The 57,671-nt window shown below is 45.1% G+C and carries 41 protein-coding genes and 1 pseudogene (1 of these 42 only partly in view); 17 read left to right on the top strand and 25 right to left on the bottom strand.

Annotated features, from left to right (window positions below; genetic code table 11):
* From MLE17_RS07920 to MLE17_RS07885, 8 genes and pseudogenes are all read left to right on the top strand, one after another.
* Positions 1-419: the final stretch of a DUF4450 domain-containing protein gene (locus tag MLE17_RS07920; protein WP_243348217.1), read on the top strand. 3,301 nt of this gene lie to the left of the window's left edge; only the last 419 of its 3,720 coding nucleotides appear in the window; the start codon falls outside the window, past its left edge; it ends in the stop codon at positions 417-419.
* A 126-nt stretch (positions 420-545) separates the two neighbouring features.
* A pseudogene (locus MLE17_RS07915) lies at positions 546-1,637 on the top strand (glycoside hydrolase family 105 protein); the annotation flags it as partial.
* Between the two features lie 187 nt (positions 1,638-1,824).
* Positions 1,825-3,741, top strand: a complete 1,917-nt coding sequence (locus MLE17_RS07910) for a T9SS type A sorting domain-containing protein (protein ID WP_243348216.1) — start codon at positions 1,825-1,827, stop codon at positions 3,739-3,741.
* Between the two features lie 138 nt (positions 3,742-3,879).
* A complete protein-coding gene (locus tag MLE17_RS07905; protein WP_243348215.1) occupies positions 3,880-5,172 on the top strand; it encodes a polysaccharide lyase family 1 protein in 1,293 nt (430 codons plus the stop codon).
* A gap of 131 nt (positions 5,173-5,303) precedes the next feature.
* Entirely contained in the window at positions 5,304-6,248 is a 945-nt protein-coding gene (locus MLE17_RS07900; protein ID WP_243348214.1) for a glycoside hydrolase family 43 protein, read from the top strand.
* A 110-nt stretch (positions 6,249-6,358) separates the two neighbouring features.
* Positions 6,359-9,124 carry a glycosyl hydrolase gene (locus MLE17_RS07895; RefSeq protein ID WP_243348213.1) on the top strand — a complete coding sequence of 922 codons (2,766 nt, stop codon included), beginning with the start codon at positions 6,359-6,361 and terminating at the stop codon, positions 9,122-9,124.
* Between the two features lie 547 nt (positions 9,125-9,671).
* Positions 9,672-11,363, top strand: coding sequence for a tetratricopeptide repeat protein (locus MLE17_RS07890; RefSeq protein WP_243348212.1), 1,692 nt, complete (start codon positions 9,672-9,674; stop codon positions 11,361-11,363).
* A 120-nt stretch (positions 11,364-11,483) separates the two neighbouring features.
* Positions 11,484-11,951, top strand: a complete 468-nt coding sequence (locus tag MLE17_RS07885) for a C-GCAxxG-C-C family protein (protein WP_243348211.1) — start codon at positions 11,484-11,486, stop codon at positions 11,949-11,951.
* An 84-nt stretch (positions 11,952-12,035) separates the two neighbouring features.
* Here MLE17_RS07885 and MLE17_RS07880 read toward each other — a convergent pair whose 3' ends face one another.
* Both MLE17_RS07880 and MLE17_RS07875 read right to left on the bottom strand, forming a co-directional pair.
* Positions 12,036-13,391, bottom strand: coding sequence for an MATE family efflux transporter (locus MLE17_RS07880; RefSeq protein ID WP_243348210.1), 1,356 nt, complete (start codon positions 13,389-13,391; stop codon positions 12,036-12,038).
* Positions 13,391-15,166, bottom strand: a complete 1,776-nt coding sequence (locus MLE17_RS07875) for a 4-hydroxy-3-methylbut-2-en-1-yl diphosphate synthase (protein ID WP_243348209.1) — start codon at positions 15,164-15,166, stop codon at positions 13,391-13,393. Before MLE17_RS07875 ends, MLE17_RS07880 begins: the two co-directional genes overlap by 1 nt.
* A gap of 358 nt (positions 15,167-15,524) precedes the next feature.
* On the opposite strand from MLE17_RS07875, the gene MLE17_RS07870 reads away from it, so the two are divergent.
* Positions 15,525-16,217, top strand: a complete 693-nt coding sequence (locus tag MLE17_RS07870; RefSeq protein ID WP_243348208.1) for a porin family protein — start codon at positions 15,525-15,527, stop codon at positions 16,215-16,217.
* A 78-nt stretch (positions 16,218-16,295) separates the two neighbouring features.
* Here the strand turns inward: MLE17_RS07870 and MLE17_RS07865 are convergent, their stop codons facing one another.
* From MLE17_RS07865 to MLE17_RS07830, 8 genes are all read right to left on the bottom strand, one after another.
* Positions 16,296-17,513 (bottom strand): 3-phosphoshikimate 1-carboxyvinyltransferase, encoded by a 1,218-nt coding sequence (locus tag MLE17_RS07865; RefSeq protein ID WP_243348207.1) that lies wholly within the window; start codon positions 17,511-17,513, stop codon positions 16,296-16,298.
* A gap of 275 nt (positions 17,514-17,788) precedes the next feature.
* Complete coding sequence (locus MLE17_RS07860; protein ID WP_243348206.1) at positions 17,789-18,799, bottom strand: LacI family DNA-binding transcriptional regulator; 1,011 nt, start codon at positions 18,797-18,799, stop codon at positions 17,789-17,791.
* 507 nt (positions 18,800-19,306) lie between these two features.
* On the bottom strand, positions 19,307-19,765 hold the full coding sequence (locus MLE17_RS07855) for a DUF3592 domain-containing protein (RefSeq protein ID WP_243348205.1): 459 nt from the start codon (positions 19,763-19,765) through the stop codon (positions 19,307-19,309).
* An 813-nt stretch (positions 19,766-20,578) separates the two neighbouring features.
* Positions 20,579-21,052, bottom strand: a complete 474-nt coding sequence (locus MLE17_RS07850; protein WP_243348204.1) for a hypothetical protein — start codon at positions 21,050-21,052, stop codon at positions 20,579-20,581.
* A gap of 625 nt (positions 21,053-21,677) precedes the next feature.
* On the bottom strand, positions 21,678-22,373 hold the full coding sequence (locus tag MLE17_RS07845; protein WP_243348203.1) for a hypothetical protein: 696 nt from the start codon (positions 22,371-22,373) through the stop codon (positions 21,678-21,680).
* A 92-nt stretch (positions 22,374-22,465) separates the two neighbouring features.
* Complete coding sequence (locus tag MLE17_RS07840; RefSeq protein ID WP_243348202.1) at positions 22,466-23,338, bottom strand: GyrI-like domain-containing protein; 873 nt, start codon at positions 23,336-23,338, stop codon at positions 22,466-22,468.
* Positions 23,339-24,052: 714 nt separating this feature from the next.
* Positions 24,053-24,286 (bottom strand): hypothetical protein, encoded by a 234-nt coding sequence (locus MLE17_RS07835; protein ID WP_243348201.1) that lies wholly within the window; start codon positions 24,284-24,286, stop codon positions 24,053-24,055.
* 730 nt (positions 24,287-25,016) lie between these two features.
* A complete protein-coding gene (locus MLE17_RS07830) occupies positions 25,017-26,189 on the bottom strand; it encodes a hypothetical protein (RefSeq protein ID WP_243348200.1) in 1,173 nt (390 codons plus the stop codon).
* A gap of 679 nt (positions 26,190-26,868) precedes the next feature.
* Between MLE17_RS07830 and MLE17_RS07825 the strand changes: the two genes are divergently transcribed.
* The 5 genes from MLE17_RS07825 (at position 26,869) to MLE17_RS07805 (ending at position 34,331) form a co-directional block, all read left to right on the top strand.
* Positions 26,869-29,100, top strand: a complete 2,232-nt coding sequence (locus tag MLE17_RS07825; protein ID WP_243348199.1) for a cation:proton antiporter — start codon at positions 26,869-26,871, stop codon at positions 29,098-29,100.
* 188 nt (positions 29,101-29,288) lie between these two features.
* Positions 29,289-32,534, top strand: a complete 3,246-nt coding sequence (locus MLE17_RS07820; protein WP_243348198.1) for a DUF2723 domain-containing protein — start codon at positions 29,289-29,291, stop codon at positions 32,532-32,534.
* Positions 32,534-33,145 (top strand): polysaccharide deacetylase family protein, encoded by a 612-nt coding sequence (locus tag MLE17_RS07815; RefSeq protein ID WP_243348197.1) that lies wholly within the window; start codon positions 32,534-32,536, stop codon positions 33,143-33,145. The genes MLE17_RS07820 and MLE17_RS07815 overlap by 1 nt, the downstream gene beginning before the upstream one ends.
* A 61-nt stretch (positions 33,146-33,206) precedes the next feature.
* The gene (locus tag MLE17_RS07810) at positions 33,207-33,701 is read left to right on the top strand and encodes a pyridoxamine 5'-phosphate oxidase family protein (protein WP_243348196.1); all 495 of its coding nucleotides are present in this window, start codon (positions 33,207-33,209) and stop codon (positions 33,699-33,701) included.
* An 18-nt stretch (positions 33,702-33,719) separates the two neighbouring features.
* The gene (locus MLE17_RS07805) at positions 33,720-34,331 is read left to right on the top strand and encodes a phosphatase PAP2 family protein (protein ID WP_243348195.1); all 612 of its coding nucleotides are present in this window, start codon (positions 33,720-33,722) and stop codon (positions 34,329-34,331) included.
* A 311-nt stretch (positions 34,332-34,642) separates the two neighbouring features.
* On the opposite strand, the gene atpC is transcribed toward MLE17_RS07805, so the two are convergent.
* The 13 genes from atpC to MLE17_RS07740 all read right to left on the bottom strand — a co-directional run bounded on the left by atpC (position 34,643) and on the right by MLE17_RS07740 (position 50,582).
* On the bottom strand, positions 34,643-34,882 hold the full coding sequence (atpC, locus tag MLE17_RS07800) for an ATP synthase F1 subunit epsilon (protein ID WP_243348194.1): 240 nt from the start codon (positions 34,880-34,882) through the stop codon (positions 34,643-34,645).
* A gap of 9 nt (positions 34,883-34,891) precedes the next feature.
* Positions 34,892-36,400, bottom strand: a complete 1,509-nt coding sequence (gene atpD, locus MLE17_RS07795; RefSeq protein ID WP_243348193.1) for a F0F1 ATP synthase subunit beta — start codon at positions 36,398-36,400, stop codon at positions 34,892-34,894.
* A 131-nt stretch (positions 36,401-36,531) separates the two neighbouring features.
* Entirely contained in the window at positions 36,532-37,419 is an 888-nt protein-coding gene (atpG, locus tag MLE17_RS07790; RefSeq protein ID WP_243348192.1) for an ATP synthase F1 subunit gamma, read from the bottom strand.
* A gap of 19 nt (positions 37,420-37,438) precedes the next feature.
* The gene (atpA, locus tag MLE17_RS07785) at positions 37,439-39,022 is read right to left on the bottom strand and encodes a F0F1 ATP synthase subunit alpha (RefSeq protein WP_410795614.1); all 1,584 of its coding nucleotides are present in this window, start codon (positions 39,020-39,022) and stop codon (positions 37,439-37,441) included.
* Between the two features lie 23 nt (positions 39,023-39,045).
* Positions 39,046-39,588 carry an ATP synthase F1 subunit delta gene (atpH, locus tag MLE17_RS07780; RefSeq protein ID WP_243348190.1) on the bottom strand — a complete coding sequence of 181 codons (543 nt, stop codon included), beginning with the start codon at positions 39,586-39,588 and terminating at the stop codon, positions 39,046-39,048.
* A 48-nt stretch (positions 39,589-39,636) separates the two neighbouring features.
* Entirely contained in the window at positions 39,637-40,131 is a 495-nt protein-coding gene (gene atpF / locus MLE17_RS07775; RefSeq protein WP_243348189.1) for a F0F1 ATP synthase subunit B, read from the bottom strand.
* Between the two features lie 87 nt (positions 40,132-40,218).
* A complete protein-coding gene (gene atpE, locus MLE17_RS07770) occupies positions 40,219-40,476 on the bottom strand; it encodes an ATP synthase F0 subunit C (protein WP_243348188.1) in 258 nt (85 codons plus the stop codon).
* A gap of 131 nt (positions 40,477-40,607) precedes the next feature.
* On the bottom strand, positions 40,608-41,693 hold the full coding sequence (atpB, locus tag MLE17_RS07765) for a F0F1 ATP synthase subunit A (RefSeq protein ID WP_243348187.1): 1,086 nt from the start codon (positions 41,691-41,693) through the stop codon (positions 40,608-40,610).
* A 507-nt stretch (positions 41,694-42,200) separates the two neighbouring features.
* Positions 42,201-42,437, bottom strand: a complete 237-nt coding sequence (locus MLE17_RS07760; RefSeq protein WP_243348186.1) for an AtpZ/AtpI family protein — start codon at positions 42,435-42,437, stop codon at positions 42,201-42,203.
* A 2-nt stretch (positions 42,438-42,439) separates the two neighbouring features.
* Complete coding sequence (locus tag MLE17_RS07755; RefSeq protein WP_243348185.1) at positions 42,440-43,138, bottom strand: AAA family ATPase; 699 nt, start codon at positions 43,136-43,138, stop codon at positions 42,440-42,442.
* Between the two features lie 357 nt (positions 43,139-43,495).
* On the bottom strand, positions 43,496-45,946 hold the full coding sequence (gene galB / locus MLE17_RS07750; RefSeq protein WP_410795608.1) for a beta-galactosidase GalB: 2,451 nt from the start codon (positions 45,944-45,946) through the stop codon (positions 43,496-43,498).
* 351 nt (positions 45,947-46,297) lie between these two features.
* Entirely contained in the window at positions 46,298-47,326 is a 1,029-nt protein-coding gene (locus MLE17_RS07745; RefSeq protein WP_243348184.1) for a YcxB family protein, read from the bottom strand.
* Between the two features lie 151 nt (positions 47,327-47,477).
* Entirely contained in the window at positions 47,478-50,582 is a 3,105-nt protein-coding gene (locus MLE17_RS07740) for a glycoside hydrolase family 2 TIM barrel-domain containing protein (RefSeq protein ID WP_243348183.1), read from the bottom strand.
* 315 nt (positions 50,583-50,897) lie between these two features.
* On the opposite strand from MLE17_RS07740, the gene MLE17_RS07735 reads away from it, so the two are divergent.
* The 3 genes from MLE17_RS07735 (at position 50,898) to MLE17_RS07725 (ending at position 54,837) form a co-directional block, all read left to right on the top strand.
* Positions 50,898-52,829, top strand: coding sequence for a rhamnogalacturonan lyase (locus MLE17_RS07735; RefSeq protein WP_410795607.1), 1,932 nt, complete (start codon positions 50,898-50,900; stop codon positions 52,827-52,829).
* Positions 52,830-52,957: 128 nt separating this feature from the next.
* Positions 52,958-53,215 (top strand): hypothetical protein, encoded by a 258-nt coding sequence (locus tag MLE17_RS07730; protein ID WP_243348182.1) that lies wholly within the window; start codon positions 52,958-52,960, stop codon positions 53,213-53,215.
* An 86-nt stretch (positions 53,216-53,301) separates the two neighbouring features.
* Positions 53,302-54,837, top strand: coding sequence for an alpha-N-arabinofuranosidase (locus MLE17_RS07725; RefSeq protein ID WP_317236626.1), 1,536 nt, complete (start codon positions 53,302-53,304; stop codon positions 54,835-54,837).
* 105 nt (positions 54,838-54,942) lie between these two features.
* Here the strand turns inward: MLE17_RS07725 and MLE17_RS07720 are convergent, their stop codons facing one another.
* Both MLE17_RS07720 and MLE17_RS07715 read right to left on the bottom strand, forming a co-directional pair.
* Positions 54,943-56,196, bottom strand: a complete 1,254-nt coding sequence (locus MLE17_RS07720; RefSeq protein ID WP_243348181.1) for a C1 family peptidase — start codon at positions 56,194-56,196, stop codon at positions 54,943-54,945.
* A 74-nt stretch (positions 56,197-56,270) separates the two neighbouring features.
* Positions 56,271-57,656 carry an aminopeptidase P family protein gene (locus MLE17_RS07715; protein WP_243348180.1) on the bottom strand — a complete coding sequence of 462 codons (1,386 nt, stop codon included), beginning with the start codon at positions 57,654-57,656 and terminating at the stop codon, positions 56,271-56,273.
* Between the last annotated feature and the right edge of the window lie 15 nt (positions 57,657-57,671).

Genomic DNA, 57,671 nt, shown 5'->3' with positions numbered 1-57,671 from the left:
TCCCATTGACCGGAAAAGCGTCTCACATCTACCTGCTGATGGCCGGCAGCACCAACTACATGCAAAGCCGGTTGACCAACGGAGAGGTAAAGGTCTATTATACCGACGGGACGTTTGACAAGCTCGACCTGGTGAATCCCGAAAGCTGGTGTCCAATTGAGCAAGATTACTTTACTGACGGAAAAGCCTTTTACCAGAATGCCCCTCATCCCTACCGAGTACTACTCAAAAGCGGCAAAGTGAGTCGTAATCCCGGTGTAGAGCTGGGCTTGAAAAACATCACCCGCGAGATTGACGGTGGAGCGGCTATCATCCTTGACCTACCGCTTGACAATTCGAAAACACTGCAAAAGCTGGAGTGGAAAACGGATGCTTACGAGGTCATCATCGGGATGATGGGAGCGACTTTGATTCGATGATTTTTTAGCGCACAGATGACACAGATTAAACGGATTTACACAGATAATGCAATCAAGACTATGAAAAAAATATTCTTAATCGCCCTGTTAACAGGGATTTTTACACAACTGACATTTTCGCAAAAATATGCACGCAGATTTGCCGATTCGGAGATAAAACGCTTTCCGCAGGCTTATCAACTGGATCATGGCAAACGATTGTTCTTTGGCTATTCACAAGGATTGGGTTGTCTGGCTATGCTGAAAATGTGGCAAGCGACCGGTGATCGTAAATATTATGAATATGTACGCCAATGGGCCGATACCATCATCAATGACAAAGGTCAGATTTATCTCTACGAACCGGAGAGCCACAACATCGACTTTATCAATCCGGGAAAAATCCTCTTTGCCATTTACAAAGAAACCAAACAGGAGAAATACAAAATGGCAATGGACAGCCTCCGCGAACAAATGAAAACACATCCCCGTACCAGCGAAGGCGTATTCTGGCACAAAAAAGTCTATCCGCATCAAATCTGGCTCGATGGTCTTTACATGGGTGACCCGTTCCTGGCCGAATATGCTGTGACGTTTAACGAACCGGCATTACTTGACGATGCCATTCATCAACTATTAGTCGGCGCTAAACGGACTTACGATGCCAAAACCGGACTCTATTACCATGCTTACGACGAAAGCCATTCGCAGCAATGGGCAGACAAGGTAACCGGCCACTCGCCCAACTTCTGGGGACGCAGCATCGGCTGGTTCTTTATGGCGTTGGTTGATGTGCTTGACTACGTTCCACAGAACCATCCTCAACGCGGCGAATTAATAGAACTGGTAAAAGGATTGACCGAGACCCTTCCCAAATACCAGAATAAAGACGGACTCTGGTATCAGGTCGTAGACCAACCGAAACGCGAAGGAAATTATGCCGAAGCCTCTGCCTCATCTATGTATATGTACGCCATTGCCAAAGCGGTAAATAAAGGTTACGTGGATAAAATGTACCGGAAAGTTGCATTAAAAGCCTTCGAAGGCATTACCACCAAACTGATTAAAAAGAATCCTGACGGCACACACTCTCTTACTCAATGCTGCGCTGTTGCCGGATTGGGTGGAAATCCCTATCGGGACGGCAGCTACGACTACTACATTCATGAGAAAATCAGAGATAATGATGCAAAAGCGACCGGTCCATTTATTATGGGATGTATTGAATTGGGGAAATAACACTGAAACAGCATGAACTATCCTGTTACACAGCACATTTCAGACCATTTTATTCACTGTTTTTCAACCACTTACACAAGTAAAATCAAAACCATAAGCCTTTAAATCAAAATAAGAATCCTCATCTGCATTACATTCAATAAATTCGCAGTTATTGACTTAATGTAATCTAATCAACACTATTATCATGAAAAAAATCATTACCACCCTTGCTTTGGGCGTGGCAGTCTCTGCTGTTGCCTCTGAATTCATCTGGAACGGTATGCAGGATTCCAAATTCTGGGATACCACTACCGCCAATTTCTTTGACAAAGACTTTTTCCTACCTATTCCAGTTGCTTATACTGCCGGCGGTAAGGCTGTCTTTGATGATACCCGCGACCTTACGTCAGGCAAAACATTGTATGTAATCGGTGATATTAACTGCGACACCATCAAAGTCAATAATGACACCTGTCAATACATCATGCGGGGTAAAAAATCAGGGACTCAGGCGGCTCAATTCAGTGGCACAGGCGTTCTATATAAAACCGGCGCTGCTGAACTGGTATTAGACTCCATTACCAACCTTAAAGGCACCGTTATCAATAAAGGAACAATCAGCCAGCTCACTGCAGGAACCATTAACATCATCGGGCCAAGCCTTAAATTTACAGGGGATGCTTCTGTAAAATATGGACAGGCACAGACCGATAAAAAATCTGTTTGCACATCTAGCTTCAATATTCCGGCCGGTGTGACTGCCAATATTTATTTTACAAGATATCAAACGATTACAAATACACTCACTGGGGGAGGGACTTTAAACTTCTTCAGTTCAGGAGAACGCTCAATTCTAGCAATCGACGGTGGTGCAAACTGGAGAGACTTTACAGGTCCAATCAATATCTGTAAATATAACATGGGCTACAACCCAGGATTTAATGGATTAATTCTCCAAACAAATAAAAACTGGGCACAAACTAAAAAAGTAGTAAACGCTCCGGGAGACACAGTGACAGTTGCAGATCCTCAGGCTGATAGCACATTTTACAACAAATCAGTAACAATAAAATCGGGAGCAACTATTTCAGCCAGTTCTTCCGGCACCCGCTGCTATATAGTTGGAGAATTGAAAGCAGACGATGAAACCTCAAATGTTTACGGATATTATAGATCTTCCACATCCCCGATTATCTACTGGATGTTAGGTAGCTCAAATACCAACAGCACATTGCCGGCAACATTCCGTCCCCAGACATTCCGCCCTGACAACAAAGTCGGTTTGATTAAAGTCGGAACAGGTATCCTGAAACTGACCAGTGGTAAAAACTATATCACCGCAGGTATTGACGTGCGCGAAGGTAAGTTATTCGTTAGCAATCCTGAAGGCACCCGTTCAGGAACAGGTCATCCAGCTGTTACAAACGGAACCATTCTGACTGTACAATCTGCTGGTACATTAGGAGGTACAGGCCGTATTTCAGGTTCGGTAGATTGCTACGGTAAACTTGAGCCAGGTGAAGATGCGATCGGGACTTTGACTTTAGCTGATACTTTAAATGCTGCATCTCCGAAAAAAGTAGAGCTCATCCTTCGCCCGACTGCCGTTACCACTATGGAGGTTCAGTCTGGAAACAATTACGACAAAATCGTGGGAGCAGACTCTCTTCGCTTCGATGGTAAATTGGTAGTAAAAATGTTATCCGGCGGAACTATCACCTCTGGAGATACGCTTAAACTATTTAATGCAAAAGCGATATCATCAAAATCTATTGGTTTTGCATCCGTTGAGCTTCCATCTGTTTCCGGTATCGAATGGGACCAGACTAACCTGAATACAAACGGTTATATTGTTGCTAAGAGCGCAAGTGGAGTTCGTAATACATTAACTGAGAAAATAGCTTTGTTCCCGAATCCAACCAACGGTGTATTTACCGTTTCGGTTCCGGAAGGAAAAGGAACTTCTCTGACCGTTATCAACAGCCAGGGTGCATTGGTCGTTAGCCAGGCAATCAGCAAAGTTGAAAGCAAGGTAAGCCTTAACCACCTGGCAAAAGGCATCTATCTGGTAAATATCAAAACAACTGAAGGAACCGTTACCCGCAAAGTTTCTGTACAGTAAATTCTTTTATCTTAATAGAAAATGCCTGCCTGCGAAAGCAAGCAGGCATTTTCGTATCCCTCATTTACACAATAAAATCCATACTCATAAAAGCGATCACACTGAAGTTTTTCATTGAAAACAAATACGATAAAAGCTATGAAATCATCTATCCTGTTAACCACACTCGGCTTCCTTTCTTCTTTATTTATTAATGCACAAACCTTAGCCTTTCCCGGTGCAGAGGGCTTTGGCCGCTTTGCTGAAGGCGGTCGAAATGGCGAGGTCTATTACGTGACCAACCTCAATAACACCGGTACCGGCTCATTCCGCGATGCGGTGAGCCAACCCAACCGAACAATCCTGTTCAAAGTCGGTGGAGTCATTCACATCAAAGAACGCATTGCCGTCAAGCCCAATATCACAATAGCCGGGCAGACAGCTCCCGGTGAAGGCGTCACAATTTACGGAAACAGCGTTTCGTTTACAGGAGCTGACAATACAATTTGCCGGTACATCCGTTTTCGCATGGGTAAAAACGGAACGCATGGAAAAGACGCTGCCGCTTTAGCAGAAGGCAAGAATATGATTTTCGACCATATCTCTGTATCCTGGGGACTGGATGAAAATTTTTCCATCAGTGGCAAAGACCCGCAAAACATTACTATTCAAAACTCTATCATCGGACAGGGCCTGCTCCCCCACTCCTGCGGTGGACTCATTCAGACAAAAGGCGGAGTAACTATTTTCCGAAACCTCTATATCGACAACCACACCCGCAATCCAAAGGTGAAGGGCTTAAATCAGTTTGTCAACAACGTTATTTACAATTGGGGAAAAGGTGGCGGCTATATACTCGGAGGCGAATCGGAAGGCCGTACCGATGCCATGATTTGCAACAATTACTTCATTGCAGGACCATCCACCGGAGTTCCTCCTTTCAGTCGCGGAAACGAAAACTTTCATCTATTTGCCCGAAATAACTTCTTTGACAAAAACAGGAACGATAAGTTAGACGGTATATTGGTAGCTGACTCCGCATACGGAAAAGTCTCGTGGGAAATTCAGCCGTTAAGCACAATCCCATCTGTTACAATGTATCAACCGGAAGAGAACTGCAACTGGATTGCCGATAATGCAGGAGCCTCTTTCCCTCAACGGGACAACATTGACCGGATGTTGATTGAACAGCTCATATCTTTGGGGAAAGAGGGAAAAACTATTGCTAACGAGACCGAAAATCCGGTTCAGGTGCTGGTAAATGCCAGCCCGGTATTTTCAAAAATAAAAGACAGCGATGGAGATGGAATGCCCGACGTATGGGAAAAAGCTCATAAATTAAACCCGAAAGATTCAAAAGATGGCAAAAGTCATTCATTGCAAAATGATTATTCAAATCTGGAAGTTTATTTGAATGAATTGGTGGCAACGAAAGTGAATTTGCAGAAATAAGTTGGGCTATTCGGGAAAGAGGTAGTACAATATTACAGGTATATGTCTAAAAACACTCAATCATGAAAATGATAAATTGTAATTTTGCGAACTACCTGACCAAAAGCAAATAACTAATCCCCAACATAGCAATGGCTAAAAAAACACACCTTCTGTTGCTTTTACTCGCAACGCTTTTTCTCGCTCCTCTGAAGGCTGAAAAAGAGGTTTTCCTTTTCGCTTACTTTATCAACAACGGACAAGACGGTCTTCACCTGGCATACAGTTATGACGGTCTGAAATGGGATGCCCTAAACAACGGAAATCCCTACCTCACCCCTACAGTGGGCAAGGACAAACTAATGCGTGACCCAAGCATCCTGCAAGGTCCTGACGGAACTTTCCGCATGGTTTGGACCAGCGGCTGGTGGGACAGAATCGTCGGGTATGCCTCATCTCCCGACTTGATTCACTGGTCAAAACAGGACACCCTGCCGGTGATGATGCACGAACCGACAGCTAAAAATGCCTGGGCACCGGAACTTTTCTACGATCAGAAAAGCAAAACCTACTATATCTTTTGGGCTTCAACAATCCCCGGACGTTTCAAGGAAATTGCAGAAACCAACAAAGAAAAAGGGCTGAATCACCGACTCTTTGCTGTCACTACCAAAGATTTCAAAACCTATTCAAAAACATTCCTTTTCTTCAACCCTGACTTCAGCGCAATCGACGGTGCAATCCTGAAACGTGGAAAAGAAAACTGGATGTTCGTAAAAAACGAAAATCCGAATCCTCCACAGAAAAATATTCGCCTTACCATTTGCAAAAACATCAAAAAAGGATTCCCGACAAAGGTTTCCGAACCAATCACCGGTAACAAATACTGGGCAGAGGGACCGACTCCGCTTGAAGTGGGCGAATATGTTTATGTCTATTTCGATAAATACCGCGACCACAAATACGGTGCTGTCCGCTCTAAAGACGGAAAAAGCTGGGAAGATGTTTCCGACCTCGTGACTTTCCCGAAAGGTATCCGTCACGGTACCGCGTTTAAAGTAAAAGAATCGGTATTGAAACAATTACTAAACCAATAAAACATACGACCTCCCCCTGCCCCTCTCAAGGAGGGGAGAAAGAATACACCGCTTGCGTCTCTACTCCCTCCCCCTCGGGGAGGGCCGGGGTGGGGTCTCTTCTTCTGAATATGAAAAAAACAAACCTACTTGCTACCGGACTTCTTTTCTCCTGCGGCCTCTTTGCCCAAACAACCACCTGGCCGGAGGTAAAAACAGAAGCCAAGCCCTTCACCCGTTGGTGGTGGATGGGAAATGCTGTGGACCAGCAAAACCTGACCTACAATCTCGAAAAATATGCCAAAGCCGGATTGGGGGGTGTAGAAATCACTCCTATTTACGGTGTAAAAGGCAATGAAGCGCGCAACCTGCAATATCTGTCTCCGCAATGGATGGCACAGCTCAAACATACCGAAGCCGAAAACAAACGCCTGGGCATGGAGACTGATATGAATAACGGTACCGGATGGCCATTCGGTGGCCCGACCGTTTCGGCTGAGGATGCAGCGACCAAGGTGATCGTCCAGGAATATAAACTGAAAGGCGGAGAATCGCTTGCGGAAAAGATTAAGGTAAATGACCCCAAACAGGTGAAATTTGCCCGGCTTTCCCGCCTTATGGCATTTTCCAATGATGGTAAAAAGCTTGATATCACTACCAATGTAAAAGCAGACGGTTCGCTTAACTGGACAGCTCCACAAGGCGAATGGAGACTTATCGGACTATTTGTAGGCAAAACCCTGCAAATGGTTAAACGTGCTGCACCCGGAGGACAGGGCTATGTGATGGACCACTTCTCGAAAAAAGCGGTGGACAATTACTTCAAACGCTTCGACGATGCCTTCAAATCGACAAAAACAGCATTCCCAAAAGCCTTCTTCAACGATTCCTACGAGGTATATGATGCAGACTGGACACCCGGTCTGCTTGAGGCATTTTACAAAATGCACGGTTACAAGCTGGAGATGTATTTGCCCGAATTTTTAGGTGGAGGAAATGATGAGACCCGTGCCCGCATCTTCACCGATTACCGAGTAACAATAGCAGAAATGCTGCACACTAATTTCACTCAAAACTGGACCAACTGGGCGCATTCACACGGTGCTCTGACCCGCAACCAGGCACATGGTTCACCCGGCAACCTGATTGACCTGTATGCTACGGTGGATATTCCGGAATGCGAATCTTTCGGTATCTCGGAATTCAATATCAAAGGATTGCGCAAAGATAGTCTGATCAAGAAAAACGATTCGAATCTTTCTACGCTGAAATATGCCTCATCGGCTGCTCACATTTCGGGAAAACCATTGACCTCTTCGGAGACATTGACCTGGCTGACGGAGCATTTCCGCACCTCATTGTCTCAGTGTAAACCGGACATCGACCTGATGTTTCTGGGTGGTGTGAATCACATGTTCTTCCACGGTACACCCTATTCACCACAGGATGCAGCATGGCCGGGGTGGCTGTTCTATGCCTCTGTGAATATGTCACCGACCAACACCATCTGGAAGGATGCCAACGCGATGTTCAGCTACATCACCCGTTGCCAATCGTTCCTGCAATATGGCAAGCCTGACAACGATTTTCTGCTTTACCTGCCGATTTATGACATCTGGAATGACCAGCGCAAATCGCCATACATTGCCTTCTCCATCCACAATCTGGAAAAACAGGCTCCTAAGTTTATCGACATGGTACACCAAATCACCGGGAGTGGCTATGATGTGGACTACATTTCCGACAATTTCATCAAATCGACTACCAGCGAAAACGGATTGTTGAAAACCGCCGGTGGCAGCACTTATAAAGCCATTATCGTCCCCGATGTACACCTGCTTCCGGCAGATGTGCTTGAAAAACTGATAAAGCTGGCTGAAAACGGTGCTACAGTAGTCTTCACCGGACAATATCCGGAAGATGTTCCCGGTCTGGCTAATCTGGAGAAACGTCGTGCGATCTTCAAAACATTGGCTGCTAAATTGCCGAAGCCTGCTTCATTTGGTCAGGTTTCTGTGCTCAATTACGGCAAAGGCCGCATCATTACCGGCAGTGACTATAATAAGACATTGAGCGCTTGTGGTGTAAAAGCGGAAGAATTCAAAGCCGACCTGGGCGGTAAATGCATCCGCCGCAAAAATGAGACCGGCAATCACTACTTCTTCAGCAACCTTCAGGGCAAGGACATTGACAGATGGGTAACGTTAGGTGTGGATGCTCAATCGGCCATGCTGTTTGACCCAATGACGGGCAAAAGCGGTCTGGCTAAAATCCGCAAACAAGACGGTAAAACGCAGGTCTATCTGCAACTGGCATCCGGTGAATCGACCATCCTGAAGACCTTTGATAAAACTGATGTAAAAGCCGAGCCATGGAGCTACTTCACAGCGGACCAGTTGAGCCTCAATATCGATAAAGGCTGGAGTCTTTCCTTTACAGAAAGTGAACCGGCCATCAGCGGAACGTTCAATATCGACAGACTTTGCTCATGGACAGAACTGGATAATCCGAATGCAAAAGTCAATGCAGGTTCAGGAAAATACAGTGTTACATTCGATTTACCTGCAACTGAGACAAAACGCTGGGTACTTGATTTGGGCGATGTCCGTGAAAGCGCGCGTGTAACGATCAACGGTCAGTCTGTGGGTACACTTTGGGCGGTTCCATACCGTACAGAAGTGGGACAATACCTTCGTCCGGGTAAAAACACCCTCGAAGTGGAAGTAACCAACCTACCCGCCAACCGAATTGCAGATTATGACCGTCGCGGTGTAGAATGGCGCAAATTCGAAGAAATCAACATGGTGGACATCAAATACCAGAAAACCAAATACGGACACTGGGCGCCAATGCCTTCGGGTCTGCTCGGACCAGTTCGGTTGATTCCGGGGAAATGATATATTAAACGCCCAAAGCTGCTTGAGTTTTGGGCGTTTTTCTTTATTTCCTTTTTTGAGTATCTACCGATCCGAATCCTCCTGCGACCGACCTGAAATCTCCTGCGACCGACCCGAGTAAAGCTACTACCACCCAGAATTAAGCTGCGACCGACATGAATTGAGCTACTACCGATCCGAAATCTCCTTCTACCGACCCGAGTAAAGCTGCTACCACCCCGAATTGAGCTGCGACCGACCGGAATTGAACTGCGACCGGTTCGCATTAAACTACTACCGACCGGAAATCGCCTGCGACCGATACGAAACGAATAGCGACCGGCTTGTTCTCTTTTTCTACCGGTTTTATCCGATCTATTCTCTGTAATAGCCATTAAAAATCAGCTTAACGACAGAGAGATAAAGCATTTACAACCTCCGTCATTCCTTAATTTAACTAAAAAAACAAACCGACTATGGCTTTGTCTCAAATTCTGAATCTCAAATGCGAATTAAAACACTATTTTTGCCGTCGAAAATTTGCATTAATCACATAACTATTTAAACTATGAGAAAAACATTGAAGCTGTCAATGTTCCTGATCGCTCTGGTAGCTGCATTTTCATCATGTAGCAAACAGATGGGACCATTGTCGTCAGATCTTTTCAAATGTACTCCTAACCCGCTTGAGGCTAAAGCCGGCAAAGTGGAAGCTACTATCGAAGGAACTATTCCTGCTAAGTATTTCAACAAAAAAGCAGAAGTTACCGTTACTCCGGTGATGGTATTCGAAGGCAAAGAAGTGGCATCTGCACCTGTTTACCTTCAGGGTGAGAAAGTAAAAGCAAACAACCAGGTTATCAACTACAAAGAAGGTGGTAAAGTGGTGGTTCCTGCAAGCTTTACTTACGAAGAAGGTATGAGAAGCTCTGAGCTTTACCTGACTTTCAAAGTGAAAGTGGGCAGCAAAGAGTATTCTATTCCCCGCGTAAAAGTGGCTGATGGTGTTAACTCTACTTCTGAAATTGCTACTGCTGCCGCTGCTACACCGGCTATCGCTCCGGACAAATTCCAGCGCATCATCAAAGACGCTTACAAAGCGAACATCATGTTCCTTATCCAGCAAGCTAATCTTCGTGCAAGCGAGTTGAAATCAAAATCAGTTACAGATCTTCAGAAAAACATCAAATCAACTTCTGTTGCTGCTAACCAAAAGCTGACCGGTGTGGAAGTTTCTTCTTACGCTTCTCCTGATGGTGGCATGAAACTGAATACTACTTTAGCTGAAAAACGTGAGAAAAACACGTTGGATTACCTGAAAAAAGAGTTGAAAAAATCGAAAGTAAATACGACTCTTGATTCTAAATTCACTGCTGAAGACTGGGACGGATTCAAAGAGTTGATGGAAAAATCAAACATCCAGGACAAAGAGTTGGTACTTCGCGTACTTTCTACTTACCAGGATCCGGAAGAAAGAGAAAAACAAATCAAAAATATCTCTGCAGCATTCTCTACTATTGCTGACGAAATCCTGCCTCAGTTGCGTCGTTCTCGTTTGACTGCAAGCTATGAAATCATCGGCAAATCAGACGAAGAGATCGCTAAACTGGCTAAAGAAAATCCTAAAGCGTTGAATGTTGAAGAACTGCTTTACGCAGCTACTATCCCTGGTGCTGACAAAGCGGCTATCTACAAAAGCGCAACTGAAATCTATCCTTCAGATTTCCGTGGATTCAACAACTTAGGTGTGGTTAACTACCAGCAAGGTAAAATCGCAGAAGCAACTTCTTTGTTCAACAAAGCAAAAGCAGTATCTGCTTCAGCTCCTGAAGTTTCTATGAACCTTGGTTTGGTTGCTTTGAACAACAAAGAGACTGCTAACGCTGAGCAACTGTTCGGTAAAGCTGCAGGTGCAAGCACTTTGAGCGAAGCTTTGGGTACTCTTTACCTGAGAAAAGGTGAATATGCTAAAGCAGTAAGCGCATTCGGCGATACAAAAAGCAACAATGCAGCTGTAGCTCAAATCCTCGTGAAAGACTACAACAAAGCGAAATCTACTTTGTCTGCCGTTGCTACTCCAGACGCTACTACAAGCTATCTGATGGCTATCGTAGGCGCTCGCACCAACAACGAAAGCATGGTATTGAGCAACCTGAAAGATGCAGTAAGCAAAAACAGCGCTATGGCTAAAAAAGCTGCTACTGACATCGAGTTTGCTAAGTTTACTAAAAACGCTGACTTTCTGAAACTGTTGAAATAATCTCAACCGTTCACAGCAACTCATAAATCAGAGGGTATTTCTTTTCGGAGAAATATCCTCTTTTTATTTTAGGGAAATAGTACTTTTGTCCTTATTTTTTCAAACCAAAACCAAATACGAATGTCTATATCTATTGATATTACCGAACGCCGCCAACGCGCCATCGAGAACTTCCGGGCGGGGTATAATTGTGCCCAGGCGGTCTTTCTCGCCTATTCCGACATATATCATGTAGAGGAAAAACTGGCAAAACAACTTGCAGCTCCTTTCGGAGGTGGCATGGGGCGGATGCGTGAAGTATGCGGAGCGCTTAGCGGCGCATTTATGCTGGTGGGACTGAAATACCCGGCTGATGATCCCGAAAACAAAGAAGCCAAGATGGAAAATTATGCTGCGGTGCAACGAGTAGCAACTCCTTTCCGCGAAAAGCATGGCACTATCATCTGCCGCGAACTGCTCGATGCCAAACGAGCCAAACCGGAAGCCGATCTCGCAGATCCTTTTGGGGAATACCTGGCTAAAAATCCATGTGCCCGTTTTGTGGCCGACACGGCGGAGATTATCGGGAGAGAACTGGTAGGAGAATAATATTATACCACTAAGGCACTGAGAGCACCTGGCTTCACTAAGATCATTAGTGTAACTATGTGCTCTTGGTGTCTTTGTGGTTATTTAAGCCGCTTGAGGAGCAAACAACTTACGGTTGTAATAAAGGATACAAAGGGTTAGTGTAGCCGAGATAAAGTCGGCAAACGGAGTCGCCATCCACACTCCTTTTAATCCATAGAAGTTGGGAAGAATAAGAATCATCGGAATCAGGAACAATACCTGACGGGAAAGGCTGAGAAAAATAGAAACCTTCACCAGTCCGATTGACTGAAAGAAGCTCGAAGTCACAATCTGAAAGCCAATAATCGGCATGAGAAGCAATGTGGTTCGTAAGCCAAGTACCGAAAGCTCAATCAGCTTCGGGTCAGTCGTAAAGGCCATCGCAATTTGCTTAGGGATAAGCATCGCCATCGCAAATCCGCACAAAGTCACCAATGAAGCAACACGAATGGTCAGCGAGAGCGTCTGTTTCATCCGTTGTCGGTTTCCTGCGCCGAAGTTGTACCCGATAATGGGCTGCATTCCCTGGCAAAAACCAATCACTCCCATTACCACCAGAACCGCCAGACTATTGATTACCCCATTGGCGCCAATCGCCAGCTCTCCACCATGCTTCAAAAGCGCATTGTTTAGGATCACATTGACCATACAGGAAGCTACATTCATCAGAAAGGGAGAAAGCCCGATGGAGATGATATGTTTGGCAATATCCATATCCAACCGGATATTCTTCCGATGAAAACGGATGTAACTGCTTTTGCTACAGTAGTGGTGCATTACGACTACCGATGTGGTAAACATGGCAATCACCGTAGCAATTGCTGCCCCTTTGATCCCCCAGTGGAAAACGAAGATAAACAATGCGGCCAGAATCGCATTGAGGACGGCACTGATCAGCATGACCACCATCGCCTTGGTCGGATAGCCCGACGCCCGCATCATATTGTTGAAACTGTAGGTAAGGGTGGAAAATATGCTTCCCGGAATCAGGATTTGCATATACTCCCGGGCAAATGGGATCGTCTTTTCCGTTCCGCCGAACCAACGGAGAATATCATCAAGCCAGTAGAATGCCGAACAGATGAAAAGCAGGGAGAAAAAGACCGACAGGATAATGCTGGTTCCCAGGATGCGTTCTGCTTTTTCCTTGTCTTTTTGTCCCAAAGCGATAGAGATACGGGTAGAACCTCCGATACCAATCAACATACCAAAGGCTGCCTGCAATATTACAATCGGGAAGGTAATGGCCAGTCCCGAGATGGCTAAAGAGCCCACCCCCTGACCGATGAAAATGCGATCCACAATATTGTAGATCGCATTCACCATGATACCGACAATAGCCGGCAAAGAATATTTATAAAGCAGGCGACTTATGCTTTCTGTTTCGAAAGCTTTCGCCTTATCTTCGAAATTATCCATTATACTTTTTCTTTCCAGTCGCCGTGTTGTTTGATCAATGCAATCAGCTTTTCAACAGCTTCCTCTTCCGGAATATTTTTTTCGACACACTCTTTTTGTTTGTAAAGGCTGATTTTCCCTCGGCCTGCTCCTACGTAACCATAATCAGCATCGGCCATCTCTCCGGGACCATTTACGATACAGCCCATGATACCGATTTTGAGGTTTTTGAGGTGAGAGGTAGCATCTTTGACCTTTGCGATGGTGGATTCGAGATCAAACAACGTACGGCCACAACCCGGACAGGAGATAAACTCCGTTTTACTCATACGCAGGCGGGCAGCCTGAAGAATACCGAACATCAGGTTGTTGACTTGCTGGTCAGATACAGTACCGTTGTTCGTAATCAGGATTCCGTCACCAAATCCATCCTGCAACAACGGACCGAAATCAGCGGCAGCTTTCAGCATCAGGTCTTCGACATCATTTTCCTGATAATCCCGGTTTATGATGACTGCATTCGCCACCTCGTTTATCATTAATTTATGGAAAAAGGCACGTTGCTCACCCACGCCATTCTTGTGACTGGTCATCAATAATATCACAACTGCCGGATTATTTCTCAGAATCTCAATCACATCGACATTGAGCTCAGGATAAGTCAGACACATTACTGACGGACCTACATTTTCTACACCTTCCATATCCAATACCTGAATAAAAGGAAAAGCAGAACCGTTACGGTCAGCAACGCCATTTGACGTAATCAGAAAGTCGGGAAAAGGAGCAATCTCCGAGTCTCCCAAGCCAATTACCACCGGGGTATTCGAACCACCGATGCCTTTTACACCAATAGACTTGCGACGGGCAGGTGCAAAATAGTTGAAGTCAGGAGCTACCGTACCATCAATGGCCACATGGCCATTGCGTTCAGCAATATAATCGACCAGTTTACGGGCAACCGGGATTTCGTTTTCAGGCGCTTCGCTCAAGGAAACACGAATGGTATCACCATAACCGTCAGCCAGCAAGGCGCCGATTCCCAAAGCGGACTTGACGCGGCCATCTTCTGCATTTCCGGCTTCGGTAACACCCAAATGCAACGGGAAAGCCATCCCCTCCTCTTCCATGCGGGCCACCATCAGGCGGACGGTACGTACCATCACGACTGTATTGGAGGCTTTGATGGAAATAGCCAGATTGTGGAAATTCTCGCCGATGCAAATACGGAGAAACTCCATACACGACTCCACCATGCCTTCCGGTGTATCGCCGTAACGGCTCATGATGCGGTCAGACAAGGAGCCGTGATTTACACCCAGACGAACAGCAGTATTATTTGCCTTACAAATATCCAGAAAAGGAACCAGCTTCTCACGGATTTTCTCCACCTCCTGCGCATATTCCTCATCGGTAAATTCAAGCTTCTTGAAGGTACGGGCAACATCCACAAAGTTTCCGGGATTGATGCGCACCTTTTCCACGACGGAAGCAACAGCCAGCGCCACGCTTGCATTGAAGTGAACATCGGCAACCAACGGAGTGGTGTAACCTTTCTCACGCAGTTTAGCATGTATCTCTTTGAGGCTATCCACCTCACGCAGTCCCTGAGTAGTAAAACGCAGGTAGTCTGCCCCTTTATTGATGATGCGAATAGCCTGCTCCACACTACCGTCGATATCGTTGGTAGAGGTATTGGCCATGGATTGTATCAGGATAGGATTGTCTCCTCCCAACGTTATGTTTCCGATTTTCACTTCGGAACTTTTGCGGCGGGTATAATTGAATAAATTCATCGGTGTACTCTGTTTTAAAGTGATTGCAAAGGTAAATGATTTTGCCCCTCCCCAAGGCCTCCCGACTCTAATTTTCCTTAATGCTGAAATCGGGATAAGTAAGAATGAAACCTGGTTCAGAAGTCAGTTTATTATTCCGCATTACCAAACAATCAAACATAACCCTTTGTTGAATATATGATATAACTTAGACTTGGTTTATAGTCTGTTAACGTCAAACTATCCAGGCGCCGTCGTTCTCTTTTTCTTCAAATCTAAATCTCGCTTATTGAATTGACAAGAGACCTCTTTTCTATGTAAAAAAGACGAAGTGCGACTACATTATTCAGTATCATTATCAACCTTAGATTGTGCGACTATGAAAAAGACGATTTTACTTATCCTGCTTTCCATGTTATCCGGTTATTCTTTCGCCCAGCGCTTCGGGGTAAAAGCAGGCATGAATCTCTCTTCCTTTTACGGGGATGACAGCAAAGGAGCTAAATCAATCCCAGGCTATCACATTGGCGGAGTGGTGGAATTTCCGGTAAACTATGACTTCTCTATTCAAACGGAGTTGTTGTTATCTCAGAAAGGAGCCAAATACGCAGGAATCCTTTCCGCGTATGGAGATATCCCCGATATCAACGACGGAATCAGGGATTATGATTATTCTGACAAACCTCTTTACATTGAAGTCCCAATCAACGCTGTTTTTAATTTTGACTCCTGGACAGGCAGAATTGTTATCGCAGTCGGGCCGTATTTTGCCATTGGCGTTGGAGGTAAGAGAACATACGAATCAACCTTAAACGGCAAGAAAACAACTAAATCCTTCAATCTATACTCCAAGGATATGATGAACTATTATCCCTGGTACAACTATAAACAGGTGGATTATGGAATCGGAGCCAATGTTGGGTATGAGTTTGCCAGTAAAGTATTTGCAAATATTGGGACATCCATCGGTTTATCCAACATAAACAATGCAGATGTGGCTATGAATCCCAATCCGGATCTGAAAAATCTTGTACTGACACTTTCTGTCGGATATAAATTCAGGCAACCCTAAGAATCTATTTACTGAAAAAGCCTCCGGAAAACAACTTCCGGAGGCTTTTTTGCGTATAATATTATGATAAATGTTCTCTTATTCGATCCCGAATCCCACTGAGACCAAATGTTCCCAGTATTGCGGGTAAGATTTCGACACCACCTGCGGTTCGGCTATGGTGATGTGCTCCATCTTCAGGGCAGCAGGGGCAAAAGCCATTGCCATGCGGTGGTCTTCGTAAGTAGCAATCACCGGTTCCGCTTCCGGTTCGCAACGTTCGCCGTTCCATTCGAGGATGGAGTCGTTTTTATCGGTAATGAGGTAACCGAGTTTTTTCATCTCGTTTTTGAGAGCGAGGATACGGTCCGTTTCCTTGATTTTGAGTGTCTGAAGGCCGCTAAAGTAGAAAGGAATTCCCATCAGGCAGCAGGTAACGACAAAGGTTTGTGCCAAATCCGGTTGATCCACGAAGTTGTTCACCAGTTTTTTAGTCACAACCTCACCTTTGAGCAAGCGAACCCCTTTGTCGGTGTATTTGGTTACGATGCCAAGCTTGTTGAATACCTCGGTCAGCTTAGAGTCTCCCTGGTAGCTGTTTTTGTAAAGGCCCAGCAGTTCGATATCGAAATCTTTGCTCAGTGCGGCGATTTGATACCAGTAAGAAGCCGCCGACCAGTCCGATTCAACGGTAAAGGGTTTCGGGATAAATTCCTGCGGCTTGATCTTGATGGTGTTGCCCACCCAGCTTGATTTGATTCCGAACTCTTCGAGCAGACGAAGAGTCAGGTTGATATAAGGTTTGGAGATAACGTTACCTTCCAGGGTCAGGTTCAGTCCGTTTTCCATCGTCGGTGCCACCATCAGGAGCGCCGAGATGTATTGCGAGCTCACGCTGCCGTCGAGCGACAGGTCACCGCCCTGCAATGCGCTACCATAGATGCGCAACGGGGGATAACCATCCTTCTCCATGTATTCGATTTTAGCGCCCAGCTTGTTCAACGCATCCACCAGGATACGGATGGGACGGTTTTTCATCCGCTCGGTACCGGTAATGGTCCACTCGCCAACGATTTTAGAGAGGAAAGCAGTCAAAAAGCGCATCGAAGTACCGGCTGCACCAATATCGAAGTTGCAGTCGTCCGACTCCAGGGCTTTGAGCATTACGTTGGTATCGTCGCAATCCGCCACGTTACTCACGGCATGGTCACTGTAGCTCAGGGCGTTGATAATCAACACGCGGTTGCTGATACTTTTCGAAGCGGGTAGTTTGATTTCTCCGGTTACTTTCTGCGGAGCATTAATCTGGTATCTCATATATAATATTTTCGCTATTCAATAAAGATGATTTCCCCTGCATTCGCCTTCACCCCCCACCCCCTGAAGGGGGCTTTTGCTGTAGAAAGCCCATCAATAGCAACCGGATTGATATTAATGGCACTTTGAGTGAATTAATCGTAGAAAACAAAGTCCCCTTGAGGGGAATCGTTAGATCAGCAAAGCCAATCAGGGGCAAAAACAAGCCTTTGGAAAACTGTCGGCAAAGATAACTCAAAAAAATGATTCTGCCCAAAGGGAACGGAATGAGCCGGTTAGCGAAGGGAAGAGTCGCGCACCTCGAGGGAACAATCCACTGTCACCTGATGCACCGATTTATCCCCGCGGAGTCGGGCAAACAGCAGTTCGCAGGCCCGGCATCCCATCTCGAAGGTGGGGTGTGAAATAGCCGTCAGCGACGGTTCGATAAAGGTAGAGTGAAACTCATCGGAGAAGCCCCCGATCACGATATCCTGCGGGATGCGAAGCCCCCGGCGCTTAATCTCCCGGATGGCGGCAAAGGAGAGCATATCGTTCATGCAGAAAAAGGCATCGGGCGGCTGGGGCAGGTCAAGCAAACGGTTCACCCACTCCACTCCCGCCTCAAAGGACATCTTATCTTCGAGGATCAGTTGCTTATCTACCGGCAGTCTGTTTTTGGCCAATGCACCGAGGTAACCGTTCTTGCGCTCACGGCTGATGCTGAGGTGAGCCGGTCCGCCCAGGTAGGCAATGCGCTGACTGTTGTGTTGGATAAAATGGTCGGTAAGGGTGTAGGCCGACTGTCGGTTGTTAGCCGTTACTGTTGAAAACTTCTCCGGCAGGCAAACGCGGTCAAAGAAAACCACAGGTGTATCATAATCAGCCGGTTTCAGGAAGTGGTCAAAGGTAATGGTCTCCTGCGACAGGCAGGCAATGATTCCTTCAACACGGGTTTTCAACAAGTTTTCAACAACCTCCCGTTCTTTTTCAACACTCTCGTGCGATGTTGATATCAGGATGTAATATCCATTCTCTCTCGCCACATGTTCTATCCCGCTGATGATGGAGGAATAGAAATGGGTAACGATATCCGGCACAATCACCCCCAGTATTTTGGTATTGGAGCGCAGCAATCCCATCGCGAATGGATTGGGCGAGTAATTCCATGCCTCCGCCAACGCCTTAACCCGCTGCACCACGGCTTCGCTGATCTCGGGATGCCCGTTGAGCGCCCGCGATACCGTAGAGATGGAGAGGCCCAGCTCTTTAGCGATGTCTTTCAGCGAAATACGTTTGTGGGTCATGGGGTTGATTTGATAGGAACAAAGATAAGGAAAGATGGAGAAACGACAAATAAGGGTCAAAGCTATACAAAGAAAGACTAACGATAACTTTGCGCTGAATTTGATATAACCCACAGTCAATCGGGTGATGCGGTTTGTAACCGCATTATTATTTTCGTTATGACGAGTGAATCAGCGGTTAAAAACCGCTGCACCCATTAAGCGAAAACGTTACACAGTAGATTATCAATTCCATCAACAAACCTCAATAATCGCACTCAACCATTCGACAACAGGCTCCTTACATTCTCGTTGAAAAAACAAAACCGCCAAACTTTCCCTTATTAAACAAAACGCCTGATTTCCAGAACAGCTACACTAAAATACACATTCCTCTCCGATTGTCTCTGCGTCACCATCATGCATTATGAAACAAGCAGTTCCAGACATTCAATTTATTGAAACTGTTTTCATATTCTTGTCAATACTAATGTTGCAAGCCGGACAGCTTGCTTTTAGCAATGAATATCATATAAGGCCCAATAAAAGAGACGCTCCTATTAACGCAAAACATATACCAAATAATAACGCAAAAAAAACCTCAAAATGGAGACCTTTCTTTAAGACAGAACAATATGGGTTTTGAGGATTATAAAAAACATCCACTTTCTTATCAATAGTAAATTCATTTAATAATGAATTTGCAATAAAAGGGAACCCCAATGAGATCTTATCTCCATAATAAATTCTTCGTGAAATATACTCTACTTCATTAATGATATAGGTATATCGAATAGATGCATTATAACCATCAATTGCTCCGAAAGAAGAAGATGATGTAGTTGTCTCTATCTGAGAAAAAACAATTTTCCCTTCAGTTAAACTCCAATTATATGTTATTACCGATTTATAAATAAGTATTGCCGAATAAATAGCTAGCAATACCCCAACAGTTAAAATCACAATAAAAACAATACTCCAAGACATATCAATATTTGTTAGTTAATCCTTCAACCAATAACCCCTCACCCCGTAGCATATATACACTGTAGGAATTAACGAAACCGTCGGTGGGATATATTAGCGGTTCGTTGTTTTTTGTGTCTCGTCAATTATTTGTCTGAATATAAAATTATCTTTCACTAAAACAGTGTCATGAATTATTTCGTTGGTCTTTACATTCTTGTATTCTCTTATAATCAATTTACTTCCGCTATCATAAGTCTTCAATATTGAAACATCAACAGGTTCGGTGGTTGTGTCGAAAGGATATATTTCAGCACAAGAATTTACAAAGAAAAACGAGAACAAGACTACACCTAAAGGTATTGTTAAAATCTTTCGCACGTTGAAAAGCAGTGGAATACTGAGGATAAATATCGAAAATGCAAAGTCGTCGACAATCCTATTTGTAATTGTCAAAGTACCATTAATAAAGGTTAGATCAGGGAAGAAATGATCAATCATTATCTCTTTCAATAAGATAATTCCAGAAATAATTGTAAGTGATAATATCAACCTCGTTTTCTTTCGCATGTTGTTGTTTTTTATAATGCCCCCGTCGAATATTCATACCGCAGGAATTAGTGAAACCGTCAGTGGGATTGCAAACCCATCTCTTTAATACTAATAGGATGCAATCCGACAACAAACTATCCCGCCATAAAATTAAGAATTTCAGCAATGCGACGAATGTTCTTTCGGATTTTAAATCATTATAGTACAGGAAAGACGGAATGCAATCCTGCCGTTGCCATACATCACTTTTCTACGGTTTTATATCTAATGCTACGGAGGTAGCTATTTATAAATATATTCTAATAACGTCCTGGTGGAAGTATAGTAAGCTTCTTTTAATTCACCTGTCTTTGTATATCTCTCAACCTTCGTTTTTACAGTCCGAGATATGTAGCACTTTATCATATCCCCATTATCATCATATCCTATATACTGACCTTCAATGATGCCTTTATTGTAATTAATTGCAAAAAGCAACTGATTAGAATCCGAATAAATATTCCATACCCCATTTCTGTACCCATCTTTATAAACCCCACTGAATTTATAAACATCTAGCCGTTTTGAGCTATAATTATATTCATAATTTGATTCTCCATCATCCAAATCACTAATCGAAAGGCCTTCCTTACTAGGATGCGCTTCGAACTCAGTCCATTTACCTTGTTTTAAGCCTAAACTATCTATTTGATTTTCTATAGAAAAAACACACATGGAATGAAATAATAGAAATGATAAAAATATAAGAGCTTTCATAGTGGTTATAATTTTTCACAAGGGGATAGAACGTTAATTTGATGTGATTGACTCAGTCGCTCAGGATTCACTACCCAAAGCAACTGCACCGTCGGCGGAATTGGCAATCTCGCCTATTAAAATCTATCAGAATATATAATCCGACAACAAACTATTCCGCTATAAAAATAAGCATTTTCACAATGCTTTAAATATCAATTCTTTTTGTTTTTCGGATTTCAAATTCTGATAATGAAGGAAAAGGGAAAAATAATCACATCTTAACCACACATCACTTCCCCCGCCCCTCCGGATATACCGTATAAAGTAGCGGAACCGTCGGTGGGATTTGCAATCCCACCTTTTAAATACTACTAGGATTTAAAATCCGACAACAAACTATTCCGCTATAAAATTAAGCATTTTAGCAATTCCTCTAATGTTCTGCCTATTTGTTTTCGCATTACAAATGCTCATAGTATGAAGAAAGTGGGATTGCAAATCCCACCAACGGAACATCACCTTTCTACGGTTTTATGTCCGGTGCGATGAGGCTTAATCCATTTCACACCAAACCCGACTCCCCTCCCCGGCAATCACCGGAGAAGAGGTCGGGTTTCAAACAGTATGAGCGAACACCAAAGAACTACATAATCAAACTCATCTGCATACTGCTCCAGGGGCCGGCTAATTCGGGATGCTTGGTGTTGTACCAGCGGAAGTAGATGTAGAGGTACTTCGCCGAACTTCCCGCACCGAGCTGAAGAGTAAAGCAAGCCTTGGTAGAGATGTCCTTTGAGAGACCCGCCATTTCGGCAGAAGTCGGAGGAGTATCGCCTACCACATAGACAAACTGTACACAATCCGCACCTTCGAGGATCGAAGCCCGCTCGCTTGTGGTGCTGCGGCATTTGATGTAGAAAGATCCACCACCCAACGCCTGCAAAGCTGCAAGAACCGGAGTGGTTGCAACAGAGCGGGTTGTTTTCTGCAATGCACCTTTCTTAATGTTGAAAGTAGATAAATCAACAATAGTCACATTAGGTGAAGCGGCAATACGGTCCAGGATATGGTAGGTCTGATCAAAAGTAATACAGCGGTCAATGATATCATACAATCTGTTAGTCACCGCTGTCGTGCGTCCATTCAATTTGTCACAATACAAAGTGTAAAGTGGGATCCATTCAACAGAAAAGCTCGTCCACTGGGCAACTTCTTTGGGAAGTACCCCGAGACGTTCGGCGTTCGTCTCTGGTGTTCCGGCTGTCAAGTAAGTCGCCGTAGTTCCGATGTAGGGACTAAAAGCATCTATCCCCCGCGGAATTCTGGAAGCATCTGACATAGCTTTCAAAATTTAGTTGTTAATACTACGATTCAATTCTCTGAGATATATACTATAATCGATTATTAGTTTTCCATTTCCATGCTCTCCGGTTATTCCCGCACCCTCTTCTGATTCTGAGGTTTTACGGGCAGACAGAGGCAGGCTTTCAACACTTCGGACACCTCTCCATCAAGATGATCGAAAACTTCGAGGCGAGGGGCATCGTCCAGTTGATAATCATTCTCCACCAGCCATTTCCCATAAATATAATTCCAGGCCAACGGAAACTGATATTTATTCCCCTCAAACCGGAATACGGCATAGCATCCACCTTTCACCGTTTTGAAGTTACAGGGATAATCAGCTAACCGCCCCTGCGGCTTATCAATCACCAGACAGGTATCATAGATACACTTTCCGGCAGGAGTACGGTCCGGATCATTACAAGGAAGTCCAACCGCCTGACTTACCTTGAAGTTTTCCCGAAAGGCCAGGTCAAACAGGTCCATAAAACTGGCAATAATAGCATCGGGCTGATATCCTTTTGTGACTTTCAGATATGCGACATACCGATCGGGATACACTTCTATTCCTTTAAAGGCTACCGGAAACTTCTCCTCCCCTGACAATGCACCTCTGACCGACAACCCGGAATCTACCCGAACCTCAGAGGGGGACATCCCGAAGAAAAGACGAAAGTCTCTTGAAAAATTAGAACAGGAACTATATCCCAACTCCATGGAAACATCCTCTATATTTACCGAACGATCCATCAGAATTCTCCGATAGGCGCGTTCCATCTTCAGACGCTTTACAAATCTCAAAATCGTTTCTCCCGTTTCCAATTTAAACAGACGAAACAGATAATACTTTGAGAACATGGCCACATCAGCAAAATGATCAAGGCTCATCTTTCTATCCAGGTGAGACTCTATGTAATCAATCATCTGGCTTATGCGTTTTCTTGCAACTTCGTTTATCATCTACAACAGCTTTGTATCACAAAATTACAATTCGCAACAAAACAATAATTATCAAATCTTGCTATTTTAATTGCAACACTAAATATTTTTACCAACAATCTTAATCAATCCATTCCTGATCGTCTCATGATAATACAATATGAATATCCGTATAATCATCTATTAATCGAATCGGAGTCTTATATTACAGTGCGCTGCACCTTTGTTTTCCGGGGATTCAATTTTTCTCCAAATATCACGGGACTTTGTCCCTTTATATGCTGACAATTGGTGCAGAGCACCATAATATCTGTAGAATATGGATAATCCCACTCAACATTAGGTGCAGCGCACCGCAATATGAGTTTCGTTAAACGGCTTAGGTGCATATCGGGATATTCATTAATACAATATCAAATCAACTGTCAGCTTATGCAAACAATACAAAACATCATAATCCGCTAAAAATACCTGATTGTTATCCGAACCATCAAAAAGAACTTAAACCGCTCACATTATAGCATTTATAAAAACAAAACAAGAATATAACCCACTAAAGAACGGCACTAATCACGAATCCAGCACCTCTAACCCAACACAATCGTCAGCAAAATCAGATTACATCAACAGACTAAAAAGAATCTGTTCTTACACTGAAAATAAGAAACAGACTGCCAAAACATTTAGCACTAATTTTTCTGATTAGCGAAACTTATATACACATTTAGCACATACTTATTCGCGTACGGTGCGAACTTTTCCGGCAACAGTGCACACTTTTCCCACAACAGTGTACACTTTTTCCACAATAGTGTACACTTTTATTCCTCCGGTGCACACTTTTCCGGTAACAGTGGACACTTTTTCCGCTACAGTGGACACCGGAGCCGGAAAAGTTCGCACCGGAGTTTCTACAGTGTACACTATTTTCTCTCCGGTGTGCACTGATGTGGAAAAAGTTTGAACCATTTCGGGAGAAAAATGGAAATTAGGATAGGTTTTTAGATAATCCTGATCTTTTAGATCAATTGCCTTCAGCTTTAGCTGGAGGATTGTTGATTTGATTTAGAATATTGGCTTTAGCCAAATTCCTGTAGTATGATTTATCTGCTTATATTGTTGTTATTTGTTCGGCTAAAGCCGATATACTCTCACTTTTGTCCTCCAGCTAAAGCTGGAGGCAATTGAAAAGAAGGCAATAGGAAAGGAATTGACTTAAAGAGATCTACATATTGCCAATGAATTATTATGGGTAACCTAAACATCTATACAGGTGTGCACTGATGCGGAAAAAGTTTGAACCAATTCGGGGGAAAAGGGGAAATTAGGATAGACTTTTAGATAATCCTGATCTTTTAGATCAATTGCCTCCAGCTTTAGCTGGAGGATTGTTGATTTGGTTTAGAATATTGGCTTTAGCCGAATTCTTGTAGTATGATTTACCTGCTTATATTGTTGTTATTTGTTCGGCTAAAGCCGATATACTCTCACTTTTGTCCTCCAGCTAAAGCTGGAGGCAATTGAGCAGGAGACTCCACAGCCATTAGATACAATCATTTATCAACAAATAGGGGCAGGTAACATTTCAATACAGGGTTATGTCCTATCTCTGTTTTTCTATACAATAATGGTGGCGGAAAGAAATTAAAAAGCAAAATGAGACGCAACAAAAAAGGAGAACTTCTGCCCTCCCTTCCATTCAAAAATTAAAGTCTTCCGGCTCGCCTTTGAGTTTGCGCCCTGTGAGAATTCCTTTTCTACAAAAATCTACAAGCCAATCGGCTTCATATTTTTCTTGTAGCGATTCGGCACTTTCGCCTCTTGAAATGCCCAGCTCTTTTAGTGTAACATAGTTATCACACACAAAGTCAAGTATTTCAACCACCCGGGCATTGAGATATCTATTCAAACCTTCAAGTATAGACTCATGCCAGGGTAGATGCCCGGGAAGATAAACCGGACGATCAGCCAGAGCGAGTATATCAACGGCCTCATTTAGCCTCCATTGATCAAATCCCCTTTGACCCTCTTTGACATAATAACCGTAATATCTGAATAACTCAATAAAATGGCGATCTGTTTCTATATATAGGGCAAAAGCAAGAACCTCTTTTTCAAATGCATACAAGCGTTCCCTTGGATCATCCGATACCTTCTGAGCTATTATATCAGCACTCTTCGCCCTGCGATCTTCCCGATAAAGCTGAAAGTAGTATTCCTCCTTCTGCCCCCGGATATCCGAAAGATAAAATAACCCAATTGTGCCCAAATGAAGGTCATACCATTCATACCAATCCGGCATATAGGAACGATCTCCCTCTTCGTCCTTCTCCATGACAGTATCGTAATCTTGCCAGTCTAATAAACGAAAAGCAGTTAAACTATTATCCTGTTCCGGACTGAGCAAGAACCTTTTCATGATCTCTATTTCTCTTTTTTCAATCGGGGGAATAAAAGGGCATGATCTGATATGAGAACCCCAAAACTGAAAGTCATAAGACATATTGATCTCTTTGATCCTGATTTGCTCAGCCCGCCATTTTAATTGCAGGTTAAAGAGCTTTTTCTGGAGAATAAAATCCAATGCCTTCTCGGCGAGCTGCTGAATGTAGAGATCATGATCTTCCCTCCGCTGAAAAACATGAACATACATGCTTTGATACTTAATGAGCTGCATGCGTTGGCTGGCATACTGTTTGATAAAGGAGGGAATAGAATCGGGGTGGTACTTCTCAAAATATTTGCGGGCTTTGTCTGAGCCTTCCAGCTCACGACAAAATTCTTTCTCCAGATTTTCAAAGAATTCCTTTTGTTCATTTTCATCCTGAGGCAACGCTGACTCATGATACTCGAAGTTTTCAAATGACATCATGGTGGTAATATTTATAGTGTTTAAACCGATTACAGACCAATTGAAGAGGGAAAGAAAGCAGCTTAGTCTTTTCGGATTGCCAAATTTAATTTATTTCACAAAAACAACCATGCAATTGAACTTATAATTTGTTTAGAAACTCTCCGGGAAGCTATGAGACTCTTCCTTTTTCCTGAGAAAGAATCAAGCCGGGGCTTATATAGTCAAACTGTTTCGAATTGCGAGAAACTTGTTTGACTATACTTTGAGACGAAGAGGCTTTGAGGCAAATTTGAAGTTACTTGCAATTCTCCAGCTGATTCGATGAAAAAGCAACGAGTAAACGTTCATTCATAGCAGTCCATTATGGGTGTAGCGGTTTTTAACCGCTGATTCTTTCACAATATTATCGCGGTTAAAAACCGCGACACCCGTAAGCTTATCACTCACTTCAGACAAATCCGTAGAAAAACATTTTCATATAGATTATCGCAATCCATGGAAGCTTTACTATATCTACACCAGGGATAGCCTTATGAATTTAGGGCAAATAACATTCAATTAAGAAACCCTTCTTACTCCGTTAGAAATACCAAAAACTGATCTTTATCTGCCAATGAATCGTTAACAGGAGACCGCAAAGACATTCCGGCAATTTACTTTTTTGGTATCTTTGGGAAATAACCAACAGCAGACCATTATGCATTTAGCTCCCCTCATATCCGACCTGGCGCTGATTATGATACTCGGCGGGTCGATCACCTTACTGTTTAAGTGGCTCAAACAACCCGTTGTGCTGGGCTATATCGTGGCCGGCTTCCTGGCTTCGGCCAAATTTCCCTTCCTGCCATCGGTGCAGGATGTGGGGAGTATCCATCTGTGGGCCGAAATCGGGATTATCTTCCTGCTATTTGCGCTTGGGTTGGAGTTTAGCTTCAAAAAGCTGATCCATACGGGCGGGCCTGCTATCATCACGGCGGTATTGATCATGTCGGGCATGATGTTGTCGGGATTTGCCACCGGCAAGTTACTTGGCTGGGAGAAGATGGACAGCATATTCCTCGGCGCGATGCTCTCGATGTCATCCACCACCATTATCATCAAGGCTTTTGACGACCTGGGACTGAAGAGCCAGAAGTTTACCACCACGGTGTTTGGAGTGTTGGTGGTAGAGGATCTCTTTGCCATCCTGATGATGGTAATCCTCTCTTCCATTGCCGTAACGCAACAGGTGGAGGGCATCCATATCTCGGAAAGCATCTTCAAGCTGGTCTTTTTCCTCTTACTCTGGTTCTTTACCGGTATTTACCTGATTCCGCTATTTCTGCGAAAGGTGAAACGGTTCCTCAATGCGGAGACGCTGCTCGTTGTGGCAGTCGGACTTTGCCTGGGAATGGTGGTCATTGCCAATTCGGTGGGATTTTCGTCGGCACTGGGCGCCTTTATCATGGGGTCAATTCTGGCCGAAACCCTTGAAGCGGAGAGTATCGAGAAGATTATCAAACCGGTGAAAGACCTGTTTGGCGCCATCTTCTTTGTATCGGTGGGTATGCTGGTGGATCCGCCGGTTTTGGTCGAATATGCATTTCCTATTTTAATACTGACCACGGTTGTTGTCTTCGGGCAGATCTTTTTCGGGGCAACGGGTATCCTGTTGTCCGGACAACCATTGAAAATCGCCATCCAGTCGGGATTCAGCCTGGCCCAGATCGGTGAATTTGCCTTTATCATAGCCACATTGGGAATAAGCCTGAAGGTGACTGCACCGTTTCTCTATCCTGTAGCCGTGGCGGTATCGGTGATCACTACCTTTACCACCCCGTTTATCATGCGGATGTCGGGGCCGGTCTATCTGTGGCTGCTTAAGGTCCTTCCAGCCCGGTGGGTGGAGTTCCTCGAACGTTATTCGGGAGGATCAAACACCGTCAACCGCCAGTCGGAGTGGAAAGAGATGCTCAATGCCGTCACCTGGCACGTACTGATCCATGCTATCCTGTTGAGCGGAATCGTCTGGGGCTCGTTTAAATTCCTCACCCCGTTTCTGATTGGCAAATGGGGCGACGGGATCGGAAGTCTGGTCGCCAGCGCTTCTACCCTGGCCGTTATGGCTCCGCTGCTTTGGTCTTTATCATTCAAAAGGGTCAAACGAAACCTGTTCCGCTCCATGTGGGTGGACTCCCGCTACAACCACGGCCCGTTGATGTCAATCGCGGTACTGCGTTTCCTCATCTCACTGGTCTTTGTGATGACCGTGCTGGTGCATTTTTACTCCTTCCGGTTAGGGACAATCGTAGGTTTCGCGGTGTTGTGTATGCTGGTCATCCTTTTTTCCAAACAGATCCGAAGAACGGTGATCCATTTGGAGAAAACGATGATACGCCACCTCAATGAACGGGAAAATGCACAGCGCCCACGCATTGACAACCTCATCCATGACATCCACCTGGCGGAATTTGAGGTATCGCCGGACAGCGAGTTGATCGGACGCTACCTCTACAAGGCGGATTTCCGCAATAATTACGGAGTGAGCATCGTTAGCATTCACCGGGGAAGCAAACACATTCACATTCCGGGAGCACGGGATCAACTGATGCCATACGACCGCGTATCGGTGGTGGGAAATGACGAACAAATCAGGAGTTTTGGCAAGCTGGTGGAACTTCGCCAGACGGTAGAATTTTCAAATGAAGAGTCGGTCGGTGTGGAAATGAAAAACCTGACCATCGAGGAGAATTCCTTCTTCATCGGGAAGACTATCCGGGAGACAAACTTTCATCAGTCTCAGACCCTGGTTATCAGTATCCAGCGAAAAGACGGCGAAGTGGTGCAACCGGCCGCCGATATGCTGTTTCAATCCGGCGATTTGGTGACATTAGTCGGTCCGAAAGACAAATTACAGAGCATAACACAGGGTTTCTGCGCTATTTCATAACAAAAAATCATCGCAGTATTCCAGCCGGCTGCCATAACCGCTTGTTATTGAATAAACTTTTTTATCTTTGCGCTGCTTTTTATGAGTATAAATCCCTTTAGTCGCGAGCCGGCAACCTTGCCATTTCAGGTGTAAGGTGAAAGCTTCAGGCTATTATTCATTGACTCACGACAAATGACTTTATAACAATGAAAAATTACAAGTTAGTAAACAATTTAGTCGGTTGGTTGGTATTTGCCATCTCGGCAGTGGTTTATCTGATGACCATTGAGCCAACAGCCAGTTTCTGGGATTGCCCGGAGTTCATTTCATCCGCTTTTAAGCTGGAAGTAGGTCACCCGCCGGGCGCGCCGTTCCACATGCTTACCAACCGCTTCTTTGCCAACTTCGCTTCTGATCCTGCGCATGTCGCCAAAATGGTAAACAGCGTATCGGCTATCCTGAGTGCGCTATGTATCCTCTTCCTCTTCTGGACGATCACGCATTTGGCTAAACGACTTGTAGTTAAAAACGATAAAATGACCACCGGCCAACTGATCGCTATCATGGGTAGTGGTGTGGTTGGTGCATTGGCTTACACTTTTTCCGATACCTTCTGGTTTTCTGCCGTGGAAGGTGAGGTTTACGCCTACTCCTCTTTCTTTACCGCGATTGTATTCTGGCTCATCCTCAAATGGGAGTCGGTTGCCGACAAATCGCATGCCACCCGCTTCATTGTACTGATCTCTTATATGATGGGACTCTCTATCGGAGTCCACTTGCTGAACCTGCTTTGTATTCCGGCTCTCGTTCTTGTGTTCTACTACAAGAAAAATCCGGACGCCGACCTGAAAGGTTCACTGAAAGCATTGGCGCTTTCGCTTGTCCTGCTCGTTTTGGTAATGTACGGAATGATTCCGGGACTGGTAAAAGTAGCCGGATGGTTTGAGTTGATGTTTGTCAACGGCTTTGGTATGCCGTTTAACAGTGGTATGATCTTCTATGTGGTAATCCTGATTGCGGCTATCATCTGGGCGCTTCTGGAGACCACTAAAGGAAATCACAAAGTGCGTATCATTGCTTCATTTGTTGCCGTAACAGCATTGATCGGACTTCCGTTCCTGACCGGTGGCGCATTGGGTGTTATTTTAGGCCTGGCTATCCTCGGTGGATTAGGATATTACCTTTACAAACAAAAAGAGATCAATCTGGTATTGTTGAATACAGCCCTGCTTTGTATGATGTCTATCGTAATCGGTTATTCCACTTACGCATTGATTATTATCCGGTCGGCTGCTAACACACCAATGGACCAGAACTCTCCGGAAGACGTATTCTCTCTGGGACGTTACCTGGGCCGTGAGCAATACGGTGACCGTCCTTTATTCTATGGTGAAACTTTCGCTTCGGAAGTTGCCCGCGACAACCAGGGACAAGCCGTTGTAAATCGTGGCGCTCCCAACTGGACCCGCAAAGTCAAAAAAGATGCTTCTGAAAAAGATCAATACGTAATCAGCAGCTACAAGGAGGATTACGACTACTACTCCGAAACCAAGATGCTGTTCCCACGTATGTACAGCAAACAGCCTAACCATATCCAGGCATACAAAGAATGGACTAACTTCCAGGGAACTCCCGTTACTTTCAACCGTATGGGTGAAAATGTAACCGTACAGATGCCAACGTTGGTAGAAAACATCAAATTCTTTGTCTCTTACCAGTTGAATTTCATGTACTGGCGCTATTTCATGTGGAACTTCTCAGGTCGTCAGAATGATATCCAGGGTAACGGAGAGGTACAAGACGGAAACTGGATTTCAGGATTCAACTTCATAGACAAATTCCTGGTGGGCGACCAGTCAAATCTGCCACCGGATTATGCCAACAATAAAGGCCACAACGTGTACTTTATGTTGCCGTTGTTGCTCGGTATCATCGGTCTGTTGTTCCAGGCATATTCTGGTAAAAAAGGCATCCAGGATTTCTGGGTTACCTTCTTCCTCTTCTTCATGACCGGTATCGCGATTGTGATTTACCTGAACCAGTATCCTTACCAGCCACGTGAGCGTGACTATGCTTATGCTGGTTCCTTCTATGCCTTTGCCATCTGGATAGGCCTCGGTGTAGCCGGTATTGCACAAGGACTGAAGAAATATACCAATGAAACAGTAGGCGCCGTTATCGCAACAGTAGCCTGTCTTTTCATCCCTTACCAGATGGGTGCCCAAAACTGGGACGACCATGACCGTTCAGGCCGTTACGTTTGTCGTGACTTCGGATACAACTACCTTGTTTCTTGTCCGAAAGATGCGATACTCTTCACTAACGGGGATAACGATACCTTCCCACTCTGGTACAACCAGGAAGTAGAAGGCGTGCGTACCGACGTTCGCGTATGTAACCTCAGCTATTTGCAGACAGACTGGTACATTGATCAAATGCGCCGTCCAGCATACGATTCTCCGTCGCTTCCGATTTCGTTCAAGCCTTACCAGTACGTACAGGGAACACGCGATATCGTATATGTGACCAATATGCTCAACCAGCCAATGGATATTCGTCAGGCGATGGATGTGATTAAATCAGACGATCCTAACCTGAAAGTAAAACAGGGCGATCAGCAGTTTGAATTTATCCCGACCGAATCTCTCTTCCTGCCGGTTGATTCTGCACAGGTTATACAGTCAGGTGCTGTGGCTAAAAACCACACTACTCCGATCGTGAAGAAATTCGAAATATCTCTCAAAGGCAAACAATACATCGGTAAACATGAAATGATCATCATGGATATGTTGGCAAACAGCCAGTGGAAACGTCCGATCTGCTATGCTGTAACCGTAGGTAACGAAAACTACATGAACCTGAACAAATACTTCCGTCTGGAAGGTCTGGCTTATCAGGTAGTGCCTCAGGATTTCGGTCCTAACGGCGGCGTTGATACCGAAGTGATGTATGATAACATGATGAATAAGTTCAAATGGGGAGGCGCAGATAATCCGAAAGTTTACCTGGAAGAAAATACCCTCCGCATGTGTAAAACATTCCGCTTCATGTTTGGCCGTCTGGCTACAGCGCTGATCCAGGAAGGTAAAAACGACAAAGCTCATAAGTTGCTCGACAAATGTCAGAAAGTGCTTCCGGCTTACAATATTCCTCACGACTATTCATCATTGTCGTTGGCTGAATGTTATTACCGACTGGGAGACCGCAAAAAAGCGGAAGAACTGACAGAAGCAATTGCAGGTAACTGCATGGCAAACCTGAAATGGTTCTACTCACTGAATCATACTCAGTTGAATTCGGCTATGAGCGAAGTGGGCAACAACCTCGCTATCGTGCAGTCAGTCCTTCAATTGTACTCTACATTTAATCCAAAACTGGGTGAGAAATATATGCCTGCATTCCAGAGCTACAGCGCTGGTTGGAACGCTGCTCACCCGGCTAAACAACAGTAATGTTAATAGAACGTCCGCCATTCCTGTACCGGCTCCTCTTTCCGGGAGCCGTATGGAGAATGCCACAACATAACAAATGTGTTTATCTCACATTTGATGATGGTCCGATACCCGAGGTTACGCCTTGGGTATTGGATTTTTTAGATAAACAGGGTATTAAAGCCACCTTCTTCTGTGTGGGTGATAACGTCAGAAAATACCCGGACATTTACCGGGAGGTGCTCTCCCGGGGCCATAAGACGGGGAATCATACCTTCAACCACCTGCAGGGACTACGCACCTTGACCAAGAACTACCTCAGCAACGTAGCTAAAGCGGCCGAACTGATTGACAGCAACCTGATGCGTCCTCCGCACGGCCACATCCGCATTCCGCAATTCTTTCTGTTGCGCCGGAAATACCGGATTGTCATGTGGGACCTCGTTACCCGCGATTATAGCAAACGGCTCACCGGTGAAGAGGTATTCAACAATGTCAGGCAGTATGTCAGAAACGGTTCTATCATCGTTTTCCACGACTCCCTCAAGTCGGTTAAGAACCTTCAATACGCACTTCCCAAAGCGGTGGAATGGCTCAAAAACGAAGGCTACGAATTCCGTTTAATAGAATAACAGGTTTGCATCTTTATTGACTCAAAACGATGCAGTACGAACTATTTTAAACTTATATCAAATGAAAGCAATACACACCCAGGAACAGGACAACGCCGAAGCGATAATCGCTCAATGTAAAATCTGCCACATCGGACTGGCTGATACGGATGGAACTCCTTACGTATTACCGATGAACTTTGGTTATGCAGATGGTGTTATTTACCTGCACTCCGGACCGGAAGGCAGTCACCTCGATATATTGGGACGCAATAATAAGATTTGTATCACGTTTTCTACAGGAGACAAACTGGTTTATCAGGACGAAAATGTAGCCTGTAGCTACAGCATGCGTTCTGATAGTGTAATTTGCCGCGGAAAGGTTGAATTTGTAGAAGATCTTGAAGAGAAAACGGACGCAATGAATATCCTTATGGCAAATTATACCGACCGGAAGTTCACCTATTCCAATCCGGCCATCATGAATGTGAAGGTTTGGAAGGTCGAGGTGGAAAGTTTCAACACTAAATCATTCGGTTTGACCTACAAAGAATATCTGAAGAGGGTGAACCAGTAATCCTTCAAAAGTAAATCAATGAAACTACTTGCAGTTTTTCTTTTATTCATTTCCCTGGGAATTCATGCCCAAAACATTGATCTGGAAATATCCAAAGCACTGAATCCAAACACCGTACAGCCGGAAACAAAAACCTTCCAGTTTTTCTCAAACAGTATCACACCGGTATTGATCGCAGCTCCAGTGGCTATATTTGCCATTGGAGAGATACAGGACGATCCGGATATGGCCAAAAAGCTCACGGAATATATGGGAGCCTTTGCGATCTCCAGTGTAGTTACTGTCGGGCTGAAAAACACCATCAAAAGAGAAAGACCCTTCAACGCATATCCTGATGAAGTTTTCAAATATTCGTCAGGAGGAAGCTACTCTTTCCCATCCGGACATACTTCTTCGGCATTCTCTACGGCCACCTCATTAAGCCTGATCTATCCCAAATGGTATGTGATCGCTCCTGCATTTACCTGGGCCGGTCTGGTAGGCTATTCCCGTGTTTATCTCGGCGTACACTATCCATCCGATGTGCTGGCAGGTGCAGTCTTAGGAACCGGAAGTGCCTATCTGTCTCATTATCTCAATAAAAAACTTTGGGAAAAGAAGAAGCCGAAACTTTCGCTGGCCTATTATTGAAAAGATCTTCATTTCATCAATATTCCAGACCTAATATCTGATTCTCAATCTAAGGAAACTGGTATTAAAGAAGGTAGATCTAAGTCTATTTACTTCAAAATAAACACCGGGGAATGCAAATGCGTTCCCCGGTGTTATTTTACCTCCTTCCCTGCCCGCACAAATAGTTCCGACAATTGTGAAACTGCATCTCCTGACCGGGAAACTGCATCTCCTGATCAAGAAACTTGATCCACCTGCATAAAAAAACACCGTTTCCCCAGCAGAAGCCGGATGAAACGGTGTTTTTTATATTCTGTCAGGAAAAAGGATTACTCCTCTACCAATACACTTACATTGTTTTTAGAAGCCTCTACGACCCCGCTCTCAATTTTAAAATGGTGAAATACGCCTTTCTCGTCCTGTACCTTTACGGTTCCTTCTTTGAGGGTTGAGACAATCGGTGCGTGATTATTCAGCAATTCAAAGTATCCGTGAGCACCGGGAAGCTGTACACGATTGACTGTCCCGGCATACAGAATCTTTTCCGGAGAAATTATATCTACATGCATAGCCACCTATTATTTAGCCTCTGCCAACAGACGTTTTCCTTTTTCAATCGCTTCTTCAATCGTTCCCACCATACTGAAGGCAGTTTCAGGATATTCATCCACTTCACCGTCAATAATCATGTTGAAACCTTTGATGGTATCTTCGATTGGGACCCAAACACCTTTCATACCGGTAAATGCCTCTGCCACGTGGAAAGGTTGTGACAGGAAGCGCTGTACACGGCGTGCACGGTGTACTACAAGTTTATCCGCTTCTGACAACTCGTCCATACCAAGGATGGCGATGATATCCTGAAGTTCTTTATAACGCTGGAGAAGCTCTTTTACACGCTGTGCAGTCTCATAGTGAGCTTTACCCACGTCATTTGCGTTAAGGATACGTGATGTTGAAGCCAACGGGTCAACCGCAGGATAAATACCCAGCTCGGAAATCTTACGGTTCAATACCGTAGTCGCATCAAGGTGGGCAAATGTCGTTGCCGGAGCCGGGTCAGTCAAGTCATCCGCAGGTACGTACACAGCCTGTACGGAAGTAATAGATCCGTATTTGGTAGAAGTAATACGTTCCTGCATCAAACCCATCTCAGTAGCCAGCGTAGGTTGGTAACCTACAGCTGAAGGCATACGTCCCAACAACGCCGATACCTCAGAACCTGCCTGGGTGAAACGGAAGATGTTATCCACGAAGAAGAGGATGTCATTTCCTTTGCCTTTTTTATCCCCGTCACGGAAATACTCCGCAACTGAAAGACCTGACAAAGCCACACGGGCACGGGCACCTGGAGGTTCGTTCATCTGACCGAACACCAGGGTTGCTTTAGAATCTGCCAATGCTTTTTCATCCACCAGACTCAAATCCCAACCGCCTTTGGCCATATCTTCCTTAAAGGCTTCCCCGTATTTGATTACGTCAGACTCGATCATCTCACGAAGCAGGTCATTCCCTTCACGGGTACGCTCTCCTACTCCGGCGAATACCGACTGACCGTCGTATTTTTTTGCAATGTTATTGATCAACTCCATGATCAAAACGGTTTTACCTACGCCGGCACCACCGAAAAGACCGATTTTACCTCCTTTTGAATAAGGCTCCAACAAGTCAATTACCTTAATCCCGGTAAGAAGAACCTCTTTCTCTGTAGAAAGGTCTTCAAACTTCGGCGGTTTGTTGTGGATCTCGTAAGAACTCTCTTTGGTAAGACTTCCGATACCGTCGATAGCCTCACCGATTACGTTGAGCAGACGACCGCGAATCTGGCCTCCGGTAGGAACCGAAATGGCTTTACCGGTTGCGAAAACCTCCATACCGCGCCATAGTCCGTCAGTTGAGTCCATCGCGATGGTACGCACGGTATTTTCGCCGATGTGCTGCTGACATTCGAGGATCAACGGCTGTTCGTTTTCTCTTTTCACTTCAAGTGCGTCATAGATTTTGGGCAAATCACCTCCGGACTGCTCAAAACTAACGTCAACCACAGGTCCGATTACCTGTATGATTTTGCCTATAGACTGACTCATATCTTTTTGTTGTTTATTGCTTTTGAATAATAGCTGTTAGCCTTGGCTTCAATCAAAGCCTTTTAAATTGAACTGTTTTCAATTTTTATTCAAGCCAACAAGCTAATCTCTATTGGCTCAAAAATCCGGATTTATCCGTTCAGAGCGTTAGCTCCACTTACGATCTCAAGAATTTCGTTGGTAATCGATGCCTGACGCGCTTTATTGTAGGTCAGGTTCAGCGTTTTTATCAACTCCGCGGCATTGTCAGTGGCTTTATGCATGGCCGTCATACGCGCTCCATGTTCAGAAGCGAAAGAATCGGTCATTGCTTTGTAGAACTGAACTTTTAATGCTTTGGGAAACATCACGTTCACGATTTCATCCACCGAAGGCTCAAAAAAGTAAACCGGTTTCATTCCCTGATGAGCTGACACGGAAGAATCTGACTCAACAACAGGCAGGAATTGCTCAACGACCAGTTTCTGCACTGCGGCATTTTTAAACTGGTTGTAAATCATCTCCACCTGGTCATAAGTTCCATCTGCATACTGCTCCATGATCTGTGTTGCCACAGCGGTTACAGAGCTGAATGTCAGATTGTCGTATATTTCGGTATTTACTTTAATATTCCGGATGTTTCTTGCCTTCAGTGCATCTGCCGCTTTCTTACCGATGGCCAGGATATCCACCATGCCACGACGGTAATGATCGGCATACGTAGTGTTCAGCAATTCCACAGTTTTCTTAACCACGTTGATATTGAATCCGCCACACAATCCCCGGTTTGAGGAAATGGCAATGATCAATACACGGTTAACCGCCTGACGCCGGGCATATTTTTGGTTCATGCCCGGTTCGACATTTTGTGTAATATGAGCTAATACACCTTGCAGCTTTTCAGCATACGGACGAATCTGGATAATCGCATCCTGCGCTTTTCGCAGTTTTGCCGCCGAAACCAGCTTCATGGCTCCGGTCACCTGTTGCGTTGACTTTACAGATGCGATCCGGGTTCGTATTTCTTTTAAATTCGCCATATTCTATTCGTTTATGGGCTTATGCTTTGAATTTCGCAGAAACTTCTTTAGCAACTGACTCCAGCACCTGAGTTACGCTGTCATTGATTTCACCACGACTCAATGTCTCCAGCACATTATTGTGCTGAGCTTCAAGAACACGGATAAACTCTGACTCAAACTCATCCACGCGACTAACCGGAACATCCATCATAAGCCCACGGGTACCGCAATACAGGATTGCAATCTGTTTCTCCACACGTACCGGTGAAAACAAGCCTTGTTTCAGGATTTCCACGTTACGGGCTCCTTTTTCCAATACATTTTTTGTAGCGGCATCAAGGTCAGATCCGAATTTGGAGAAAGCCTCCAGCTCACGGTATTCCGCCTGGTCAATCTTCAACGTACCGGCTACCTTTTTCATCGCCTTGATCTGCGCTTTACCCCCTACACGGGATACCGAAATACCTACGTTGATCGCAGGACGGATACCGGCATTGAACAAGTGAGACTCAAGGAAAATCTGTCCGTCGGTAATCGAAATTACGTTGGTCGGGATATATGCAGAAACGTCACCGTCCTGTGTTTCAATAATCGGAAGAGCAGTCAACGAACCGCCACCTTTCACCAAATGCTTGATCGATTCAGGTACGTCGTTCATTTGCTCGACAACTGACTGGGTAGAGTTGATCTTTGCAGCACGCTCCAAAAGACGTGAGTGCAAATAGAATACGTCACCAGGATACGCCTCACGACCTGGCGGACGACGAAGCAACAACGACACTTCACGGTATGAAACAGCCTGTTTTGATAAATCATCGTACACAATCAATGCAGCACGACCGGTATCGCGGAAATATTCGCCGATAGCAGCACCGGCAAACGGAGCGAAGAACTGCAAAGCAGCAGGGTCAGCAGCGGTTGACATAACGATGGTTGTATAAGGCATCGCACCGTTTTCTTCCAGTGTCTTGGCAATATTAGCTACGGTAGAACCTTTCTGGCCTATGGCTACATAGATACAGTAAACAGGTTCCCCTTTTTCGTAAAATTCTTTTTGGTTGATAATGGTGTCGATCGCAATGGCAGTTTTACCGGTCTGACGGTCACCAATGATCAACTCACGCTGACCGCGGCCGATTGGAATCATCGCGTCGATCGCTTTGATACCGGTCTGTAGCGGTTCTTCAACCGGCTGGCGGTAGATTACCCCTGGTGCTTTACGCTCCAGTGGCATTTCGTATAAAGTTCCCGCAATCGGGCCTTTACCGTCCACGGGCTCACCAATGGTGTTGATTACGCGTCCCAGTACGCCTTCACCTACATTAATAGAGGCGATTTTACGGGTACGTTTTACGCGGTCACCCTCTTTGATCTTTTCAGATGAACCTAATAATACACAACCAACGTTGTCTTCTTCCAGGTTAAGTACGATCCCTTTTACTCCGCTGTCAAACTCCACCATTTCGTTGGACTGGACATTTGACAAACCGTAAACGCGGGCGATACCGTCCCCTACTTGCAAAACGGTCCCTACCTCCTCAAATTCGATGGCGGCATTGAAACCTTCTAACTGTTTTTTCAGTATTTCGGAAACTTCTGCAGGATTAATTCCGGCCATAATATTGTTGTTTTATTGTTTTTCTTTTAATTCGATTTCACTAACTCCTGACGAAGCTGTTTCAAACGTGATGAAACACTGGCATCTAGTATCTGATCCTCAACCTGAAGGACAAAACCTCCTATTAAAGAAGGATTGATCTCAGTAGTCATCTCAATAACAGCATTAAATCTGGCAGCAACAGCCTGTGTCATTTTGACAATCGTTGCCTGATCAAGAGCTACAGCACTTGAAAGTACAGCCGCCTTCTTCCCGCTTTGCTGACGGTAAACTGACAAAAAGTTGCGGGTAATATTTTCCAGATACATCTCACGCTTATTGGTGAGCAGCAGATTAAGAAACGACATCGTTACCGGATTAACCTGTTTCTCAAAGACATTCTGGATTAACACTCTCTTCTCCGAACCTTTCACTACAGGACTTTCAAGGATCTGGACAAATGCAGGGAGTGTTCGTGTAGTCAGATAAAGCATCTCCATATCGGCATGAACTGCCGGAAGGACTGACTTCTCCAAAGCCAGCGAAAAAAGAGCTTTTGCATATCTGACAGATATCTTGCTATCGTTCATTGCTTTTGTTGATTTTGGGCAATTGCAGGAATCGAACGAACCTCCAATTTAATTAATCTCGATTTGATCTACAAATTTCTTCACCAGCTCTTTTTGACGTGTATCGTCAGTTAAACGGTCTTTCAGAATTTTTTCAGCAATATCAAGTGAAAAGATTGCAATACTGTTTTTCATTTCTTCTATAGCCGCTGTTTTTTCACGTTCGATCGCAATCTTGGCATTCTCAAGCACTTTATTCGCTTCGACGGTTGCCAGATTTTTTGCTTCGGATACGATCGAGTCTTTCAGTTCACGTGCCTCTTTGAGGATTTTATCGCGCTCAAGCATCGCCTCTTTCAGGATTCGCTGATTGTCTTCCTGCAAACGAGCCATCTCCTCTTTTGCCTTATCGGCAGCTTTCAGAGCCTCATCAATCGAGTTCTCGCGATCAGCGAGTGCTTTCAGGATCGGTTTCCAGGCAAACTTTTTCAGGATAAAAAACAGAATCGAGAACGATACCAACATCCAGAAAAGCAAGCCAAATTCGGGCATTACTAATTCCATAATCTGTAATATTTTAGTCTAAAACAATGTTTGTCAAAAATTCGGAGCAAAAAGAATTATCGTCCTTTTGCTCCGATGTTCCTTTAATTAAGTGAAAAGGATAAGCAAGCAGATAACCAACGCGAAGAAAGCTACCCCTTCAACAAGTGCCGCAGTCATGATCATGTTAGAACGAATATCGCCCAATGCTTCTGGCTGACGTGCAATAGCTTCTACCGCACCTTTACCGATAAGTCCAATACCTACACCTGCTCCAATCGCAGCAAAACCAGCACCGATACCAGCACCCATTTTAGCAATGGCCAAGTTTGCAACAGCTTGCAACAAAACAGTTAATGTTACCATGTCTATTAAATTAAAAAATGAATATTTGAGTTGATTCTATGATTATTGATTTGAAGATTTGAGGATGTGTCAATTTGAAGATTGATATTCTATTTCATTTTCAACTCCTCAGATTTTCACATTTTCCAATTTTACTCGTGATGTTCTTCGTGTGACTCCATCGCCATACCGAAGTACATAGCTGACAACAGGGTAAATACATACGCCTGGATAAAGGCTACCAGTAATTCGATCAAAGCCATAAAGACCGTAAATGCAACCGACACAACCGACACCCCGTAACCGGCAAAAATATTCTTTTCTCCGAAAACGAAAATCAGACAGTAGAATGCCAACGCCACGATGTGCCCCGCAGTTATGTTGGCGAAAAGTCGGATCATCAATACGAACGGCTTGATAAAGAGTCCCATGATTTCGATGACTGGCATCAACGGTATCGGAAACTTCAACCACCAGGGGACACCGGGCATATTGACAATGTGCGTCCAGTAGGCTTTATTGGAACTAAACTGCGTGATAACGAAGGTAATAAGCGCCAACACCATGGTTATAGCGATATTACCGGTAAGGTTGGCTCCTCCCGGGAAAATAGGGATTAATCCCAGCAAGTTATTGAGAAAAATAAAGAAGAAGATCGTGAGCAGATAAGGCAGATACGTCATGTACTTACCCGGAATTGCCGCTTTGGCAACATCATCACGGACAAAGATAATGATCGGCTCTACCCAGCTTTGAATACCTTTGGGTGCACGGGCAAAGTTCTCTTTGTATCTCTTTGAGGCACTGAGGAAAATCACAAGCAGCAATACGATACTGATAAACAGAGACGTTACGTTTTTAGTAATCGAAATATCTACGGGACGCACCTCTGAGCCATCAGGTTGTATCTCAACTACTTTGCCTTCGTTTTTTCCTTCATGAGCAATCTTAAAGCCCTGATATGCCTCTTCTCCATGATGGAAATTACCTGACATAAAAGCATGTAATCCGGTCTGTTTGCTGTAAACGATAACAGGAAGTGGAATTGCTACGTGAGTTTCACCAATCGTAGTTATGTGCCACTCATAAGCATCATTGATGTGGTGAAAAATAAGTTTCTGAGGACTGAAACCACTGTGAGCTTCATTTTTGGATTCGGCTTGTTCGCCGGATGCTGAGAGTGAAAAAGTAGCCATTAGGGCAAAAAACAGCAGAAATAAAATTCGGGAAAATTTCATTACAAAATTGTGTTTCAAATTACGATTTCAAGATTATCACTTTCTGGTTTTGCAAAAAGCGAGCAACTGTACCACTTCAAAAAGTGTAAAGCAAAAATACAATACTAGGAAGGTCATTAAAAACTCACGCACTTTAACGTCAGCCAGTAACAAACACCCTACCAGAAAAGCAAGATATACAAACAGCTTTATGGTCGTGGATCCAATATACACCGATGAAAAACGCAAGGGATTTGCATCACACACTTTAAGGAGCCGGTGAAAACTGACAAAGGTTATAAGTGAAATGAGAATGAACTGAGTAGGAAATAGCGGAGTGTACCATTCTGGCTTAAAAACCAAGAAAAATGACACCGATACCCCTATTAATATTAGACAAAAGACAATAAGTCTAAGAATAAACTTTCTTCGAACTTGTGACATGGCGGCAAATGTAACAATTTAATATGAGTATCATACTGTTTTTGGAATTCTTAATAGTATGGTCACTTTTTAAATGAAGTACGGCTATTTTTTAAGCATCGTTTTGACCAGATAATAAAAACCAAAGCATGCCGTGATCAGCAAAAACAGTAAAGTAAAGAGCGGGAAAGAAAACTTCAACCATCTGTCCAGCTCTTTGCCGCCCCATCCTCCCAGTACTATAAGTGCAACGAGTTGAAGTATCAGGCTCGATATTGTTGCGTAAGAATTAAGGGCTTTTTTCCCTTTCTTCAATTTGTCTTCCCCGTTAGTCTTCCCCATTATCAATCAAATAAATGACGAATCTCTGCGGCTCTGATGATCAGATCGGCAATCTGGTCTGCATTGAGAGTCTGCGCATTAAATGAGAGATCATGTTCCAGTTTATCACTGGTTTTTCCTTTAAAATGATCCCGGAATGCCATACGTTGCTTATCTACCTGATCAATGTATTTCCGGGTTTCGATCAACGACATATTTTTGCGATGACTCAGCATCGCTGTACGCCAGGAGATCGGAGCTTCCAGTTGAACATGCAATGATTTCGGAATATCTCCGGCGATAATACCACTGGCACGTCCGACGATAACGACATTTCCTTTGACGGCAATATTACGAATCACTTCCCCGATTACCTTTTTAAACTTTGTGCCATGGGCATAATAGGAATCGGTAAAAGAGAGCACCAACTCTTCAGCAAAGTTTTTTTCGGTTTCGTCAAGAAGCATTTCCACCTTTTCGGGATGCATCTTCAACTCCTCGGATGCTACAGCCAGAATCTCCTTGCTGACATGCTTCCAGGGAACAAAAGTCTTTGATCCCGCATAGATCTTGTTTATCTTTTCGATCAATACCTCTGCAACATCGTTGGCGTTACAGCCGCATTGTCTGGAAATTGTAATGACCGGGCCCGGATGCGGCGGACTCATCAGAGGAGCTTTGCCTATACGCTCGTTCATGTATTTCAGCAATAGATTTTCCATAGTAAAGCTTTTTGAGAGAGTTAATAGTTCACGAATCAATCACTCGTCAGGCTAAAAAGCAACCATAAGCTCTTTCCGGCAAATGTAATCGAATAAAGATTTTTCATCCGTTTAAAAATCGACGAACTTCAGGAAACAGCCGATGAATCAAGCCTTCAATCTTCTAACAAACAGCCATTAAGTGTAGTTCTTATTTCTTAAGGATTTATTCAATGAATACACGATTGCTTACGAAACGGAAGGCAAATTCATGGTATTTCTGAATTCAATGTGCCGGCTCTATTAGCTAACATCTGAATTCAGAAATACCCTAAATCAATTTGCAACAAAATTGCTATACAGTTCTACATTTGAATCTTATTTGGTTTCTATCGAAAGCACACCCGCATTGAGTCCTTTTCCTTCTACTTTAAATACCATTTTACCTGATTTCTCAGACGCTTGTACCACAGCGGTCAGCATTCCCTTGAAAACGTGCATTTGCGGCAAATGGAATTGCTCCAGGCTTGTAGCATCGCCATTCGTTGCTGCGCGATATACTCCGGATCCGGTCACACTGAACTTCAGCAGATTATCTGCATCCGGACAAAAGTTTCCTTTTTCATCCACAACTTTTACGGTTACGAAAGCGAGGTCTTTTCCATCCGCAGACAACTGATTGCGGTCAGCGACCAACTCGATGTGGTGCGGCTTGCCTGCAGTGTGGACTTCTTCTGTGGCAACCGCTTTTCCGGCTTCATCATACGCAACCACTTTGAGGGTACCGGGTTCGTACTTTACATCTTTCCACATCAGGCGGTAACGGGTCTGGTTGTTTTCTTTCGATTTCACCTGTTTGCCCATGCTTTTGCCATTTACAAACAACTCGGCAGATGGATAGTTGGTGTAGCAGAATACCGGCGTAACCTGTCCCTCGCGACCCGTCCAGGTCCAGTGAGGCAGGATGTGAATCGTATTCGCAGAGGTATTCCAACGGCTGCGGTAGAGGTAAAAGCGGTCTTTGGGCAATCCGGCCAAATCGCAAATGCCGAAGTAAGAGCTGTGCGAAGGCCAGTATTCATCGTAAGGAGTCGGCTCGCCGAGGTAGTCGAATCCGGTCCAGACGAATTCACCGATAACATAATTCAGGTCATCCTGTTTAACGAATTCATCATCGGGAACCTGCGACCAGTTGCAGGCTTCGAAGTCATACGAAGAGCACTGGTTGTCGGGATACTGTTTGTCTTTACCAAACTCTACCGGGAATTTATATACACCGCGCGAACTCACCGTCGATGCTGTCTCCGAACCCAGAAGCATTCCCTGTGGCAACACTTTAGCTGCTTCCTCATAACGACCCGGCTTGTAGTTAAAGCCCGGAATATCCAACAGGGCGGCAAAGTTATTTTTCAACGCGTTATCCAGACGGTCCATACCTGCCGTAACGGGACGTGTAGGGTCTTCGCGGTGACAGATATCCTGCAGGTATTTCAACACCTTATTTCCTCCGGCTACACTTTGTTCGCCGATTTCATTCCCGATACTCCACATCACGATGGATGGGTGATTGCGGTCGCGGTGAATCATCGTCACCATATCTTTCTCCGCCCAGTCGTTGAAAAGCGTCTGGTAGCCATTTTCCACCTTCGGACTTTTCCAGGTATCGAAAGATTCGTCCATCACCAGGAAGCCCATCTCGTCGCAAAGGTCGAGCAATTCAGGTGCAGGAGGATTGTGCGAAGTACGGATGGCGTCGCATCCCATGTCTTTAAGGATGGTGAGCTGACGGCGGAGGGCGGCTTTGTTAATCGCTGTTCCCAAAGGCCCTAAGTCGTGGTGCAGACAAACGCCTTTGAACTTGCGGATTTTCCCATTCAATGAAAAGCCTTTCATCGACTCGTATTTAATCTCGCGGATACCGAAACGGGTGGAATAGCTGTCTTTCAACACATCGTTCTGATAGACTTTGGTCACAGCCGTGTAAAGCGACGGCGTTTCGGGCGACCAGAGAGAAGGACGGGTTACAATCAAAGATTGCTCCAGGGTTCCTTCGTCGTATCGGCTCATTCCCCGAACTGATTTTGCTACGGATTCCCCTTTGGCATCGAGGATTTCGGTTTCGATTTTCAGGTCGTTGATGGATGCGGTGGTTTCAATCTGAGTCTTGATATTCACTTTGGCAAATTCAGAGGAGACCTTTGGAGTGGTGATGTAGGTTCCCCATACCGGAATGTGGGTCTCGTCAGAAACAATCAGATGCACATTGCGGTAAAGACCCGCCCCGGGATACCAGCGTGACTGCCTTTCCTTATTTTCCAAACGAACGGCCAGGATATTCTCGCCCGATGATTTGAGGAACGGGGTGATGTCGAAATGGAACGAGCTGTACCCGTAAGGCCAGCGACCGACCTCTTTACCATTAATATATACCTGCGCATTGCTCATAGCGCCGTCGAAAAGCAGCGTCACTTTTTTGCCTGCACTGAATTCGGGCACGGAGAATTTCAGGCGGTACCACCCTACCCCGATAAAGGGCAGCGAACCGGTACGACCGGTTTTCATGGTCTCTTTGTTCTCGTTGTTTTGCACGATTTTGGAGCTGTAGGCATCGATGCTTTTGGCAAACGGCCCGTAGATGGCCCAATCGTGGGGCACGGATACTGACTGCCATTTCGCATCATTGAACGACGGGGTCATGGCGCTGGCGACATCCCCTTTGGTGAACTTCCAGTTCTTCTCCAGAGTGTATTCCTTGCGGACGGATTCTCCGGCAAAGATGGAAAAAGGAAGCATTAAAAACAGTAGTGAGTAGTGTGTGATTTTTCTCATTGCTGATCAGATTAATTATTCGGTGGCCAAAAATAACGCTTTCCTTTCTGATTTTCACTGTATTTTATGATGGGAAAATGAAATAGGTGGAAACATAATCTCTACAACGTATAATTCACAATGAGCAATCAGATTCGCACAATGGATAATTTGGGTTGCACAATGGCAGATACCACTCACTCAATGACTGATCAGGGTAACACAATGGCAAATTTGATTCACACAATGCTCTAAATAACCGAACAATGGCTCGTTCTGCAATTCAGGGGGTGACTCAGAGTCACCCCCTGAATATAAATGGAGCTCTTTATACAAAAATCGGGGTGACCAAAGCCACCCAGACAAAGATTTTCATTCGTTGCGTCTGATAAGCCCGATTTTACTGCTATCAGTTACTGTAACTTCAGGGTATAAATCATCTTTTGTATTAGCTATTCTATCAATACCTGACGAAAAGAGGTTGTATTTATCACCCTCAACAAAGTAATTAAAGGTTGAATTCTTATTTTTCTCAGTCATTAATGGATCATAGATTTCATAACTATCCAACAATTCAAGCTTCTGAGGATATTTACCATGCTGAAGTTTATAGAATTCGATCTCTTTAACCAGAGAGTTTAGAGAAGATTGAGCTAACTCAGCTTTTTGTCTGTCCATATCTTTTGTATTCCAGATTCCCGGTACTAAAAAAACATACAGCACAATTGTAAATACAATGCCCAATACACCAATCATAGTAAACCATTTGTCTTTATATTTTGTAATTCCCAAAACGACAAATAGGATTCCGATAAATGCGCCTATCAAAGGAATGATACATGAAATCCCTAAAATATAGGGAGGTCTTTGTTTTGTTGCATCATTAGGCAATTTCATAGACCCTCTTACTTTTATAATTTCACTTTGAGCGACTCCAAGAAAATTTATCAAGTCGGATTCAGATGGGAATGCTTTGACAGGAATCAAATAAAATCTTTTATCGGCAAGAGTCAGAGAAACATATTCCCCATTTGATTCGGCAGAGACCAAACTTTCCCATCGCATAGTTTCGTTGCGGGTCGCCGTTTCAAAAGAAATTCCCTCATCCGAAATCCACAGTCTTTTTCTTTCCAAATATCTAGGGTCTTTTAAAATTGCTTTATTTATCCTGTAAACAGAAATCAGATAGGGGGTAAAATAGAAAAAACCGATATAAAGGACTTCAGCTAAAATTGCGGTAGAGATGAATCTGGTCCAGTCAAACGACTGCCCGGCAAAGGAGTAACCAATTACTAAAGGGAAAACGAATGCTACTGCGATTCGTTTACGCAGTTCATTCGTGTAATGTAGCCTGTAAAAGGACTTGTAATCTGAAAGAGCGTTTTGAAATTGGATTTCCATAGTTGGTTTTAAGATTATGTCAGCTTAAATTCGATATTTAGGCTTCGGAACAAATTAACTGTTTTAGCCACTTCTGCAAAGCTAATAAAAGTCTTAAAACAAATCGGGGTGACCCAAGCCACCCCGACAATATTTTCACAAAATAAAACTCTTACTTCACCACCGACAACTTAAACGAATAGTCGTATTTCTTGCCGAAGTAGCGGTATTGGTCGAAAGGCTGGGCGCCCCATGAGTTCAGACCGCCCACACCGCGCTGGAAAAGGTCAACCGCCAGCGTCACATCACGGCGTGGATTCATATCGTTGATGTGCTGCTGTTTCTTGGTCACGCCCGGGTCGAAATCTTCGGGACGGAAGTTGAGCGCACTGGTGCATATCGGTTGCAGACCATCCACGCGCAGACCGAACCCTTTGTCGTTGGTGAGCGTCAGCCAGCGCACATTGGTCTTGTAGCCGTTTTCCTGCGGACGCACATACGGCGTATATTGGTCTTTCACCTTGCTTTCGTAGATGCCCACGAAGCTCGAACGCTTGCGGTCCACGTAGTTTTCCCACGGGCCGCGGCCATACCAGGTGAAGTTTTCATACTCCTCCGGCAGGGTAAAGAGCATCCCGAAGCGGGGTAATTCAGGCAGGTTACTGTTTTCGGTCGCATATTGCAATGCACAGGTGAGCGCACCGGTCGCATCCATCGAATAGGTCATCGTGATGTCACACTGGGCATCGCGTGAGAAGTAGAGGTACTTCACCACCCCGTGAACAGAGTCGGTTTCGACTTTCTTCAGTTCGATGTTTTGTCCCGCCATGCGCCAGATGTTCAGGCGGCGTTGAGCTCCTTCACCGAAATCGTTATCGGTCGGGGCACGCCAGAAGTTGACCTCCGGAGAACCGCCACCAATCAGGTTGTTGCCTTTGTAAGAGTAGGCGTACAATCCTTTAGCCCAACTGTTATCATCAAATTCAGCGGTGTAATCACCCAAGGTCAGCGTGACGTGATTTTTATCTTTAGTCAAATGCGGCAATGAATCAGTCGCAACTTTCACCGGAGCGAAATATTGGTTTTGGTCAAATGCAAACTCTTCGCGGATCAGTTCGAAATCTGCCGGAATCATATCGTTAGCCGCCTTCGTATAACCGAATATTTGCAGGAAATACTCTTCACCGGATTTCGGTTTTACCGTCGGGAATTTCAGTGCAACATCCTTTGATGCTTCGGGAGCAAGGTCAAGATCGAATCTGCCTTCAGCTACCTTTTTGCCGTTCTTCATCAGGTTCCATTTGAAATAATAGAGACTCTTCAGGTTGACGAAACGGAAGTCGTTGGTCGCTGTGATGATGCCTTTATTCAAATCTTTTGCCTTGAACAGCACATTCTGATAGACCTTTTTCACCTCGTAACAATGCGGATGCAGGGTCCGGTCTGGAGCAACCAATCCGTTGCAGCAGAAGTTTTCGCTGTGGTAGTATTTATTGCCTACTCCGAAATCACCACCATACGCCCAGTACTGGCGGCCATTCTCATCCGTGCGCAGGAAGCCCTGGTCCACCCAGTCCCAGATGCAGCCGCCCTGAAAATGTTTGCTGGTACGAATCAGATCCCAGTATTCCTGGAAGTTCCCTTCGCTGTTACCCATCGCGTGGGCGTATTCGCACATGATGTAAGGACGGTCAAGGGTCGGATTGGCTGCATCTTTCTGCATCGACTTAATGCCCGGGTACATCGGGCAAATGATATCGGTGTTGCTGTCGCGGTGCGCCTGTTCAAACTGTACCGGACGACTTTTATCCCGCTCCTTCAACCATTTGTAGGTCCGTTTGAATGCCTCCCCGTTGTACGACTCGTTACCCAATGACCATTCGATAACCGAAGGATGGTTTTTATCGCGCTCCAACAGGCGGATGGTGCGGTCGAGGTGAGCGGCAAACCACTCGGGCTTGGCGGTAATGGAACGGTCGTTGTAACCCATCCCGTGCGATTCGATATTCGCTTCGTCAATCAGGTAAAGGCCGTACTGGTCGCACAGTTTGTACCACAACGTCGGCTGCGGGTAGTGGCTGTTGCGGACCGTATTGATGTTAAGCCGCTTCATCAGGCGGATATCGTTGAGCATAATCTCCGGCGTGATGTTGTGACCAGTCAGCTGATTGTGCTCGTGCATATTCACCCCTTTCACCAGGATGCGTTTGCCGTTGACCAACAGTTGACCGTCCTTGATTTCCACCTTGCGGAAGCCGATGCGGTTAGAGGTGATCTCTATCGCTTTTCCGTTTTCATCTTTCAGGGTAATCAAAAGCGTATAAAGGTTTGGTGTTTCAGCTGTCCAGAGTTTGGGGGCATTTACCGGAGTGGAAATGACCGGAGTGGCTTTGCCATCGGAAGGGATGGTGACGTTGGTTGTCTTTTGCAGCACCGTCTTATTGGCACTGTCGATCAATTTGATTTCGAGCGAACGGGCGGCTGAACTTTTAGCATAATTGCGCAGGATAAAGTCGATGCTGAGTTCCGCATTTTTGTATTGTTTATCTAAATCGGTATGGACGAAGAAATCCTGGATGCGGGTCGGTGCTGTGCTGTATAGATAGATACTACGCTCAAATCCCGATATGCGCCAGAAGTCCTGGTCTTCCATATAGGAACCGTCGGTAAAGCGGTACACTTCACAGGCAATCGTATTCTTGCCTTTGCGCACATACGGGGTGATGTCAAATTCCACCGGACTTTTACCTCCTTCGTTGTAGCCGACTTTCTGTCCGTTTATCCAGACATACATGCCGGCAGTTCCGGCTTCAAAGTGCAGAAAAATGCGGCGACCATCCCAACTTTCAGGAAGCGTCAGGTCACGACGGTAGGAACCCACGGGATTATCATTGTGCGGGATGTGCGGCGGATTGACAGGGAAGGTGTATCCGGCACTGATGTAAAGCGGTGAACCGTATCCCTGCAACTCCCAGTTGCAGGGCACATTGATCTCCTTCCACGCCGAGACATCGTAACTCTCCTTGTAAAAATCAACCGGACGGAGGTCGGGATAGGCTACAAAGTTGAACTTCCACTTGCCGTCAAGCGACAGGTAGTAAGGCGATTTGGCTGCTTCGTCAGTCATGGCGAGCGACTCGGAGTTGTACGGCATGGCCGTCACGCGGGTCGGTTCGTTGCCGACAGCAAACACCTCCGGATTCTCCCAATCCGGCGTTTGAGCCAATGCTCCCGCGGCCAGCAACGAGAGCATCGTGGTCAGAAAAATGTTTCTCATCTGATTGTATTGTATAGAGTTATCTTCGAATAAAATGCTGCTTTCCGGCTAAGTTCCGAAAATTATCCGGAATTCTCCGTCACTAATTATCACACGGATTAAGATTGAATTAATAGTACTCCTTTTTGACTATTTTACGATGGATCTGAGCTTTATTTACCCTCTCATTAAACCATTTTCCCAAAACGAGGTCTTAAAAGCTGTCCTGTTTTTTGTAACGGACAATCTTTTGTCAAAAACAGAATGTAATCCATCAAAGAGCCAAACTTTGAAAAGACCAAACAAGTTATATTTGCCATAAATAAATACTGACACATGAAATCACGACTTCTCAGAAGCAGAATCGGCCTTCTGTTTACAATCCTTCTTTTGACGATGACGGCCTTTGGTGCCGAATTACCCAGAAGACAGATGGAATATCTCGACCGCGGACTGGTGGCTGTAAAAACCGATTCCGGGGTCTTCCTGAGCTGGAGAATATCCGGTGACGAAGATCTTACAACCAAGTTCAACATTTATCGGGATGAGAATATTCTCTTAAATAAAACCCCTCTTCACGGAGCTACCAACTTTACGGATAAGGATGGTACGGTTAACAGCCGTTATACCGTTAAGGCGGTGGTCAACGGCTCAGAAACCGGGGCCTCACAGACCGTGAATCCCTGGCCTCAATTCTACAAAACCATTCAGATGAAACGTCCCGAAGGAGGAACAACGCCGGACGGACGCAATTATGTCTATTACCCTGGCGATTGCAGTATCGGTGATTTGGATGGTGACGGGGAATATGAAATTGTGGTCAAGTGGGACCCCTCCAATGCTCATGACAATTCACACACCGGATTTACCGGTAATGTTTACTTCGATGCTTACAAGCAGAACGGCAAACAACTCTGGCGCATTGATCTGGGCAGGAATATCCGTGCCGGAGCCCACTATACACAGTTTATGGTCTACGACTTTGACGGGGACGGATGCGCTGAGGTCGTTTGCAAAACAGCGCCCGGCACTATCGATGGAACAGGTGCAAATGTTTTGCTGAACAATGACGATCCCAAAGCCGATTACCGGGAAATGACGTCCAATCCCGAGGCTAAAACCAGAATGGGGTACATCCTCAAGGGTCCGGAGTACCTCACTGTGTTTAGCGGGGATAAAGGTAAAAATATTGCCACCGTTCCCTTTGAAGTGTCGCGCGGCTCATCGGAAATCTGGGGCGACTTATACGGTAACCGTGTGGACCGCTTCCTAGGCTGTGTGGCTTATCTGGATGGCGTGCATCCCAGCATCGTGATGGGACGGGGATATTATACCCGACTGACGCTTTCGGCCTGGGACTTCCGAGACGGGAAACTGACCAAACGCTGGATATATGATTCAGGCACCACCAGAGGAAAAGGAGCGTACGGTCAAGGCAACCACAACCTGAGCGTTGCCGATGTGGATAACGATGGTAAGGATGAAGTGATTTACGGAGCGTCTGCTTTTGATGATAACGGTAAAATGCTGTACAGCACCGGACTGGGACACGGCGATGCCATGCACCTTTCAGATCTGGATCCGGATCACCCCGGACTCGAAGTGTGGGAAGTACACGAGGAGCACCAGTCTCCTTACGGCTACGAACTCCACGATGCCCAAACGGGTAAAATTCTCTGGGGTGGATTTACCGGAAATGACAACGGACGCGGCCTGTCTGCCGATATTGACCCCAAACACCGCGGATTTGAGATGTGGAGTATCGCTGACGAAGGCGTTTTTGACTGTAAAGGGAAAAAAATTTCCGACCACAGACCCTCCATCAACTTCCGCATTTACTGGGATGGTGACCTGCAGGATGAATTGCTCGACGGCACCAAACTGGATAAATGGACCGGCGACGGCACAACCCGCCTGGTTAACTTCCGGGATTACGGGGCACGCTCCATCAACGGTACGAAGAATGATCCCAATATCAGCGCCGATATCCTGGGCGACTGGCGCGAAGAGGTGGTCCTCACCAACAGTGCCGACCCAAGCCAACTGATGATTTTCACCACTACCACTCCGACCGATTACCGCATCTATACCCTGATGCACGACCCGGTCTATCGCCTCGGTGTAGCCTGGCAAAATACAGCATACAACCAACCTCCTCATCTCGGCTTCTACATGGGTGACGGAACCGGCAACTTGCCCAAACCCCGTATCTACACGGTAAAAAAGAAGGCTCCGGCTTCATCGAAATGTTTTCTCGATAAAAAATAAACCGACTAATTGGAAGGGCGTGCCCCAAAAGGCCAAACCTAACAGGTTTTGAAAACCTGTTAGGTTTTTGACGCCCGATTATTTATAAGAATGATGCTGTTCTTGAATAATCCGCCGCTCTCGCATTTATGCATGCCTCCCATGCATTTCCGGGTGACTCCCACGCATTTCTGACCGCCTCCCTCGCATTTCTGAGTGACTCTCGTGCATTTCTGGATGGCGCTCTCGCATTTCTGTATACCGCCGAAGCATTTCCGGGTGCCTCTCACCCATTTCTGCCTGACTCTTTCGCATTTCCGGACGTCGCTCTCGCATTTCTGCGCGACTCTCTTGCATTTCTCCGTCATTATCCTGTCAAAATGAGCCTAAATCTCATCAATATCTAATTTTGGAAATGGCATTAAACACAAAACGTTAAATTTGCGTTTACAATTACGTTACTCAAAACCAAACAAAAAATCATTATTGACACATGAAAAAGACCATTCTCTCTCTGATGATGATGGGCTCGCTCGCGCTTTCGGCGCAAAACACGCCTACCCAAATCACCATCCACGCCGACCAGGCGAAGAACAAAATTCCGAAAGAAATCTACGGACAGTTTGCCGAACACCTCGGAACCTGCATCTATGGAGGTATCTGGGTGGGTGAGAAATCGAACATCCCCAATATCAAGGGCTACCGTACCGATGTATTCAATGCACTGAAAGATCTTCAGGTTCCGGTAATGCGTTGGCCGGGAGGCTGCTTTGCCGACGAATACCACTGGATGGACGGTATCGGACCGAAAGAGAAACGCCCCAAAATGGTCAATAACAACTGGGGCGGCGTGGTCGAAGACAACAGCTTCGGTACAAATGAGTTCCTCAACCTCTGTGAAATGCTGGGCTGTGAACCTTATATCAGCGGAAACGTGGGTAGCGGTACGGTCGAAGAACTGGCCAAATGGGTGGAATATATGACCTCCGACGGTGACAGCCCGATGGCTAATCTCCGCCGCCAAAACGGACGTGAAAAACCGTGGCACGTAAAATACCTCGGTGTGGGTAACGAAAGCTGGGGCTGCGGCGGTAGCATGAAGCCGGACTACTACTCTGATCTTTATCGTCGTTACTCCACTTACTGTCGCGAATTCGACGGCAACAAACTATTCAAGATTGCAAGTGGTGCCAGCGACTACGACTACAACTGGACTAAGACGCTGATGAAAAATGCAGCCGGACACATGAATGGGATTTCTCTCCACTATTATACCTGCAAAGGGTGGAGCGGAAGCAAGGGCTCTGCTACTAAGTTCAGCAGGGATGAGTACCTGTGGACCCTGGCAAAAAGTCTTGAAATCGAAGAGGTCGTAAAAAAACACATCTCCATCATGGATAGTATTGATCCAAAGAAACGTGTCGGCTTGTTGGTGGACGAATGGGGTACCTGGTGGGACCAGGAGCCGGGCTCACATCCGGGATTCCTTTACCAGCAAAACACCATGCGCGATGCTTTCGTGGCTGCATTGACCCTCAACATTTTCAACAAATACACCGAACGGGTGAAAATGACGAACATCGCCCAGGTGGTGAATGTGCTACAGGCAATGATTCTGACCGATGGTCCCAAGATGGTATTGACACCGACATATCATGTATTCAAAATGTACAAAGGACACATGAATGCAACCAATCTGCCTTTGGATATTCAGTGTGGAGAGTTGACATATAACGACAAGAAAATCCCTGCGGTCAGCGCTTCGGCTTCAAAAAATGACCAGGGTGGCATCCTGATTACGCTGGCTAACGTTGACCCGGACAGAGAGCAAAGAGTAGAAATTGCTCTTGACGGATTGAAGTCTGCAAAAATTAACGGCACTATCCTTGCTGGTAAAGGAATTGATTCCTACAATACCTTTGACAAACCAAACGAAGTGGTTCCTGCTGTTTTCAAAGGTGCTAAAATCACCAAAACCGGCATTTCGGTAATACTTCCGGCGAAGTCAGTTGTGGCGCTGGAACTGTAAGAACACCTATTCATCCAATGACTTGAAGTCATCGGATGAACAAGAAACAAACGAAGCCTTACTCCATTTACGGAATAAGGCTTCGTTTGTTATAATGGATTGCAGTTACTTAAACTTGCCCAGCAACTCCTTCACCGCATCTTTGTGAACGGCAAAGTCCATCATCTTCAACTTCACATAATCTTCACTAAAGAAGTAGTAGCCAAACTCTGGTGCCTTTGGATCATTGTTTTTGGAGCCTGCTCCGGAATCTTTCACCAGATACCAGTCTTTACCATCGCCATTGTAGTTTTCCACATAACCGACCAGGTGCATGCCGTGGTCATCGGTAGTCGTTTTATTGGAGAAACGAAACTGGCGGGCATCGTCATTGATGTAAGCCGATGGAATATCAAAATCGGGAATTTTGGCACATTGCGTGTCACGGGAAAATCCGGCTTCAGACACATCGCCGCCAATTGCCACTGTGTATCCATTCCGGATTGCTTGTTTCAATGCCTTCATGAAATCATCCAGCGGAACATTGTAATAATCCCGGTTGTGCCACCAGTTGTCAGGAACATCGTATTCCACTTTCTGCAAGAATGGCTTTTCCTTATACGAAAGAATATCCACATAATCCTCCGGATTAAACTTCAGGTAATTTTTCATGTAGCTCATTGGAGTATATTCTTTTCCATCCACCTTAAACTTTGCTGGTGGCTCTCCCATGTAATGTTTCAAAATATCCCGGATTGTGGCAATCACCGCCTCTTCATTCCAGGCATTATTCTGCTTTACGCTTTCGAGGTAAGACTTCATCTCCTTCACCATTGCCGCGTGGGAATAATATTTCCGGCCATTCAATAAACCTTTGTATTCCGTCTCCGGCATCATCCCGTACTCTTTTGCCAAACGGGACAAGGCATTTGCTTCTGATCCCTCATCAAATAATGATTTCCCCCTTTCCTGCACAAACCGGCGTGCTTTTCCTACATATTCCCAATAAGCGAAATACATTTCAGAAAGCTTCACCTGCTTTTTCTGCATCCGGTAGATTTCAGACTCGTAAAATGATGAGGTGCTAAAGTCCCAACATGTCCCCGCATTCCCCTGCGAAATCGGCGGATTTGCCCACTGACGTTTGTACAAATCAACCTTATTCGGCAATTTCAGGCCGGATTGATCCATAATAAACTTCATTTTGGGAGGTTCCTGACTAAGGGAATCATCCACATGACGTTGGTCTTTCAACACAACGCTGTCGTAAAATCCCCCCTTGGGTACTTCAATCAGCTTACCCTTGTCTTTGTTTTGTGCTAAAGCGCACGCCCCCGCGCCAATAATCATCAGTGCCGAAAGCATACAAGCTCTGTTCATACTATTCATCATAATTTAAAATGGAAGATTTATGGGGTGCTTTCCGAAAAAGCCCTGGTTATTGATATCTTGAATTATTTATTGCAAATGGCTTCCACCTCGTCTATCGATTTCGGTTTTGATTTGCCTAACCTTACGGCTCCGTTTTCGGTCATCAGGAAATCCTCTTCGTTACGGATACCTCCGAAGTGACGGAACTTTTCCACTTTAGTCCAGTTGATAAAGTCGTTAAAACGACCTTCCGCTCTCCATTTATCCATCAACTCAGGGATAAAATAGATGCCCGGCTCGATGGTAAAGACATGCCCCGGTTTCATCGGTTTGGCCAGGCGCAAAGATTTCAGACCGAATTGTGTACTTTTCGCCTCGCCATCGTAACCGACCCACACTTCGCCAAGATTCTCCATATCGTGAACATCGAGCCCCATCATGTGTCCCGTTCCGCAGGGGAAAAAGAGTGCATGGGCCCCTGCCGCAACCGCTTCCTCCACATTCCCTTTCATGAGACCGATCGATTTCATGCTTTCGGCAATGGAACGACAGGCCGCCCAATGGGCTTCGCGGAAAGGTACACCCGGAGCCAGTGCATCAATCGCCGCCTGGTGAGCTGCAAGACTCATGGCGTAGATCTCCTTCTGTATTGAGGTAAACGCCCCATCCACCGGAAATGTACTCGATAAATCGCCGGAATAATGCAAAGAAGTTTCGGCTCCGGCATCCAACAGCAACAAATCGCCGCTTTTCAACTCGTTTCCGTGGTAGTGATTGTGCAACGTCTGGCCATTGATGGTCGCGATGATGGGAAATGAAATTTCGCCATTGGCAGCAAGTGCAATTTCGTGTACCCGTGCAGCTACCAGAGCCTCGGTCATATCCGGACGGGACAGCTGCATTGCCGCCACGTGCATATCGACGGAAAGATTGACTGCTTTTTCGATTTCCGCAATTTCCTCTGCCGATTTAATTTCCCGCTGACTGACCACTGCCCGAACCAAAGAAACGGAGAATTGATCCTTTACCTTTTCCGGAGAAATTCCCAACCACGCTGTCAATTTAAGTAAATGTTCCGGTCGATATATAGACAGGAAGTGGACTTTCCGCTTGGACTTCAGTGTTTCAGCAACGGTTTTTTCGATTTGGGCAAATGGCTTAGTTTCAACAACACCAGCCTGAGAAGCCCGTTCGGCAATGGTCGGTTGCGGTCCCATCCACACGATATCGTCGATGCTATAATCATTTCCGAAAATGATTTCCCGTTGGTTTTCCACATCAATCACCGCCGCCAATCCGGGAAAATCAATCCCGAAATAGTAGAGAAATGTGCTGTCCTGCCGGAAATGATAGCAGTTATCGGCATAGTTCATCGGGCTTTCGTCGTTGCCCAAAAGCAGGATCAGGCCTGACCCGACCTTATCGCAAAGCGTCTTGCGCCGTTGGATGTATATTTCTTTGTCAAACATAATTCTATTTCTTTA

This window comes from Parabacteroides sp. FAFU027 (assembly GCF_022808675.1).
GTDB lineage: Bacteria > Bacteroidota > Bacteroidia > Bacteroidales > UBA7332 > CAXXIC01.
The sequence above is the reverse complement of the archived record's forward strand: the minus strand, read 5'-3'. Positions and strand labels throughout refer to the sequence as shown.

Excerpts from the sequence above, each read along its gene's own strand:
- MLE17_RS07910 (WP_243348216.1), top strand. The coding sequence starts at position 1,825 with ATGAAAAAAATCATTACCACCCTTGCTTTGGGCGTGGCAGTCTCTGCT.
- MLE17_RS07905 (WP_243348215.1), top strand. The coding sequence starts at position 3,880 with ATGAAATCATCTATCCTGTTAACCACACTCGGCTTCCTTTCTTCTTTA.
- MLE17_RS07900 (WP_243348214.1), top strand. The coding sequence starts at position 5,304 with ATGGCTAAAAAAACACACCTTCTGTTGCTTTTACTCGCAACGCTTTTT.
- MLE17_RS07895 (WP_243348213.1), top strand. The coding sequence starts at position 6,359 with ATGAAAAAAACAAACCTACTTGCTACCGGACTTCTTTTCTCCTGCGGC.
- MLE17_RS07890 (WP_243348212.1), top strand. The coding sequence starts at position 9,672 with ATGAGAAAAACATTGAAGCTGTCAATGTTCCTGATCGCTCTGGTAGCT.
- MLE17_RS07885 (WP_243348211.1), top strand. The coding sequence starts at position 11,484 with ATGTCTATATCTATTGATATTACCGAACGCCGCCAACGCGCCATCGAG.
- MLE17_RS07880 (WP_243348210.1), bottom strand. The coding sequence starts at position 13,391 with ATGGATAATTTCGAAGATAAGGCGAAAGCTTTCGAAACAGAAAGCATA.
- MLE17_RS07875 (WP_243348209.1), bottom strand. The coding sequence starts at position 15,166 with ATGAATTTATTCAATTATACCCGCCGCAAAAGTTCCGAAGTGAAAATC.
- MLE17_RS07870 (WP_243348208.1), top strand. The coding sequence starts at position 15,525 with ATGAAAAAGACGATTTTACTTATCCTGCTTTCCATGTTATCCGGTTAT.
- MLE17_RS07865 (WP_243348207.1), bottom strand. The coding sequence starts at position 17,513 with ATGAGATACCAGATTAATGCTCCGCAGAAAGTAACCGGAGAAATCAAA.
- MLE17_RS07860 (WP_243348206.1), bottom strand. The coding sequence starts at position 18,799 with ATGACCCACAAACGTATTTCGCTGAAAGACATCGCTAAAGAGCTGGGC.
- MLE17_RS07855 (WP_243348205.1), bottom strand. The coding sequence starts at position 19,765 with ATGTCTTGGAGTATTGTTTTTATTGTGATTTTAACTGTTGGGGTATTG.
- MLE17_RS07850 (WP_243348204.1), bottom strand. The coding sequence starts at position 21,052 with ATGAAAGCTCTTATATTTTTATCATTTCTATTATTTCATTCCATGTGT.
- MLE17_RS07845 (WP_243348203.1), bottom strand. The coding sequence starts at position 22,373 with ATGTCAGATGCTTCCAGAATTCCGCGGGGGATAGATGCTTTTAGTCCC.
- MLE17_RS07840 (WP_243348202.1), bottom strand. The coding sequence starts at position 23,338 with ATGATAAACGAAGTTGCAAGAAAACGCATAAGCCAGATGATTGATTAC.
- MLE17_RS07835 (WP_243348201.1), bottom strand. The coding sequence starts at position 24,286 with ATGGTTCAAACTTTTTCCACATCAGTGCACACCGGAGAGAAAATAGTG.
- MLE17_RS07830 (WP_243348200.1), bottom strand. The coding sequence starts at position 26,189 with ATGATGTCATTTGAAAACTTCGAGTATCATGAGTCAGCGTTGCCTCAG.
- MLE17_RS07825 (WP_243348199.1), top strand. The coding sequence starts at position 26,869 with ATGCATTTAGCTCCCCTCATATCCGACCTGGCGCTGATTATGATACTC.
- MLE17_RS07820 (WP_243348198.1), top strand. The coding sequence starts at position 29,289 with ATGAAAAATTACAAGTTAGTAAACAATTTAGTCGGTTGGTTGGTATTT.
- MLE17_RS07815 (WP_243348197.1), top strand. The coding sequence starts at position 32,534 with ATGTTAATAGAACGTCCGCCATTCCTGTACCGGCTCCTCTTTCCGGGA.
- MLE17_RS07810 (WP_243348196.1), top strand. The coding sequence starts at position 33,207 with ATGAAAGCAATACACACCCAGGAACAGGACAACGCCGAAGCGATAATC.
- MLE17_RS07805 (WP_243348195.1), top strand. The coding sequence starts at position 33,720 with ATGAAACTACTTGCAGTTTTTCTTTTATTCATTTCCCTGGGAATTCAT.
- atpC (WP_243348194.1), bottom strand. The coding sequence starts at position 34,882 with ATGCATGTAGATATAATTTCTCCGGAAAAGATTCTGTATGCCGGGACA.
- atpD (WP_243348193.1), bottom strand. The coding sequence starts at position 36,400 with ATGAGTCAGTCTATAGGCAAAATCATACAGGTAATCGGACCTGTGGTT.
- atpG (WP_243348192.1), bottom strand. The coding sequence starts at position 37,419 with ATGGCGAATTTAAAAGAAATACGAACCCGGATCGCATCTGTAAAGTCA.
- atpH (WP_243348190.1), bottom strand. The coding sequence starts at position 39,588 with ATGAACGATAGCAAGATATCTGTCAGATATGCAAAAGCTCTTTTTTCG.
- atpF (WP_243348189.1), bottom strand. The coding sequence starts at position 40,131 with ATGGAATTAGTAATGCCCGAATTTGGCTTGCTTTTCTGGATGTTGGTA.
- atpE (WP_243348188.1), bottom strand. The coding sequence starts at position 40,476 with ATGGTAACATTAACTGTTTTGTTGCAAGCTGTTGCAAACTTGGCCATT.
- atpB (WP_243348187.1), bottom strand. The coding sequence starts at position 41,693 with ATGAAATTTTCCCGAATTTTATTTCTGCTGTTTTTTGCCCTAATGGCT.
- MLE17_RS07760 (WP_243348186.1), bottom strand. The coding sequence starts at position 42,437 with ATGGGGAAGACTAACGGGGAAGACAAATTGAAGAAAGGGAAAAAAGCC.
- MLE17_RS07755 (WP_243348185.1), bottom strand. The coding sequence starts at position 43,138 with ATGGAAAATCTATTGCTGAAATACATGAACGAGCGTATAGGCAAAGCT.
- galB (WP_410795608.1), bottom strand. The coding sequence starts at position 45,946 with ATGAGAAAAATCACACACTACTCACTACTGTTTTTAATGCTTCCTTTT.
- MLE17_RS07745 (WP_243348184.1), bottom strand. The coding sequence starts at position 47,326 with ATGGAAATCCAATTTCAAAACGCTCTTTCAGATTACAAGTCCTTTTAC.
- MLE17_RS07740 (WP_243348183.1), bottom strand. The coding sequence starts at position 50,582 with ATGAGAAACATTTTTCTGACCACGATGCTCTCGTTGCTGGCCGCGGGA.
- MLE17_RS07735 (WP_410795607.1), top strand. The coding sequence starts at position 50,898 with ATGAAATCACGACTTCTCAGAAGCAGAATCGGCCTTCTGTTTACAATC.
- MLE17_RS07730 (WP_243348182.1), top strand. The coding sequence starts at position 52,958 with ATGCATGCCTCCCATGCATTTCCGGGTGACTCCCACGCATTTCTGACC.
- MLE17_RS07725 (WP_317236626.1), top strand. The coding sequence starts at position 53,302 with ATGAAAAAGACCATTCTCTCTCTGATGATGATGGGCTCGCTCGCGCTT.
- MLE17_RS07720 (WP_243348181.1), bottom strand. The coding sequence starts at position 56,196 with ATGAACAGAGCTTGTATGCTTTCGGCACTGATGATTATTGGCGCGGGG.
- MLE17_RS07715 (WP_243348180.1), bottom strand. The coding sequence starts at position 57,656 with ATGTTTGACAAAGAAATATACATCCAACGGCGCAAGACGCTTTGCGAT.